Annotated in this window: 44 protein-coding genes, 1 tRNA gene and 2 pseudogenes; 34 read left to right on the top strand and 13 right to left on the bottom strand. The window is 64.3% G+C overall.

The genetic code is table 11. The features are described 5' to 3' along the window. Positions 1 to 385: 385 nt before the first annotated feature. From F2Q65_RS09280 to F2Q65_RS09255, 6 genes are all read right to left on the bottom strand, one after another. Positions 386 to 2,470 carry a DUF2726 domain-containing protein gene (locus F2Q65_RS09280; RefSeq protein ID WP_150092679.1) on the bottom strand — a complete coding sequence of 695 codons (2,085 nt, stop codon included), beginning with the start codon at positions 2,468 to 2,470 and terminating at the stop codon, positions 386 to 388. Between the two features lie 173 nt (positions 2,471 to 2,643). Further along, positions 2,644 to 3,069 (bottom strand): hypothetical protein, encoded by a 426-nt coding sequence (locus F2Q65_RS09275; protein WP_150092677.1) that lies wholly within the window; start codon positions 3,067 to 3,069, stop codon positions 2,644 to 2,646. A gap of 136 nt (positions 3,070 to 3,205) precedes the next feature. Continuing rightward, positions 3,206 to 4,210, bottom strand: coding sequence for an ArdC family protein (locus tag F2Q65_RS09270; protein ID WP_150092675.1), 1,005 nt, complete (start codon positions 4,208 to 4,210; stop codon positions 3,206 to 3,208). 71 nt (positions 4,211 to 4,281) lie between these two features. Then, the gene (hsdR, locus tag F2Q65_RS09265; RefSeq protein ID WP_150092673.1) at positions 4,282 to 6,684 is read right to left on the bottom strand and encodes an EcoAI/FtnUII family type I restriction enzme subunit R; all 2,403 of its coding nucleotides are present in this window, start codon (positions 6,682 to 6,684) and stop codon (positions 4,282 to 4,284) included. A 10-nt stretch (positions 6,685 to 6,694) separates the two neighbouring features. Then, positions 6,695 to 7,858 (bottom strand): restriction endonuclease subunit S, encoded by a 1,164-nt coding sequence (locus F2Q65_RS19435; RefSeq protein ID WP_170265622.1) that lies wholly within the window; start codon positions 7,856 to 7,858, stop codon positions 6,695 to 6,697. Next, positions 7,855 to 9,330 (bottom strand): class I SAM-dependent DNA methyltransferase, encoded by a 1,476-nt coding sequence (locus F2Q65_RS09255; protein ID WP_150092671.1) that lies wholly within the window; start codon positions 9,328 to 9,330, stop codon positions 7,855 to 7,857. Before F2Q65_RS09255 ends, F2Q65_RS19435 begins: the two co-directional genes overlap by 4 nt. Before the next feature lie 592 nt (positions 9,331 to 9,922). Here F2Q65_RS09255 and F2Q65_RS09250 point away from each other — a divergent pair. The 3 genes and pseudogenes from F2Q65_RS09250 to F2Q65_RS09245 all read left to right on the top strand — a co-directional run. Next, a pseudogene (locus tag F2Q65_RS09250) lies at positions 9,923 to 11,860 on the top strand (PAS domain S-box protein); the annotation flags it as partial. Between the two features lie 4 nt (positions 11,861 to 11,864). Further along, positions 11,865 to 12,002: pseudogene (locus F2Q65_RS20415) on the top strand (hypothetical protein); the annotation flags it as partial. A 93-nt stretch (positions 12,003 to 12,095) separates the two neighbouring features. Beyond that, on the top strand, positions 12,096 to 12,920 hold the full coding sequence (locus F2Q65_RS09245; RefSeq protein ID WP_150092667.1) for a putative bifunctional diguanylate cyclase/phosphodiesterase: 825 nt from the start codon (positions 12,096 to 12,098) through the stop codon (positions 12,918 to 12,920). A gap of 81 nt (positions 12,921 to 13,001) precedes the next feature. Here F2Q65_RS09245 and F2Q65_RS09240 read toward each other — a convergent pair whose 3' ends face one another. After that, a complete protein-coding gene (locus F2Q65_RS09240) occupies positions 13,002 to 14,033 on the bottom strand; it encodes a hypothetical protein (RefSeq protein WP_150092665.1) in 1,032 nt (343 codons plus the stop codon). 444 nt (positions 14,034 to 14,477) lie between these two features. Between F2Q65_RS09240 and F2Q65_RS09235 the strand changes: the two genes are divergently transcribed. From F2Q65_RS09235 to F2Q65_RS19935, 3 genes are all read left to right on the top strand, one after another. After that, positions 14,478 to 14,921: a hypothetical protein gene (locus F2Q65_RS09235; RefSeq protein WP_150092663.1), complete on the top strand. Its 444-nt coding sequence runs from the start codon at positions 14,478 to 14,480 to the stop codon at positions 14,919 to 14,921. Between the two features lie 94 nt (positions 14,922 to 15,015). Continuing rightward, the gene (locus tag F2Q65_RS09230; protein WP_246156110.1) at positions 15,016 to 15,849 is read left to right on the top strand and encodes an ATP-binding protein; all 834 of its coding nucleotides are present in this window, start codon (positions 15,016 to 15,018) and stop codon (positions 15,847 to 15,849) included. Between the two features lie 52 nt (positions 15,850 to 15,901). Beyond that, positions 15,902 to 16,222: a hypothetical protein gene (locus F2Q65_RS19935; RefSeq protein ID WP_246156109.1), complete on the top strand. Its 321-nt coding sequence runs from the start codon at positions 15,902 to 15,904 to the stop codon at positions 16,220 to 16,222. A 35-nt stretch (positions 16,223 to 16,257) separates the two neighbouring features. Here F2Q65_RS19935 and argH read toward each other — a convergent pair whose 3' ends face one another. Then, positions 16,258 to 17,655 (bottom strand): argininosuccinate lyase, encoded by a 1,398-nt coding sequence (gene argH / locus F2Q65_RS09225; protein ID WP_150092662.1) that lies wholly within the window; start codon positions 17,653 to 17,655, stop codon positions 16,258 to 16,260. 256 nt (positions 17,656 to 17,911) lie between these two features. Between argH and hemC the strand changes: the two genes are divergently transcribed. Together hemC and F2Q65_RS09215 are read left to right on the top strand one after the other, a co-directional pair. Next, positions 17,912 to 18,838, top strand: coding sequence for a hydroxymethylbilane synthase (hemC, locus tag F2Q65_RS09220; protein WP_150092660.1), 927 nt, complete (start codon positions 17,912 to 17,914; stop codon positions 18,836 to 18,838). Beyond that, on the top strand, positions 18,835 to 19,611 hold the full coding sequence (locus tag F2Q65_RS09215; protein WP_150092658.1) for a uroporphyrinogen-III synthase: 777 nt from the start codon (positions 18,835 to 18,837) through the stop codon (positions 19,609 to 19,611). Before hemC ends, F2Q65_RS09215 begins: the two co-directional genes overlap by 4 nt. 64 nt (positions 19,612 to 19,675) lie before the next feature. Here the strand turns inward: F2Q65_RS09215 and F2Q65_RS09210 are convergent, their stop codons facing one another. After that, the gene (locus F2Q65_RS09210; protein ID WP_150092655.1) at positions 19,676 to 20,701 is read right to left on the bottom strand and encodes a CDP-6-deoxy-delta-3,4-glucoseen reductase; all 1,026 of its coding nucleotides are present in this window, start codon (positions 20,699 to 20,701) and stop codon (positions 19,676 to 19,678) included. A 171-nt stretch (positions 20,702 to 20,872) separates the two neighbouring features. On the opposite strand from F2Q65_RS09210, the gene F2Q65_RS09205 reads away from it, so the two are divergent. From F2Q65_RS09205 to F2Q65_RS09190, 4 genes are all read left to right on the top strand, one after another. Continuing rightward, the gene (locus F2Q65_RS09205) at positions 20,873 to 21,730 is read left to right on the top strand and encodes an SDR family oxidoreductase (protein WP_150092653.1); all 858 of its coding nucleotides are present in this window, start codon (positions 20,873 to 20,875) and stop codon (positions 21,728 to 21,730) included. Between the two features lie 136 nt (positions 21,731 to 21,866). Then, entirely contained in the window at positions 21,867 to 22,295 is a 429-nt protein-coding gene (locus F2Q65_RS09200; RefSeq protein WP_150092651.1) for a Rap1a/Tai family immunity protein, read from the top strand. Between the two features lie 140 nt (positions 22,296 to 22,435). Beyond that, positions 22,436 to 22,666: a glycine zipper domain-containing protein gene (locus tag F2Q65_RS09195; protein ID WP_150092649.1), complete on the top strand. Its 231-nt coding sequence runs from the start codon at positions 22,436 to 22,438 to the stop codon at positions 22,664 to 22,666. 214 nt (positions 22,667 to 22,880) lie between these two features. Beyond that, a complete protein-coding gene (locus F2Q65_RS09190) occupies positions 22,881 to 23,141 on the top strand; it encodes an RNA recognition motif domain-containing protein (protein WP_150092647.1) in 261 nt (86 codons plus the stop codon). Positions 23,142 to 23,193: 52 nt separating this feature from the next. On the opposite strand, the gene ubiD is transcribed toward F2Q65_RS09190, so the two are convergent. Beyond that, entirely contained in the window at positions 23,194 to 24,660 is a 1,467-nt protein-coding gene (ubiD, locus tag F2Q65_RS09185) for a 4-hydroxy-3-polyprenylbenzoate decarboxylase (protein ID WP_150092645.1), read from the bottom strand. A gap of 140 nt (positions 24,661 to 24,800) precedes the next feature. Here ubiD and F2Q65_RS09180 point away from each other — a divergent pair, with 140 nt between their 5' ends. Then, a complete protein-coding gene (locus tag F2Q65_RS09180) occupies positions 24,801 to 25,346 on the top strand; it encodes a hypothetical protein (RefSeq protein ID WP_246156108.1) in 546 nt (181 codons plus the stop codon). A 41-nt stretch (positions 25,347 to 25,387) separates the two neighbouring features. On the opposite strand, the gene F2Q65_RS09175 is transcribed toward F2Q65_RS09180, so the two are convergent. Beyond that, positions 25,388 to 26,284: a TauD/TfdA family dioxygenase gene (locus F2Q65_RS09175; RefSeq protein ID WP_150092643.1), complete on the bottom strand. Its 897-nt coding sequence runs from the start codon at positions 26,282 to 26,284 to the stop codon at positions 25,388 to 25,390. Between the two features lie 118 nt (positions 26,285 to 26,402). On the opposite strand from F2Q65_RS09175, the gene F2Q65_RS09170 reads away from it, so the two are divergent. Further along, entirely contained in the window at positions 26,403 to 26,936 is a 534-nt protein-coding gene (locus F2Q65_RS09170; protein ID WP_150092641.1) for a universal stress protein, read from the top strand. Between the two features lie 68 nt (positions 26,937 to 27,004). Here the strand turns inward: F2Q65_RS09170 and F2Q65_RS09165 are convergent, their stop codons facing one another. Continuing rightward, a complete protein-coding gene (locus F2Q65_RS09165) occupies positions 27,005 to 31,702 on the bottom strand; it encodes a PAS domain-containing protein (protein WP_150092639.1) in 4,698 nt (1,565 codons plus the stop codon). 173 nt (positions 31,703 to 31,875) lie between these two features. Here F2Q65_RS09165 and F2Q65_RS09160 point away from each other — a divergent pair, with 173 nt between their 5' ends. The 3 genes from F2Q65_RS09160 to F2Q65_RS09150 are packed head-to-tail and all read left to right on the top strand — an operon-like array spanning position 31,876 to position 39,400. Then, positions 31,876 to 34,821: a 7TM diverse intracellular signaling domain-containing protein gene (locus F2Q65_RS09160; RefSeq protein WP_170265618.1), complete on the top strand. Its 2,946-nt coding sequence runs from the start codon at positions 31,876 to 31,878 to the stop codon at positions 34,819 to 34,821. Positions 34,822 to 34,841: 20 nt separating this feature from the next. Next, positions 34,842 to 38,807 carry an ATP-dependent RNA helicase HrpA gene (gene hrpA, locus F2Q65_RS09155; protein WP_150092636.1) on the top strand — a complete coding sequence of 1,322 codons (3,966 nt, stop codon included), beginning with the start codon at positions 34,842 to 34,844 and terminating at the stop codon, positions 38,805 to 38,807. Continuing rightward, entirely contained in the window at positions 38,807 to 39,400 is a 594-nt protein-coding gene (locus F2Q65_RS09150; protein WP_150092634.1) for a DUF3501 family protein, read from the top strand. The genes hrpA and F2Q65_RS09150 overlap by 1 nt, the downstream gene beginning before the upstream one ends. Before the next feature lie 335 nt (positions 39,401 to 39,735). On the opposite strand, the gene smpB is transcribed toward F2Q65_RS09150, so the two are convergent. Then, the gene (gene smpB / locus F2Q65_RS09140; RefSeq protein ID WP_150092769.1) at positions 39,736 to 40,212 is read right to left on the bottom strand and encodes an SsrA-binding protein SmpB; all 477 of its coding nucleotides are present in this window, start codon (positions 40,210 to 40,212) and stop codon (positions 39,736 to 39,738) included. A gap of 210 nt (positions 40,213 to 40,422) precedes the next feature. Between smpB and tpiA the strand changes: the two genes are divergently transcribed. The 17 genes from tpiA (at position 40,423) to nuoN (ending at position 57,368) form a co-directional block, all read left to right on the top strand. Then, complete coding sequence (tpiA, locus tag F2Q65_RS09135) at positions 40,423 to 41,184, top strand: triose-phosphate isomerase (RefSeq protein ID WP_150092632.1); 762 nt, start codon at positions 40,423 to 40,425, stop codon at positions 41,182 to 41,184. 119 nt (positions 41,185 to 41,303) lie between these two features. Next, positions 41,304 to 41,840: a preprotein translocase subunit SecG gene (secG, locus tag F2Q65_RS09130; protein ID WP_150092630.1), complete on the top strand. Its 537-nt coding sequence runs from the start codon at positions 41,304 to 41,306 to the stop codon at positions 41,838 to 41,840. A 112-nt stretch (positions 41,841 to 41,952) separates the two neighbouring features. Continuing rightward, positions 41,953 to 42,037: transfer RNA gene (locus tag F2Q65_RS09125), tRNA-Leu, on the top strand. Between the two features lie 264 nt (positions 42,038 to 42,301). Then, positions 42,302 to 42,658, top strand: a complete 357-nt coding sequence (locus tag F2Q65_RS09120; protein WP_150092628.1) for an NADH-quinone oxidoreductase subunit A — start codon at positions 42,302 to 42,304, stop codon at positions 42,656 to 42,658. A 57-nt stretch (positions 42,659 to 42,715) separates the two neighbouring features. After that, a complete protein-coding gene (locus F2Q65_RS09115) occupies positions 42,716 to 43,192 on the top strand; it encodes a NuoB/complex I 20 kDa subunit family protein (RefSeq protein WP_150092626.1) in 477 nt (158 codons plus the stop codon). Positions 43,193 to 43,287: 95 nt separating this feature from the next. Next, on the top strand, positions 43,288 to 44,019 hold the full coding sequence (locus F2Q65_RS09110; RefSeq protein ID WP_150092624.1) for an NADH-quinone oxidoreductase subunit C: 732 nt from the start codon (positions 43,288 to 43,290) through the stop codon (positions 44,017 to 44,019). Then, positions 44,012 to 45,271 (top strand): NADH-quinone oxidoreductase subunit D, encoded by a 1,260-nt coding sequence (locus F2Q65_RS09105; RefSeq protein ID WP_150092622.1) that lies wholly within the window; start codon positions 44,012 to 44,014, stop codon positions 45,269 to 45,271. The genes F2Q65_RS09110 and F2Q65_RS09105 overlap by 8 nt, the downstream gene beginning before the upstream one ends. Beyond that, a complete protein-coding gene (gene nuoE / locus F2Q65_RS09100) occupies positions 45,271 to 45,798 on the top strand; it encodes an NADH-quinone oxidoreductase subunit NuoE (protein WP_150092621.1) in 528 nt (175 codons plus the stop codon). Before F2Q65_RS09105 ends, nuoE begins: the two co-directional genes overlap by 1 nt. 16 nt (positions 45,799 to 45,814) lie before the next feature. Next, a complete protein-coding gene (gene nuoF, locus F2Q65_RS09095) occupies positions 45,815 to 47,104 on the top strand; it encodes an NADH-quinone oxidoreductase subunit NuoF (protein ID WP_150092619.1) in 1,290 nt (429 codons plus the stop codon). Between the two features lie 107 nt (positions 47,105 to 47,211). Continuing rightward, positions 47,212 to 49,620 carry an NADH-quinone oxidoreductase subunit NuoG gene (gene nuoG, locus F2Q65_RS09090; RefSeq protein WP_150092617.1) on the top strand — a complete coding sequence of 803 codons (2,409 nt, stop codon included), beginning with the start codon at positions 47,212 to 47,214 and terminating at the stop codon, positions 49,618 to 49,620. Next, a complete protein-coding gene (gene nuoH / locus F2Q65_RS09085; RefSeq protein ID WP_150092615.1) occupies positions 49,617 to 50,651 on the top strand; it encodes an NADH-quinone oxidoreductase subunit NuoH in 1,035 nt (344 codons plus the stop codon). Before nuoG ends, nuoH begins: the two co-directional genes overlap by 4 nt. 129 nt (positions 50,652 to 50,780) lie before the next feature. Then, the gene (gene nuoI / locus F2Q65_RS09080) at positions 50,781 to 51,272 is read left to right on the top strand and encodes an NADH-quinone oxidoreductase subunit NuoI (protein ID WP_150092613.1); all 492 of its coding nucleotides are present in this window, start codon (positions 50,781 to 50,783) and stop codon (positions 51,270 to 51,272) included. Between the two features lie 90 nt (positions 51,273 to 51,362). After that, positions 51,363 to 52,037, top strand: coding sequence for an NADH-quinone oxidoreductase subunit J (locus tag F2Q65_RS09075; RefSeq protein WP_150092611.1), 675 nt, complete (start codon positions 51,363 to 51,365; stop codon positions 52,035 to 52,037). Continuing rightward, on the top strand, positions 52,034 to 52,339 hold the full coding sequence (nuoK, locus tag F2Q65_RS09070) for an NADH-quinone oxidoreductase subunit NuoK (RefSeq protein ID WP_150092609.1): 306 nt from the start codon (positions 52,034 to 52,036) through the stop codon (positions 52,337 to 52,339). Before F2Q65_RS09075 ends, nuoK begins: the two co-directional genes overlap by 4 nt. Positions 52,340 to 52,343: 4 nt before the next feature. Then, positions 52,344 to 54,338, top strand: coding sequence for an NADH-quinone oxidoreductase subunit L (gene nuoL / locus F2Q65_RS09065; protein ID WP_150092607.1), 1,995 nt, complete (start codon positions 52,344 to 52,346; stop codon positions 54,336 to 54,338). 21 nt (positions 54,339 to 54,359) lie between these two features. Beyond that, entirely contained in the window at positions 54,360 to 55,910 is a 1,551-nt protein-coding gene (locus F2Q65_RS09060) for an NADH-quinone oxidoreductase subunit M (protein ID WP_150092605.1), read from the top strand. 24 nt (positions 55,911 to 55,934) lie between these two features. Further along, entirely contained in the window at positions 55,935 to 57,368 is a 1,434-nt protein-coding gene (nuoN, locus tag F2Q65_RS09055; protein WP_150092603.1) for an NADH-quinone oxidoreductase subunit NuoN, read from the top strand. Positions 57,369 to 57,671 lie beyond the last annotated feature (303 nt).

Here is a 57,671-nt window from a genome sequence, read left to right as displayed (position 1 = left end):
TCCCGTGTTCAAGATGAGGTCATCGAGCAATTGAAACGCTAACCGGGGGAGGGATAACATACGGTTTTGGTGAATCGCAAGCCGTCCAGCTGCTGACCGCGCGCCTCGCCACTGTGAGTGCGACGGTCGGGCACCGCGGCACCTGGCTTACTGCGGCGCCGACTGGGGGTTTTTGTTGATCGACCGCTTTTCCCGTGCCGCCTGCTGTCTCAGATCTCCCCGAATGACCTAGTCCGTGCGCGCGACCATCTTTACCACAGTAGAGGACTATTCGACCTTGTTCCCCAACTGTATGATCACACGCGTGAACTTTTGTCGCGATGCGAAGAACCCCATCGTATTGCATACCGTGTCGTTGCATGTTTAGTGGCTGAAGTAAAACCAATCACCGTTCGGAATTTTTTAACCATTCATAAATCTGGCTAAGTAATCGGGAAACCAAAAATTCGGAAATAAACTGGCTGCTGCTTGGAATAAACATCAACCAAGAACCACCAACCCTAGGAACAGCAACACTGGGGAACGCTTGGTCCTGAAATTCAAGTGGGGCTCCCTTTTCGTATAAAACAACCCATCCGGTACAATAGTTTGATCGTCTTTTATTATCAACCTCAAATTTCAGCTCAAAATCAAGAGACTTCGATTTTAACTGCTCCCTCAACCAAGTCGACTTTTCCCGGTTTCTTTCACCGACTTCCTCTATTATCAATTCCGGAGAGTGAACCTTGATGTTGTATTCGAAAAGAACTTCTTGGCCAGTTCTTATGAGCTCTTCGAACTCTTCCTGGCTCGAATTATCTCTCGAAAGAAAGCTATGAACTTGCTTTTGAGATGTAAGTAGCTCATGATTGTCAAGCTTGTAAAGTTTACTTTCAAACTCCCGATCCATTTTTTGCGGCTGTCTATTTCGTTCATCGAGCACCAAGCTATCCAAATTCTCGTCCACATAAAGCTTAAATGATTCAAGTTCATTTTTTCTAATCCTTGACGTTAGAAAGTAATCGAATATATAGGAAACAAACTCTTTGGTTTCTTGAATCCGTTTCCCTGACGCTCGATTTTTTTTCTTTGAACGATATAGATCTGTAGGTCGAATGGGAAAATCTGAACTAATACGAATCAAGGGGATGTCAAGTTGAAACAATGCCATTTCTTTTAACCGATCCTTGTCCTGCTGTTTCTTTTTTTGATGTAATTGACCGTCGAACTCAACCGCAACAACTGGCTCACCCTTGGGGTCAAGAATCATTAGATCGACTGGAGATTTACGGAAGTAATCGTTAAAATGTTTGCTTTTTTTTACACTGTCCTGGAAAATCCGTTCCTTCTCAATCTCGATACCTCGTTTTACGAATTCCTGGTCCTGCCCTTTGCGCCAGTTTTCGAAACCTTCTTCGTGATTTGCAGCGATCTTAGATACAGCAAGATTTCGTAATCGAAGGTGAAGATTATCAGATAAAGCATCATATTTTCCTGCGATACCCGGTGGGTCTTTAATCATCGCCGCCATTGAGAATTCATGTAGAAAATAAAAGCCGGCAAGCGGATTTCGAGACTCATTCATCAAATCAATCTGTTCACGTTTGAACTCTCCAATTCGCATCTTCGTGCGCGCATCAGTTATATCTGATAGTTCCAAATCATTTGCCAAGGAATACAGTTTACCGGCATCTGTCAGCCTCATGACGATCTCCATTCTGGACCGGGTGTTATCAAAATATGGGTTGAGCATATGCCTCTTTAGACTCTCTTCGAAATGCTGTTTTGTCCGAAATTCTGGCTCATTGATAATTGTTTTCTCCTTGCTCCTTTGGCCTGCTTTTGCGACCAATGTAAGAAGATGTTGCCATGACTGACTGTCTGTTATGTCCGACTGATAAACAACAGGTATCAAGTTCCTCAAACAAGCTAGGGCAGTCTTGTCGAAATTTGAAGGCACTACTGCGGCCTCGACAGTCGCGTCGTAGTCCTTATTTATCAATAAGAGAGTTGCTATTTGAGATTTATCAACACCTTTTCCATTTTCGGTATTGATAAACTGGGATAGAGGCGTATGCCATAAAATACGGTAATGATTTATGTTCAGCTTCTTCGAGAGAAAGGAGTGACAGGCTTGTTCCGCATCCGAAAGTAGTGCTTTTTTCCTCTCTGCCCATAAAATTGATAAATGATCGCAAATTTCTTGCTCCTTTTTGTTTTGTGATAAAATTCCCGGATTTTTGGTTAAGAAATTAATAATCCATTTCTCAGCATTTGGATCTGCCTTTCGTAGATCTTTAAGTTTTCTGCCATCTGCCAGTCTGACGCCATTCCAAGCGAGTGGAAAATGGCAACGATAGTCCAAACTCGACAATTCGATGAGAAAATTACGCCAATCGCTTTCTTGAGTTTGCGTAACGGGCTTAAAAAGAATATAGGCAGGCGTTTCCGCAACGAGAAGATATTCTCGGTTCTTGATGTAGTAGGTCATTACCTGGCATGCTCCAAGATTTTTTGCTTATGAGAGAAGACTCGAATCAACCGTTATTTAGGCGTGTTCGTATTCCATGGAAGAGTTGGTAGGACGAACTTGGAACAGGCCATTCATTTCTTTCGCATCGTATATTCAATTTTATTACTACAGACGCGCTCGGACAATAAAAGTTATTTCATCTCGAATCTCAATCGCTTGCTCTTCTCCAACACATCATTAATGTCGACCCCCTGGCCCAGCAGGTTATTTAGTACTCCAGCGATCTCGGCGGCTGCGATCGTTTCCCTAAGCCATTGTTCGTAGGTTTTATCTTTCCCCTGCCGACTCATAGTATCTATCTGAACGACCTTATAGGGTAGGTCTGGGCGACCGCGCTGTATTGCCTGTGCAGCGGATAAGACAGATGGGTAGTAAACGATGGCTTCGTCCCCACCCGTTACGAACCAGCTCTTGACTTTTCTGTCCAATAAAAAAACTGGTAAAGGTGGGATTTGGATCAAACGAATAGCCCAGGATTCCTCGTCGCCCACTATTTCTGCGCTGTCTGCGAAATTAAGGCTTCGGCGGCTAGCTTTACTCATTCGGCGCTGTAGCATGATTATGCTGCTCACTTGTGGTGTTGGGAAGAATTTTCTCGGGAGTCTTTCGGTTTATACCTTTATGCAAGGTTGTTTTGATAATTTTGTTTGAGCCGTTATTGAGGGGAGATTCTTTTAACCAATCTTCTCCGGCTCAAAATGTTATGCTGTAGTCACCCATATGCCATGTAGGTAACGGCTCTGACAGAAACTCATTCAGACCCGCGCGCCGGCACAACCAATCAGACGCAATCTGTGCCAATCCCATTGCCTTGTAAAAGTAGCTGAAATCCGAGCCCAATATCTCTAGCCAACCTTGAAGGTAGGCCGCATGATCCTGACGAGGCGCTGGTAACTTATGAAAACGGGTATTTAGGACAGCCGCACCCAGCTCTGCAACCAATTCCTCAAAGGCATAGCTTTCGGTCGGATTATCGCTAAATTCCGTGCGCCCACAACGCAGACTAGGTTTTGTCCAATGCACCAACTCATGTAGCAAGGTCGCATAAAAGTTTTCCGAAGCTGATGCGTGTCGGCTCGACTGGAATTGTTTACGCAGCGGCATATAGATACAGTCTTCACTAAAGACATAGCAAGCGTTGTCGCCGCCGTAGCGTATGTTTGCCCTGGTGGCAGCTACGATGCGTTCAGCGGCCTCATTCCGTAATGTCATAAGACGCTGTGGCGCCATGTCGCTGAACAGATCAGGATGCTCATGGTCAACACCGTTAACGTCTTGATAATTGAACACGGTGTAGTGCCTGAAGCCGTGAGGCGTGGAGCTTGGCTCACCAAGCTGATCAGACTTGGTGTGCAGTACTGGGCGATAGACCCGAACGCCCTTGGCACCTCGACGCACCCTGCCTCCGTGGCGGTTCCACTGACGCAATGTCGCCCACTCCTCAGACCAATAACCACGCTTCATACCCTCGGCCCAGAGGATGATTGCGTTCTGTCCTTGAAAGGTGGCACCGGTCACTCCGTTTTTAGCTTCCTTTAAGCCCCGGTGCCACGGCATTTCCCACCGACCTGCCCCCTCTTTGATCTGAGCGAGAATGTACTCACCAATCTGGTCTTTCTCAGGAGCCGGTTCGCTGGGCTCTGGTTCGTCCGGAAACGAGAACAGCTCCGCATCTGTGTTAGGACGTTCGTCACGCATGGGCAGCCATTACGCAGTGCATCTGCGGTAGTTGTCGATTCCTTGGAATGCGCCACTGCGGGTCTTGTGCACTACGCCGCCTCCTTCGCATACAGCCACTGCTGAAAGTCCACGAAGGTTTTGCCAATCTCCACTGGGCTTCCTAGCTCCGCGACGGCATCGGCGATGGAGCCGTGATACTTGAGCCTTAGCAGCTCCTTCAGCTTGTCCTTGTCGAGTTCCTCCACGCCGCTGCGCACGTAGTGCGAGAGCACGAAGTCGAGAAAGACCTGTTGCTTCGGCGAGAAGTGGGTGGTGATGATGACTTTGGCCCGTGCCGCCCGCTCCTCGCGTGTCAAGGGTGGGGCCGCGTAGGCCACGAACGCGAGCACGTCGAACAGATCGCTGTTCTCCGCCGAGATGATGCGCTGCATCTCCGCAAGCTGGTCCCGTCCAAATCCCTGTTCCGCCAGACCGGCCAGCAGTTGCGAGCGCGTCTCCGGTTGGCTCCAGAGGGTGCGCAGCTCATCCTCGTTGTGGAAGAAATCGGGCAACCGGCCAAACAGCGACTCCATGAACTGCTGCGCGGACATCGGCGTCCCGTCCGGGTGCCAGAAGGTCGTCGCCATCATGCTCTGAATCTGCCGTTCCTTCCCGTCGGCGAGCTTCACCCTCGCCTTGGTGCGCTTCGGACACACGCACGGGTTGCGTCCGCAGACCGGGCAGGGCTCCTTGGGGCATTCGCAGGGTGACTTTCCGCAGATCGGGCACGGTGGTGGCGGCTCCTGGATGCAGACGCAGGGATAAAACCCGCAGCGGGGGCAGACCTCCGGCTCCATCGGCTCGCCGTCCCACTCGGGATCGCTGAAGTGATGGTGCGCCTTCACGAAGTCGTAGAGCGTGAAATAGCCCTTGCCGTCGTAGAGGCGCGTGCCGCGCCCGATGATCTGCTTGAACTCGATCATCGACTTGATCGGCCGCATGAGGATGATGTTGCGGATGTTGCGGGCATCCACGCCGGTCGAGAGCTTCTGCGAGGTGGTGAGGATGGTCGGGATTGTCTTCTCGTTGTCCTGGAAGTCGCGCAGGTGTTGCTCGCCGAGGGCGCCGTCGTCGGCGGTCACGCGGTGGCAGTAGTTGGGGTCTGTGCTGGTCTTTGCCTGATTGATCAGGTCCCGCACCACGAGCGCATGGGCCTGATTGGCGCAAAACACCAGGGTCTTCTCGCGCTGGTCGATCTGCGACATGAAGATGTCAACCCGCTTCTTCTCCCGCTCTCTGATCTCAATGATCCGGTTGAAGTCGGCCTCCTCGTAGCACTTGCCGGCCTCGATCTCGCCCTCGATCAGGCTGTCGTCGCTGGTGTAGACGTACTCATCGAGCGTGGTGGAGATCTGCTTCACGCGAAACGGGGTGAGAAAGCCGTCGTTGATGCCGTCCTTCAGTGAGTAGACATAGACCGGCTCGCCGAAGTAGGCATAGGTATCCACGTTGTCCCGGCGCTTCGGGGTGGCCGTCAGTCCCAACTGCACCGCCGGTGCAAAGTAGTCGAGGATCGCCCGCCAGGTGCTCTCGTTGTTGGCGCCGCCGCGATGGCACTCGTCGATGACGACGAAGTCGAAGAAGTCCGGCGGGTAGTCGCCGAAGTAGGGTGACGGCTCCCCATGCTTGGCCGGCCCGCTCATGAAGGTCTGGAAGATGGTGAAGAAGATGCTGCCGTTCTTCGGCACCCGGCCCTTCTTGCGGATGTCCTCGGGGGCGATGCGCACCAGGGCATCCTCGGGGAAGGCGGAGAAGGCGTTGTAGCCCTGATCGGCCAGGATGTTGCGGTCGGCCAGAAACAGGATGCGCGGGCGTCGCGTCGGTGCTTCGGCGCGGTTCCAGTCGGTCAGGTTCCAGCGGCTGTGGAACAGCTTCCAGGTGATCTGAAAGGCGATGAAGGTCTTGCCCGTGCCGGTCGCCAGCGTCAGTAGGATGCGCGCCTGACCCTGACTGATGGCCGCGAGCACCCGCTCGATGGCGATGTCCTGGTAATACCGCCCCTGGAAGTAGCCGCCCCGGTCCTCGAAGGGCACCGCCGCGAAGCGATCCCGCCAGTGGTTCTGGGCTGGAAAGAGCCGATTCCACAGCGTCTCTGGTGTCGGGAAGCCGGCCACCTCGCCCTCGGCACCGGTCTCCATGTCGATCTCGTAGACGCCTTGACCGTTGCTGGCGTAGCCGAAGCGGATGGAGAGCTTGCCGGAGTAATTCTTGGCTTGGCCGACGCCTTCGGTCAGCGGCAGGTCCCAGGCCTTGGCCTCCACCACGGCGAGCTTGGTGTTGCGGTACTCCAGCACATAGTCCGCCGACAGGGCTTTGCCGCGCTTGCCTGCACCCTCCAGCCGTCCGAGCGTGATCGGATACTCCCGCCGGATGCGGCTGCCGTCGACCACACCCCAGCCCGCCGCTGCGAGTGCAGGGTCGATATGCTCGGCGCGGGTCTCGGCCTCGTTCATGCTGTGCCTGTTAGAGCTGACCGGTGAAGGCGTGGTGTAGGAGGGACTGCTTTAGGGCGTCGAGTTCGGTGAGTTTGGTTTGGTAGATCGATCCGAGGTGTTGGATTTCTTCTGTGAGTGCGTCGAGAGCTTCCACTATCGCGCTTTGCGTAGCGATAGGCGGAACAACAACCGGCAGGGCTTTCACTGATTTATTGCTAATTTTCTTCATCGTTGGGTTCGCACCATGCGCTCTGCCGGTAATTTCCTTGCGCAAAGTGGTGCCTCGCATTTGATAGTAGAGGAACCTGCTCAACATTCGGTCTTGCTGAGGATTCATCCGCATGATGAGGTCTGGGTAAATCGTCGGTGTATCAATTCCAGACGCGATCGCCACGTGTCCAACAAGCTCGGGCGTGTTGCTCCGCGTAATGAGAAAGTCACCGTTCTTCACCCAATAGTTGCGACTGGGATCAGTTGGTGCCGATGTAAACTTAAGTTTATCGAGTCTGAAACGAAACCCCGTGACTGAGGATAGTGTTAGGACGGGCGTTCCCGAATCGGAGTGATTGGCTGCTGGTGGTGACCAGCCATTCTGTGGTTGGACAGCGAGCACTTTCTCGAGCTTCGTTTCCTCCCAGCCCTCTCCTTTCTTCGTAAAGATCGCGTTCAGCTCGCTCTCGAAGATCGCGCGAGCGTTCGCGACGTTCTTCTCGGCAATCTCCTTGGCCTTGGCGATACCGTCGAAGGCTTCGTCGAGCTTGGCAACAATGCGCTTTTGTTCGGGGAGTGGAGCAGCAGGTATGGGTATCTCCCGAAGATTACCCTGATTGAGCTTTGGAACAGTAAGGCCGGAAACAAACTCTGTGAGGTCGGTGTGGTTAAGATGATAGATAAGCCACTGATCCAATATAGTGTCACGATGGGGCCGTAACACGTGGGCGTGATTGTTAACCCAACACTTACCGTCGACGTGGAACGCGGAGTTTTCTCCCGCCTCCCATTTTGCGCCGTCCTCGCCTACTAACACCAGCGGTTCGTCAAAGAGGTATCCATCGACGTAGTCAAGGATGCCTGTTGCTCCGTAATAAGGATAAGGGCCGGAAACGCGGTCGCGTTGTGTTACTGGTTTCCGCCGACTATCAAGAATGTCGCAAACCTCACCAAGCGGTTTCATCGTCCATTCTTTGCTCATAGCAGCGCCCTGATCCTACCCAACACCTCCGCACTCTCCGCATCGAGCTTTGCGATCTCATCGAGGATTGCCTGCGGACTCCGGTGCACCACATCCTCTCCGCCGTTCGGATTCTTCACCGATAGATCGTAGGTGGTCGTGTCGACCGTCTCGACATCCACCGTCCAACTCTTCGGCGAGTCGGCAAATGTCTTCTGCAACTCAACAAACTCGGCGAGGTCATCGTCATTGAGCGGTGTCGTCTTGCCGAGCTTTCGGCCTGGATCGAGCTGGTAGTACCAGATCTTGCGCGTCGGCGCGCCCTTCTCGAAGAACAGCACCACGGTCTTCACCCCGGCCCCCTGGAAGGTGCCGCTCGGGCAATCCAGCACCGTGTGCAGGTTGCAGGACTCCAGCAGCAGCTTGCGCAAGCTCACCGAGGCGTTGTCGGAGTTGGAGAGGAAGGTGTTCTTGATGACCACCGCCGCACGACCGCCGGCCTTGAGCACCTTGATGAAGTGCTGCAGGAAGAGGAACGCCGTCTCGCCGGTGCGGATCGGGAAGTTCTGCTGGACCTCCTTGCGCTCCTTGCCGCCGAAGGGCGGATTGGCCAGCACGATGTCGTAGCGGTCCTTGTCCTGAACGTCGGCCAGGTTCTCGGCCAGGGTGTTGCTGTGGATGATGTTCGGCGCCTCGATGCCATGCAGGATCAGGTTCATGATCGCGATGACGTAGGCCAGCGACTTCTTCTCCTTGCCGTAGAAGCTGCGCTCCTGCAGCGTCTTCATGTCCGCCGTGGTCAGCCCCGGCAGGGCCTTCATGTGATCAAACGCCTCGCAGAGGAAGCCCGCCGACCCACAGGCACCGTCGTAGACGCGCTCGCCCACCTTGGGTGCCGTCACCAGCACCATGGCGCGTATGAGCGGGCGCGGGGTGTAGTATTCGCCGCCGTTGCGCCCGGCGTTGCCCATGCGCTTGATCTTCTCTTCGTAGAGCGCCGATAGCTCGTGCTTCTCGGCCTGGGAGCGAAAGCGCAGGGCGTCGATGTGGTCGATGATCTCGCGGAGGTTGTAGCCGCTGCGGACCTTGTTCTTGATCTCGCCGAAAATCTCGCCGATCTTGTATTCGATGGTGTTGGGGCCGCTGGCCCTCAGCTTGAAGCCGTGCAGGTACGGAAACAGCGTGCGATCGACGAAGTCCACCAGGTCATCGCCTGTGAGCGCCTGATTGTGATCGAGCTTGCCGTCCTTGCTCTTGGGCGCCGCCCAGCGCTCCCAGCGATAGGGTTGGCCCAGGATGTAGTTGTAGGGCTTGCCTTCAAGCTCCGCCTCCATCGCCCTGTCTTGTTCAAGGTCGTTGAGGTACTTCAGGAACAACAGCCACGAGGTCTGCTCGGTGTAGTCAAGCTCGGTGGTGCAGCCCGCCTCTTTCCAGAGCACATCGTCGATGTTCTTGAACGCCTGCTGAAACTGACGCCCAACCTCACTGCTCACCGCCACATCCACACTCCTGTCTCGGGATTCATCACAACCTCACAATCTAACCTTGCTGCACGCTGCGCGCACCCTGGACCCCTTACCCCTGCTCAGTCACGGGCGGCTTGGTCAGCAGATCGGCGATGGTCGTCGCCTGCTGCAGCGTACGTGGCCAGCCTGTGGGTAAGCCCAAGCTGCTTAGTGTATCCCGGTAACAACCACCCCGGCAAACGGGCAGGGGCCGACCAGCAATTTCAAATTCAATCCGCAGAGGCTTGGAGCACGCAGCGACCCGCCAGCGTTTGTGTCGGCTTCTTTGCGTGCGTATTGCGTGCTCTTTGGCTCTGCGGTTTGGCGAAGGGTGTCAGAATCTGTCAGACAGCGAAGCATTGCTTCGGTTAGGCTGCCGGATTTGGTTGACTTGTCGGACTTTATTCATGAGGGGAATGCGGAGGCAGCGATCAAGGCCCTGGCGGCTCGGTGATCTCGATGCCGGTTGGCATCACGCCTTACAGGGTTCGTCTGGTCGACAGCGGGCTGGGCAGGCGCCTTGGGGTGGAACGCGCCTTCTGGTGGCGGATGACAGCAACATGTACCTGAACCTTGCCAAATGCCACCACCTCCGAGGGTTCTCGTTGGGCGCTGCGCCTGCCGGCAATCGGCGGTACGGAACGCACGGGTGAGCGACGCCGACGAAGACAAGGCACGACTGCCGCAGGCCGTGGCGGCCGCTCAGCCCGGGGAAGATGCCTGGCATCTGGACTCTCAGCGGGGTGAACTGACTTCGCCCGAGGGCCTGGTGCAGGGGCTCTCCCGAATGGAACTCGGCTTGCTGCAGACGCTCGCCCAGGCCCGGGGCGCGACTGTCAGCCGGCGCTCGCTCGTCGAAGCGCTGGGTCGCCGCTGGTACGACTACGAGCAGACATGGCTCGATCAGGTGGTGAGTCGGCTGCGGCGCCGTTGCAAGCATCGCCTCGGCCGTTTGCCGCCGGTAAGAACCGTGCGGGGCGAGGGCTACAGGCTGTCGGAGCCGATGCAGGTGGACGAGGGCGTTGCGCTGCAACGCGCCAGGCAGGCGTTGCGCGAGTTGGTGGTCAATTTTCAGACCTTCTTCGCCACCGTCGAAGATCTCATGTTGGTGGTCGGCCTCGATGGGCGCATCCTGTTCGCCAATCCGGCCTGCGAGCACATCCTGGGCTACGACGCCGCTGAGATGGTCGGGATGCACGTGCTTGACCTGCATCCCGCCGAGCTGCGAGCGGAGGCCGAAGCGATCTTTGCCGCCATGCTGCGTGCCGAGCGCCAGCGCTGTCCGCTGCCCCTGCAGGCTAGGGACGGTGCGCTGGTCCCGGTGGAAACACGTGTCTGGCCGGGTCGCTGGAACGGGGCTGACTGTTTCTTCGGCATCATCAAGGATCTCAGTGTCGAGCAGGAGGCAAAGCAGCGCTTCGAGCGGCTGTTTCAGCTCAATCCGGCCTTCATGGCCCTGACTCGTCTGCCCGAGCGGCGGTTCGAGGACGTCAACCAGGCGTTTCTGGACACCCTGGGCTATCAACGCCAGCAGGTCCTGGGCAAATCGGCCGCCGCGCTCAGGCTGTTCCCCGACTCCACCGGCCATCAGCGCCTGGTGCGGCGTCTGCTCGCCGGTGAGCGCATCAGTGACGAGGCGCTGCAGGTTCGGCGCCGCGATGGCGAGATCCTCGATGGCCTGTTCTACGGCGAGCAGATCAGCAGTCAGGGGCAGGCCTATCTGCTGACGGTGATGATCGACATCACCCAGCGCACGCGCGCCGAACGCGACCTGCGCGCGAGCGAGCAACGCTACCGGCGTCTCAGCGCCGATCTGGAGCGTCAGGTGCAGGCACGCACCGCCGAGATCCGCACGGCGAATGCCGCGCTCCAGGCCAGCGAGGCGCAATACCGCATGCTGTTCAATAACGCCGCGGATCCCATGTTCATCATCGATCTGCATGGCCGTTTCCTGCTGGTCAACGACCAGGCCTGCCGGCACTACGGTCGGTCACAGGATGCCTTTCTGCAGCTTCACATCACGGATGTCGACACTCCCGAAGACGGCGTCAATGCCGCGGCGCGGATCGCGCGTCTGGAGCAGGAGGGGCAGGCCGCGTTCACTGCACTGCATCGCGACGCGACCGGACGCACCTTTCCGGTCGAAGTGCGTGCAACCCGGATCCGCTATGGCGGGATACCCGCCATGCTGTCCATTTGCCGCGACATCAGCGAGCAGACCGCGGCCCGCGCGCGCATCGAGTTCCTGGCCTATCACGACAGCCTGACCGGCATGCCGAACCGGATTCTGGGGCGTGACCGGCTGGCGCAGGCCATCGCCGGTGTCGCCCCGGGTCAGAACGCCCTGGCCGTGCTGCTGCTGGATCTGGACGGGTTCAAGCATGTCAACATCTCTTGCGGTCAGGGGATCGGCGATGCCCTGCTGCAGTCCGTTGCCGAGCGGCTGAACCAGCAGCGGCCCGACGGGGCGCAGCTGGCACGCCTGACGGCCGACGAGTTCCTCATCGTGCTGCCCGACCTGCATCCGGATCACTGCGAACCGGTGGTGCTGCAAACCTGCGAAAGAACTACAGCAGGTTCTGGCGGCGCCCTTCGATATCGCCGGCCGGCAACTCAGCATCACCGCCTCGCTCGGCGTCGCCCGTTATCCGCAGGACGGTCGGGATGCAGACACCCTGCTGCAGAATGCCGGTCTTGCGCTGAGTGCGGCCAAACAAAACGAACCGCACAGCGTTTGTCTGTTCGAGCGGAACATGAAAATTGCGCTGATGCGTTTTCTTGAGACCCGCGAGGCGCTGGCCGGCGTGTTGCAACAGACGCAGCTGGAACTGTACTACCAGCCGCAGCTGGATCTGCGAACCGGGGCCGTGGTCGGCGTCGAGGCCCTGTTGCGCTGGCGGCGACCGGGCGTCGGGCTGCTGGTACCCGCGGATTTTCTCGATGTCGCCGAAGAGAGCGGACTGATACTGCCCATCGGCGCCTGGGTGCTGCAACAGGCTTGCCGTCAGGCCGCGGCCTGGCGCAGCGCAGGCTGGGCGAACCTGATCATGGCGGTGAATCTCTCGGCGGTTCAGTTCCGCCAGGGGCGGGTGAACGAGGCCGTGTCGGCCGCTCTCGCGGACAGTGGATTGCCCCCTGAAAACCTGGAACTTGAGATCACGGAATCCATCCTGCTGCAGGGTGAGGAGGCCGTGCTGGAGACGCTGGCGAACTGGAAACAACAGGGTATTCGGCTGGCCATCGACGACTTCGGTACCGGTTACTCCAGCTTCGGCTACCTGAAGCGCTTTGGCGCCGACAAGATCAAGATCGATCGCTCCTTCATCAGGGACATCCATGCCGATGTCGAGAGTCCGGCCATCGTGCAGGCCATGATCCAGTTTGCCCGCGCCCTGCGACTGCGCATCACGGCCGAGGGGGTGGAGACGCCAGCGGTCGCAGAGAGTCTGCGGCGCATGGGTTGCGGCCAGGTGCAGGGCTTCCTCTACGCAAGGCCGATGCCTGCCCCCGAGCTGGAGCGCTGGCTGCGGGCGCGTGACAACCCCGCGCAGGTGCTGCCGTCAGGCGAGGCGACATAGCGTCGAGAGCCGGTGCCGGGGCATGCGCGCGGTGGCGTTGTTCATGGATTCCGTGCCGGTGGCTCCATGGACCAGGGCGGTCTAGGGATCAGTCGGGCCATCGCCGAAGGTGACCGCCAGCAGCGCCTCGACGCCCTGGGCCTTGATGCGTCTGATGGTCTCCTTGCGGTTTCGCTGACGCCGGTTCGCGCGCAGTGCAGCCAGGGCGTGGATGGCGCCCTGCCGATACGCCCTGATGCGCTCACGGTAGCCCGCGCTGCCTGTCTCGACCTGGACGACATCCGGGTCAGCGTGAATCGGTGCGGGGTCTGACGGCATGGTGTCCGGTTCAGCGCTCGCTACCTTGTCAGCAAAGGCCGGGGTTGCAGCATGCGCCAAGGTCGGCAGCCATGTATCCGCACCACGCTTCCAGTCGCGTAGCCCCAGTCTTTTCAGCAAGCCGCCGTGCTGGAGCACGGAATACCGCAACGCCTCGCGCTGCCCGATGTACTCGACGAACACCTCCCTTTCCGAGGGGTCATCGATCCATTGCCTGGCAAACAGGTCGATCAGCATGGGGCTGAAATGTCGCCAGTCGATGCCCGAGATGGTCTCTGCGCCCTGGTCCCTCGCCGCCTTGATCACGCGCTCGATGCCGTCTTCATAGCCCGGGAGCGTCTGGGCAACGTGCATGCCCAGCCAGTAAAACTCGGTATCCGCGGCCCTGGCCAGCTGTCCGCGGAGGTTCGACGACGCCTCTTCCTGGTTGCCGCCAAGCAGACCGCTTGCGTTCCGTCTGAGGTTTCCGTGCGAGGCCAGGAATTCATCGCTCCTGGCCTGGTATTCATGCTGGAATTCCAGGATGAACTTTTTGATGTCGCGTTCCCATTGTCTGAAATCCTGTTCGGCGACCTTGATTTCCTTGTTGATCTCATCGGTCGTGCAGGGCGCGCAGTCGAGTTTTTCGAACAGTCGCTCGACGAGCGTCTCATAGCAACCCCGGCAGAACGTGGTGTCTGCCCCGTCGCAATACGGAAAGTCCGCGCTCATTGCGTCGACGATTCGACGCTTGCAGGATGTCAGCGTATCGCCCTTTGCGATCGCAGACTCGACCTTGTGGACCAGCGCGTTCATCCTGTCTTCGTAGAACTTCTGATGAACGCCCCGCTGAACCTTGTGGATAGTTGAATCGTAAGAGAGAGCCATGGATGCAGAGCCGTTGCAGAGGCGAAGTCGGTCATTGTGATGCGAGCGTCTCACCCGGACCAGGTCCCCGCCCTGATCCGAACGGCGGGGGGCGGGCCGTACAGAAAACGCCCAGTGGGCGCTGGTCAGCCAATGCCGACCAGTCGGTACCGGTCAGTCGATGCCGGTTGGTCAATGCCGGTCAGTGAACGCTGTTCTTTTCCGCACGTGAGTGTAGTCTGTGGGCAATCATGGCTGCAAATCGCCGGCAGGCTGCATCCAGGTGCAGGGCAGGAGGCGTGCCGATTGCTGGCCTGGAGCGGGTTTTACGGTCGGGGGTGACGGATGAGCAAGGGGACCGCGTGGGGTGAACACCGAGGGAGGGGCAGGGTCATGCCGGGTGCGCTGACCGGCATCCCGGCTTTCGTGTGGGTCTTGATGCTGGCGCTGCTGCTGCTGGTGGCCTGCGCCCGCAGCGATGACCCGACTCGGCCGCGGCCGGACAAGGTCTATGCCGATGGCTTCGTCACGCCCATCGAATCGGTGACCATCGAGGCCGACGGCGGCAGCATCGTCGGGTCCTACGACGCCTGGCTGCGCCTGCGGCCGACGGGCGGGCTGGAGGCCCGGCTCGAAACAGAGTACCAACCCACGGATTGCGCGCCGGCTGAGGCCTATTTCCAGCGCAAGCTGGCGCTGGTCGGGCTGTCCGTCGGTACCGGCCGATTGTCCTGCCGCAAATACACCAACACCCGGCTGCCGTTCGAGAACGGCCGCTGGCTGCTGGAAAACGAGACCGACGGGCGCGTCTACTACCGCATCTGGAAGACCCGCTGAGCACCTATCCCAAATTATGGTGACAGCATACATATTTAGGCCCCTCTGTTACAAAGGGGTTACGGGTAGCACTTCCTTCATCGAGTGAGGAGCGATGCGTTTTTTCAATACCGAAGGTCCAGTCCGGCCTGAGGATCACTACCTGTTGCCGCCGCTGCAGCGCTGGGATCTGGATGAGGTGCTGACCCTGATCGAGCAGAAGAAATATTTTCTGCTCCACGCCCCGCGGCAGACCGGTAAGACCAGTTGCCTGCTGGCGTTGAGGGATTTTCTGAACCGTCAGGGGCACTATGGGGCTGTCTACGCGAACCTCGAGACGGCACAGGCGGCGCGTGAGGATATGGCCCTGGCGATGACTGACATCGTGCAAACCATCGCTGCCGAAGCCAGACGCCAGATCGGAGCGCAGGGGATCGAGGCGCTTGCGGACGAGGTGCTGGAGCGCAGTGCGCCGACCCGTGTGCTGCGTGCCTTTCTGGCCCACTGGTGCGAGGGCACCGAGCGGCCGCTGGTGCTCCTGCTCGACGAGGTCGATGCGCTTGTGGGTGATACCCTGATCTCGTTGTTGCGCCAGTTACGAGCGGGCTATCCGCAACGGCCAGGTGGTTTTCCGAGTACTGTCATCCTCTGTGGCGTACGAGACCTGCGTGACTACCGGATTCATGCTACCTCGGAGTGCGCGCCCGTCACCGGTGGTAGTGCCTTCAATATCAAGGCCGAGTCGCTGCGGCTGGGGGACTTCTCGGTCGATGAGGTGACGGCCTTGCTCGCCGAACACACTATCGAGACCGGACAAGCCGCGTATGCTTGCCAGTGGTCCGCAGGACTCGCTGCCCCAGTTCAGTCCGAGCTGGCTCACGCCTCAGGGGGACCTGGACCCCGATGCCCTGCTTGCGGCTTTCCTGGACTTCTGGCGCCAGCATGGTGAGGCACTGCTCGGCAGTGTCCCCTACCACGAGATCGCTCCGCATTTGGTGCTCATGGCCTTTCTGCAGCGGGTGGTCAACGGCACGGGGACGTTGGAACGCGAATACGCCATTGGCCGCGGCAGGATGGATCTGTGTCTGCGTCACCGGACCCAGACGCTGGCGATCGAGATCAAGGTCTGGCGACCCGGCGCACCGGACCCACTGGTTGAAGGGCTGGCGCAACTGGACGCCTATCTGGCCGGAATGGGACTGGAGACCGGCTGGCTGATCATCTTCGACCGTCGCCCGGAAGCGCCGCCACTGGCTGAGCGGCTTGGATTGGTCCGGACCCGGAGCCCCGCCGGGTGTTGGGTCCAGGTGGTTCGGGCCTGAGCCGGATCCGGATCCGGATCCGAAACTTTCCCTGCTCAGCCGCCCTGTGCGCCACGGGCGCGGGCAATGGCGGCGCGGACCTGCGCTGGGGCGGTGCCGCCGAGGTGGTTGCGGGCGGCGACGGACCCTTCCAGCGTCAGCACGTCGAACACGTCGGGGCCGATGGCCGGCGAGAAGCGGCGCAGTTCGTCCAGGCTCAGTTCCGCCAGGTCGCGTTGCTCGCGCACACCGAAGGCCACCGCCTTGCCGACGATCTCGTGGGCGTCGCGGAACGGGATGCCCTTGCGCACCAGATAGTCCGCAAGGTCGGTGGCGGTGGAGAAGCCCTGACGGGCGGCAGCGCGCATGCGCTCGCGGTTGCAGCGGGCGTGGCGCATCATGTCGGCAAAGACCTTGAGCGCACCGCGCAGGTTGTCGGCGGTGTCGAACAGGGGTTCCTTGTCTTCCTGATTGTCCTTGTTGTAGGCCAGGGGCTGGCCCTTCATCAGGGTCAGCAGCGCCATCAGGTGGCCGAAGATGCGCCCGGTCTTGCCGCGGACCAGTTCCGGCACGTCCGGGTTCTTCTTCTGCGGCATGATCGAGGATCCGGTGCAGAAGGCGTCGGACAGGTCGATGAAGGCGAACTGGGCCGAGGACCAGAGGATGAGTTCCTCCGAGAAGCGGGACAGGTGCATCATCAGGATGGCGGCGCAGGCGGCGAACTCGATGGCGAAGTCACGATCGGAGACGGCGTCCAGGGAGTTCTCCGCCGGCCGGTCGAAGCCGAGCTGCTGCGCGGTGTAGGCGCGGTCGATGGGGTAGGTGGTGCCGGCCAGGGCGGCGGCGCCCAGGGGCATGACGTTGAGCCGCACGCGGCAGTCCCGGAAGCGGCCGGCATCGCGCAGCAGCATCTCGTGCCAGGCCAGCATGTGATGGCCAAAACTCACCGGCTGGGCCACCTGCAGATGAGTGAAGCCCGGCAGGATGCTGTCGGCCTCGCGCTCGGCCAGGTCCAGCAGGGCGTCCTGCAGGCCCTGGATGCCGGCGATGATGGCGTCGATCTCGTCGCGCAGCCACAGACGGATGTCCGTGGCCACCTGGTCGTTGCGCGAGCGGCCGGTGTGCAGTCGCTTGCCGGCGTCGCCGATGTCGGCGGTCAGCGCGGCCTCGATGTTCATGTGCACGTCTTCCAGGGCCACGGACCACTGGAAGCTGCCGTCTTCGATGCGCGTGCGGATACGCTCCAGGCCGGCGACGATGGCATCGCGCTCGGTATCGCTCAGGATGCCCTGGCGTGCCAGCATGCGGGCGTGGGCGATGGAGCCGGCGATGTCGTGCCGGTACAGGCGCCGGTCGAAGCCGACGGAGGCGGTGAAGGCCTCGACGAAGGCATCGGTGGGGGCGTCGAAGCGTCCGGACCAGGGTTTGACGGGTGCAGGAGTGGGGTCTGTCATTGCGGCGGTTGCGCTCGTGGGCTGAGACTGAGGTGACGCCCGACCGGCGCACGCGGCAGCTGCGCTGGGGGCGATGCGGCGCGGCGAGTGTACTACGGATGGCGACCGTCCGGCGCTGGTGCCGGATGTCGGCTTGGCGTCATGTTAACCTGATCCCGGCCATCGTCGGCGGGCGCCGGATGCGGTACCGTTGACATTTTTTGCCCGACGGCCCTGCTTGCCGTTGACTTCTCCACCATTCCCTGGACTGTATGCAATGACCGAGACGCTCCGAATCGCGACCCGCAAATCCCCGTTGGCCATGTGGCAGGCCGAGCATGTGGCGGCCGAGCTGCGGCGGTTGCATGCCGATCTCGCCGTCGAGATCGTCGGCATGACCACCCGCGGCGACAAGATCCTCGATGCGCCCCTGGCCAAGATCGGCGGCAAGGGCCTGTTCGTGAAGGAACTGGAGCAGGGCATGCTGGACGGTACGGCGGACATCGCCGTGCACTCCATGAAGGACGTGCCGGTGGAGTTTCCGGACGGGTTGCACCTGGCGGTGATCCTGGATCGCGAGGACCCGCTGGACGCCTTCGTCTCGAACCGCTTCGGCGCGCTGGACGAACTGCCCCAGGGCGCCTGCGTGGGCACCTCGAGCCTGCGCCGGCAGTGCCAGCTGGCGGCCCGTCGGCCGGACCTGCGCATCGAGCCCCTGCGCGGCAACGTGAACACCCGGTTGCAGAAGCTGGATGACGGGGTCTACGACGCCATCATCCTGGCCGCCGCCGGGCTCAAGCGCCTGGGCTTCGGCGAGCGCATCCGCGACCGCATCAGCGCCGAAGACAGCCTGCCGGCCATCGGCCAGGGGGCGATCGGTATCGAATGCCGCCAGGACGATGCGCGGGTGAACGACCTGATCGCGCCGCTGCACCACCGGCTGACCGCCGAGCGGGTGCGGGCGGAGCGCGCGATGAACGCCCGCCTGCAGGGCGGTTGCCAGGTGCCCATCGCCGGCCATGCCCTGCACGAGGGCGATGCCCTGTGGGTGCGCGGTCTGGTGGGCTCCACCGATGGTACGCGCCTGTTGCGGGCGGAGCGTCGCGGCCCGGCGGAGCAGGCCGAGGCCCTGGGCGAGTCCTTGGCGGATGCGCTGCTCGAGCAGGGGGCAGGCGAGATCCTGGCGGCATTGCGCGAGTCATGAGCGGCCCGTGCCGGCTGAACGGCCGTGGCGTGCTGATCACCCGGCCCGCGGCCCAGGCGGATGCCCTGAGCCGGCTGGTGGCCGAACTGGATGGTGAGCCGATCCTGTTCCCGACGGTGGAGATCCTGCCGACGCTGGAGGCCGAGGCGGCACGGGCGCAGTTGCGGCAACCCTGGGATCTGATGGTGTTCGTCAGTCGCAATGCCGTCGAGCATGCGCTGGCCCTGCTGGGCGGCGCCGAACCCCTGGCCCACACCCGTCTGGCCGCCGTGGGCAAGGCCACCGCCGCGGCCATTCGTGCGGCGGGGCTGCCGTCGCCCCTGGTGCCGGCGAGCGGTTTCGACAGCGAGGCGCTGCTGCAATTGCCCGAGCTGACGGCGGTGGCCGGTCGGCGGGTGCTGATCGTGCGCGGCGACGGCGGCCGCCCCCTGCTGCGTGACACCCTGCGCCAGCGGGGGGCCGAGGCGGCCTTTGCCGAGGTCTATCGGCGCGTGCCGCCGCAGGTGGATGTCGGTGCCCTGCTGCCGCAGTGGGAATCGGCCCTGGGCTATGTGACGGCCACCAGTGACGAGGTGCTGGCCAATCTGATGGGGCTGCTGCCGCCGGCGGCGTACCCGTGGATGTTCGGGCTGCCGCTGGCGGTACTCAGCGAGCGCAACGCGCAGACGGCCCTGGCCATGGGCTTTCGCACCGTGGCGGTGGCCAGCGAGGCCAGTGATGCGGGCCTGTGCGATGCCTTGTGCCGGCTGCATCTGGCCCGCGTGCGCCCCTGATCCCGGCTGCCAGCGTCCCCTGCTGTCAGACGGCGGCTGGCGGCTGGCGGCTGTCGGATGGCTGTCAGGGCTTCTTGCCGTAGCCGGGGCTGTCCGCGGCATACTCGAAGGCGTCGGAGAACATGTGATCCATGCCCAGGCCGCGGCCCTCGAAGGCGCTGCGGCCGGCCTCCACCATCACCGGCGGGCCGCTCAGGTAGACGTCGTAGTCGGCGATGTCCGGATGGTCTTCCAGCACGGCCTCGTGCACCAGTCCGCGCCGGCCGTCCCAGTCCGCGTCCGGTTCGGACAGCACCGGCACATAGCTGAAGTTGGCATGCTCCGCGGCCCAGCGTTGCGGCAGGTCCGGCAGGTACAGGTCGCGGCGGGCCCGGGCACCCCAGTAGAGCGTCATCGGGCGCTGGATGCCAGCGTGGAAGGCGTGCTCCAGCATACCCTTGATGGGGGCGAAGCCGGTGCCGCCGCCGATGAAGATCATCGGCCGCTCCGAGTGCTCGCGCAGCACGAAGGTGCCCAGGGGGCCCTGGATGCGCAGGATGGCCTTCTCCGGCAGTTCGTCGAACAGAAAGTCGGTGAACTCGCCCCCCGGCACGCGGCGCACATGCAGTTCCACCAGCGCATCGTCGTGGGGGGCATTGGCCATGGAGAAGGCGCGCTTGCGCCCATCGCTGAGGATGAATTCCAGGTACTGCCCCGCCAGGAACTGCAGCCGTTGGCCCTCCGGCAACTTCAGGCCCAGACGCACCACGTCATGATTCAGGCGGGTCTTCTCCGCCACGCGGCAGGGCAGGGTGCGCACCTCGATGTCGGCAGTGGTCTCCAGTTCGGCCACGCGCAGGCGCAGGTCGCTCCGGGGCACCGCCTGGCAGGTCAGGCAGGCGTTGTCGGGTTGTCCCTCCAGCGCCTGGGTCTTGCCGCTGGGGTAGCTGACCTCGCCCTCCAGCAGTTCCGCGCTGCAACTTCCGCACTTGCCGTCACGGCAGCCGTAGGGCAGGCCGATGCGTTGCTTGATCGCCGCGTCGAGGATGGTCTGGCCGGGCTCGACGCTGAAGCGATGGTGGTTGGGCTCCGTGCGGATGGTGAAACTCATGGACTGGCCTTCTTGCTGTGTCGCGGGCTTGCGGGTCGTCTCTGCGGGTCAGAACTGATCCCTGAACCTACCATGTGTTGACTCTTTTGTCGGCTGCAAGCCATGCTGCGGCCTGTCGAGGGCGGAGTGGGTCCGTCCGGGGCTTCATCGGCGATGTGCGGGGGCGCTTGTATGATCATCATCGGTTGTGGATATCTGGGCGCTCTGGTGGCTCGGCGGCTGCAGGCGCAGGGAGAGCAGGTGACCGGGGTCGTGCGCAGCGACCGGCGCGCGGCTGAACTGGCAGCAGCGGGCATCGAGCCGTTGCAGCTCGACCTGCAACAGGACGACCTGGCGCCCCTGGTCTGCGCGGATGCGCCGGTGTTCCACTTCGCGCCGCCGCCGGGACAGGGCCGCGAGGATCCGCTCACCGCGCGACTGCTGGCGTCCTTTGCCGCGAACGGGCAGCCGCGGCGCCTGGTCTATGTGAGCACCACCGGGGTCTACGGCGACTGCGGCGGCGCCTGGGTGGACGAGACCTGGCCGGTGCAGCCGACGGCTGAGCGGTCGCTGCGGCGCTGGGACGCGGAACAGCGGCTGCGACGCTGGCATGCCGAGGGCGGCGGCGAGCTGGTGATCCTGCGGGTGGCCGGCATCTATGGTTGCGACCGGCTGCCGCTGGAGCGCATCCGCAGCGGCCAGCCGGTGATCAGCCTGGAGGAGGCGCCCTGGTCCAATCGCATCCATGTGGAAGACCTGGCGAGCGTCTGCCTGGCGGCCATGGAGCGCGCCCCGGATGGCGCGTTGTACAACGTCTGCGATGGCCATCCCAGCACCATGACCGACTACTTCTGCCGCATCGCCGAAGCCGCGGGCCTGCCGCAGCCGCCGCAGATCCCGCTGGCCGAGGCACCGGGCCGGGTCTCGCCCGGCATGCTGTCCTACCTGAACGAATCCCGCCGGCTCAGCAACCGGCGCCTGCTGTCCGAATTGGCGCTGACCCTGCGCTACCCCACCCTGGCCGATGGCCTGGCGGCGTGCTTCGGCTAGTCGGCACCCTGCGCCGCGCCCGGTGTTTTGCCGCTAGGCCGATGGTCCGTGGCGCTGCTAGAATCATCGGATCGGCCTGTGCCGAAGCGGGCTGTGAGGCCCATCTCCATACTGCAAGACCAATGAGGAACGATCCATGCGATTCAGTCTCTCCCGGCCTTCGGGTCTGTCCGTGGGTGGCCCGATCACGGGTCCGGCGCTGGTGCTTGCCCTGGGCCTGTCCCTGGCCGGAAGCGCCGTCGCCGGCAATACCGACAGCTTCGACTTCGACACCACCGAGGACCTGCTGACGGTCTGCTCGGTTTCCGCCGATGATGCCGCCCACGTGCCGGCATTGCTGGCCTGCCGCGCCTTCATCGAGGCGACGGTGCAATATCACGACGCCGTCAGCGACCGCAAGCAGCTGAAGCGGCTGGTCTGCTATCCGAAGAACACCACCATTGACGATGGTCGCAAGGCATTCGTGGCCTGGGGCGGCACCAACCGCGACAACGCCGAACTCATGGGCGAGCTGCCGGTGGTCGGCCTGGTACGCGCCCTGGCGGCCAAGTATCCCTGCAAGTGATCGACGCCGCAGGCGTTTTGCCTGCGTTGCCTGCCAGCAAAGGGGCAAGCCCAAGGGGCGAGCAAAGGGAAGCAACTTGGGGTACGCTTGAGTTGTAACGATCCACGGCCCGGCCGTGGGCCTGTTTGCGGAGAAAGACGATGAAGAAGTCGGCCGTTATCCTGATCCTGTCCGTCAGTCTCGCCATGCTCGCGGGCTGTGGCACCACCACCGGCCAGCGCGCCGGCAGCGGTGCAGCCATGGGTGCCGCGGGTGGCGCGTTGGTCGGCTCCCTCAGCGCCAATGCCGGCAAGGGCGCGCTGATCGGCGCCGGCGTGGGCGCCCTGGGCGGCTACCTGTTCGATCAGCATGAGAAGGGCAATATCGACTGATGTCGGCCCGGGCGGCAACGGGTTTTCCGGGGCCGCCCGCGGCCGCAGGCGTGTGTCGCCGGATACCTGGTGCCGAATGCCGTCGCTGGTCATGATCAGTGCGCGGCGTGGTTCAGAACTTGACACCCTGTGTCATTCGCCGTTTGTCGATTTGTGCGTTGATCGACCCTCGGTGTCCTCGATCTCAATGCATACACCGTTTCGAGAGTGAGCGATGAGGATCTACGTAGGCAACCTGAAGTATTCCGTCACTGACGACGAGCTGCGGGACATGTTCAGCGACTTCGGCGACGTGGCAAGTGCCGATGTCATCAAGGACAAGTTCTCCGGTCAGTCCAAGGGATTCGGTTTCGTCGACATGCCGAACAACAGCGAGGCCGAGGATGCCATCAAGGCCCTGCACGACAGCATGAACGACGGGCGCAAGCTGACGGTAAACGAGGCACGTCCACGTACGGAGCGGCCCCCGAGATAAGACTGATGCGGCCCTGAGGAGGCGGGGCTTCCTGCCCGGCGCCTCTCGCGTTTCAATCCAGCCCCAGGGTCGGCCAGATCGCGTCTACCTGCGCCTTGATGGCGGGGTCCATGCGAATCGGCCGGCCCCACTCGCGGCTGGTCTCGCCGGGCCACTTGTTGGTGGCGTCGAAGCCGATCTTGGAGCCGATGCCGGAGACCGGTGAGGCGAAGTCCAGGTAGTCGATGGGGGTGTTCTCCACCATCACGGTGTCGCGCGCAGGGTCCATGCGCGTGGTCATGGCCCAGATGACGTCCTTCCAGTCGCGGGTATTCACGTCGTCGTCCACCACGATGACGAACTTGGTATACATGAACTGCCGCAGAAAGGACCACACGCCCATCATCACCCGCTTGGCGTGGCCGGGGTACTGTTTCTTCACGCTGACCACCGCCAGCCGGTAGGAGCAGCCCTCCGGCGGCAGGTAGAAGTCGGCGATCTCCGGGAACTGCTTCTGCAGTATCGGCACGAAGACCTCGTTGAGGGCGACGCCCAGGATGGCTGGCTCGTCCGGCGGTCGGCCGGTGTAGGTGCTGTGGTAGATCGGCTCCGCACGGCGCGTGATGCGGTCGATGGTGAACACCGGAAAGTCGTCGATCTCGTTGTAGTAGCCGGTGTGGTCTCCGAACGGGCCCTCCGGTGCCGTGTCGCCGGGATGCAGGTGGCCCTCCAGCACGATCTCGGCGCTGGCCGGCACCTGGAGCGTGTTGCCGATGCACTGCGCCAGCTCCGTGCGGCTGCCCCGCAGCAGTCCGGCGAAGGCATATTCCGACAGGGTGTCCGGCACCGGCGTGACCGCGCCCAGGATGGTGGCGGGGTCGGCGCCCAGGGCCACCGCTAGCGGAAACGGCTCGCCCGGATGCCTTTCCTGCCAGGCGCGATAGTCCAGCGCGCCGCCGCGGTGGGCCAGCCAGCGCATGATGACCCGGTTGCGCCCAAGCACCTGCATGCGGTAGATGCCCAGGTTCTGGCGCGGTTTTTCCGGGCCGCGGGTGATCACCAGCCCCCAGGTGATCAGCGGCGCGGCATCGCCGGGCCAGCAGTGCTGGATGGGCAGCTCGCCCAGGTCGACCGCGTCGCCGCTCTGCACCACCTCCTGGCAGGGGGCGCCCTTGCGGACCTTGGGCGCCATGTCCAGCACCTTCTTGAACACCGGCAGGGTCTCCCAGGCTTGGCGCATGCCCTTGGGCGGGTCCGGCTCCTTCAGAAAGGCCAGCAGCCGGCCGACCTCGCGCAGGGCCTCGACGGATTCCTCGCCCATGCCCAGGGCCACGCGTTTGGGCGTGCCGAACAGGTTGCCCAGCAGCGGGATCCGGGAGCCCTTGGGTTGCTCGAACAGCAATGCCGGGCCGCCGGCCCGCAGGGTGCGGTCGCAGATCTCGGTGACCTCCAGGTAGGGGTCCACCGGGACGCGGATGCGTTTGAGTTCGCCGCGTTTTTCCAGTTGCTGGATGAAGTCGCGCAGGTCTTTGTATTTCATGATGCGGATTTGCGGTAGTCTGCAATGGCGGAGGAGCCGCGGGCGGTCGCGGATCGATTCGTGTGCTTCAACAGCACGGTGGTCGTGGGTGGACTGAAGCTGGCGAGGGCCGAACCTTGAGTCTTGATGGACGAACCTCAGTGAATGTGAAGACGCGTTTCCCGTTTGCCATGCTGCTGTGGGGCCTGGTGGCTGTGCTGGCGCTGGCGGTCATTGGCGTTGTGCTTTACAAGACCCTGCCGCTGCTGCATCCGCCGATCGCCGAGCGGGCCCCGCTTGATGCCGGCTGCGATGTGCGCCGGTCACCCTGCGCGGTGCGTTTCGACTCCGGTGGCGGCGTGCGGCTGGATATCCGGCCCCGGGGCATTCCGGTGGTGCATCCGCTGCAGGTGGAGGTCGTGCTCGACGGCCTGTCTCCGCCCCGGCGGGTGGAACTGGACCTGGTCGGTGTCGACATGGACATGGGCTACAACCGCGTGGCCCTTGAGCTAAGCAGCGTGCCAACCGGCGAGCCAGGCGACGAACCGACGGATGCGCGGACCCTGACCTATCGCGGCGGTGCCATGTTGCCGATCTGCGTGCGGGATCGCATGACCTGGGAGGCCCGGGTGCTGCTGCACCAGCCCCGAGGCATCCTGGCGGCGCCGTTCCGCTTCGAGACCGTGCGTGTCCGCCAGGCGCCCTGAGAGACCCGGCGGCGGTCCGGCGGTGTCCGTCGGTGGTCTGATCAGGCCGAAGGGTCGATCAGATCGTAGTAGCGTGCCCGGTACAGCAGCCGCGGCCGTTCCCCATCAGTATCGCTGAAACGGCCGCGTCGATGCAGGACGTTGTTGCACAGCAGGCCCCAGCCCGGTTGCAGTGTGGCCTCGAACCGCGGCAGCGTCTCGTCCTCCAGCAACGCCCGCAGGGCGCCCACTGCCGCGGTGGTGTCGGCGTCGTCGCGCCAGCTGATGTTGCGGCGCCGATCGGTGTAGCGCATATGCAGATGCCCGCGGGGGCCGAGGCTGAACACCGGACCGGTGCTGGCGGGCCGCAGCTCCTCGCCGTCCACCACGTTGGGCGGGATGGTCATGGCCTCGGGATGCATCAGCGCCCGGATGTGTGCCGGGTCCTGGTCGCGCAGCTTCAGGTAGAGCATCTCGTGGTCGATCAGGCCGTTGCTGCCGCCTTGCGCCGCGGGCCGCACGCAATGCAGCACCATGGCGTTGATCTGGCGATCGGCGCCGTTGTAATAGCCGTCGGTATGCCAGGCGATGGGCCGGTCGGTGTAGGGGATGAAGCCGCGACGCAGGGCGTCGGACTGCACCGTGATGGACGTGATGGCGTCGTCGTCGGCGCCGGGGTTGTGATCCAGCCGGTGCAGTCCGAAGCGCGCGCCGAGCAGGCGCGGGATGTCCTTGTCCGGGTCATCGCCGGTGCGGCCGACGTAGACGACCATGTTGGCTCGCCGGATGCGCTCGGCCAGGGCGTCGAATTCGGCGTCGGTCAGTCGGCGCGGGTCGTCGACCTCGACCAGCAGGTCGTCGAGGCTGTCGGGCTGTGCGGCGAGCTTACCCGCGCGCCAGGCCTCATAGGCCGCGTGGTTGTCCAACGAGAAGGGTGACTGGCCGGCGGTTGAAGGCATGGAAGGACTCGGGCGTGTTGATCACAGCGAAACATCCGACGAGTATACTTGAGTTGTAGGCATCGGCGATCAAGGCGATAAGGCACAACGGCGCACGCTGCGCCGGGAGGAGGCGATCATGTCCGAGTCGAACCAGGACGAGGGGAACCGGGGCCAGGGGAACCGGGATCAGGGCAACGGGGATCAGGGTTACAGGCACATCCTGCTGGCGGTGGATTTCGCGCCGGAGTCCGAGGTGGTGACCCAGCGCGCGCTGACCCTGCGCGCGCGCTTCGATGCGCGCCTGACACTGGTGAACATCGTCGATTACGTGCCGCCGGGGGCCGACTATGCCGCCGGTGCCTTCGTCGCCGAGCCGGTGTTGCCGGAGGAGTTCCAACTGGAGCAGGAGCTGATCGATGTGGCCCGGCGGGAGCTGGACCGGCTGGGCGAGCGCATCGGTGTGCCGCCGGAGGGCCGCATCGTCGAGTTCGGCTCCGCCGGGCGCAGCATCGAGCATGTGGCGAAGGACCTGGGGGTGGACCTGATCGTCGTCGGCGCCCGCGATCACAACTGGCTCAGCAGCCTGTTCGGCTCCACCCCGCGCACTCTGCTGCGCCACGAGGTCTGTGACCTGCTGGCGGTGCGCATCCCCCAGCCCGCGGAGGATTGAGGTCGCGGCTGACGACTTGTGTGCGACGGAATTGGCAGGCTGAATTGGCGGACTGAATGGGCCGCCTTTCAGCCCGCGCCGGCCTGGCTCTCCACGCGGTTGCGGCCGCCGGCCTTGGCGGCGTAGAGGGCCTCGTCGGCACGCTTCACCCAGTGGTCCAGGTCATCCCCCGGGGACCATTCGGCCACGCCGAAGCTGGCGGTGACCTGGCCTACCTCGGGCAACGGCGTGTCCGCCAGCAGCGCGCGCAGCTTTTCCGCCAGTGCGACGGCCTCGGCCAGGCGGCTCTGGGGTAGCATGATGGTGAATTCCTCGCCGCCCCAGCGCGCCAGCACATCCGTCGCCCGCAGGTGAACCCGAGCGCGTTGCACGACCTCGATCAGCACCTCGTCGCCCACCAGGTGCCCGAAGCGGTCGTTGATCGACTTGAAGTGGTCGATGTCGAACAGCAGCAGCGACAGCGGCTGGCCGTAGCGTTCGCTGCGGTTGATCTCCTCCCCGGCCCGGGTCTCGAAGGACAGGCGATTGAAGATGCCGGTGAGGCGATCGGTGGTGGCCAGTCGATTGAGCTCCCGGTTGGCCGCCTGTAGGTCGCGATTGGCCTGCTCGGCCGCCTCCTTGGCCTGTTGCAGCGCCTCGCGGTCGCGTTTTTGCTGGGTGATGTCGCTGATGGCCCCGGCCATGCGCAGCGGGGTGCCGTCGGCGTCCCACTCCGCCTGGGCGCGTGAGCGAAACCAGCGGTACTCGCCGGCCCGGTTGCGCATGCGCAGCTCGATGTCGAACGGCTCGCGTTGTTGCAGATGCGCTGCATGGGCAGCCCGCACCTTGGGCAGGTCGTCGGGGTGCACCAGGGTCTCGAAGCCCTCGAGGGTGTTTTCTACCTCGTCGTCGGCGTACCCCAGCAGGGCCTTGTAGCGCGGCGACAGATAGGACTCGCCGGTCTGCACCTGCCATTCCCAGAGCCCGTCTGAGGTGCCGCGCGCTGCGCGGGCGTAGCGCGCCTCGCTCAGGCGCAGCCGGTCGCCCTGGGCCTTGAGCTGCAGATACACGCCCACCCGCGCGCGCACCACGGGCGCATGGATCGGCTTGCTGATGAAGTCCAGCGCCCCGGCCTGCAGGGCGCGCACCTCGCTGTCGATGTCATCATCGGCGGTGACGAAGATGACCGGGATGTCCGGGTAGTCGCGGTGCAGGATGCGGCAGGTGTCGAAGCCGTCCATGCCGGGCATGCGCGCGTCCAGCAGTATCAGGTCGACGGGGGTCTGTGCCGTGCGTAGCAGCGCCTCGGCACCGTTGCCCGCGCTGATTAACTCGCCCATGCCCTTCAGCGCCCGTGACAGGGTCTCCACCGCCATCGGATTGTCGTCGACGATGAGCAGGCGGGCCGGCTTGCCGACGGCCTTTTCAGCCTGTTGTCTGGCCAGATGTCCGACCGGCCGGGCAGTGGGCCGATCGGGCGGTGAAGCGGCAGCCTGGCGCCAGGGCGCACTGGCAGCCAGCAGCGCCTGCAGAATGGCGGTTAAGGCGGCGAACGGCTCGCTGATGTCACCCGCATTGGCCTCGATGGCCCGCTCCAGCGCGCCTGCGGCCTTGGCCAGATCCGCTGCGCCGAGCTGGCCGGCGATGCCGCGCAGGGTATGCAGCCGTCGGCTGGCGGTGGCGGTCTCGCCATCGGCCAGGTCGCGGGCGGTCTGCTGCGGCGCGTCGCCGAAGTCATCCGCCAGTGCCTGCAGCAGGCGTTGCAGCAGCGATGGATCGCCGTCGGTCATCCGCCAGCAGAGCGCGCGGTCGATGCCGGGGATGTGCGGAAAGTCGGCATCGGGCTCGGTCGTTCGGGCGGCTTCGGGCCGGGAATCCGCCTCCGCCCCGCCCGGTATCGCCGGCGTGTCGCCGGGCTGGAGAAAATCGGCGATCACCGCGCTGAGCTGTTTCAGGTCGATGGGTTTGCTCAGATGGGCGTTCATGCCCGCGGCCAGGGTCTTCGCCACGTCCTGGGGGAAGGCGTTGGCGGTAAGTGCGACGATGGGCACCTGCGCATCCAGGGCCCGAATCTGTCGCGTCGCCTCGTAGCCGTCCATGACCGGCATCTGCAGGTCCATCAGGATCAGCTCCGGCAGCTTTGGGCCTGCTGAGCCGCCCTCGGCGGTGGATTCCATGCTGGCGCGGTACAGCGCCACCGCCTGCCGCCCGTTTTCCGCCACCTCAATCCGCAGGCCGGTATCGGCCAACAGTCCGCAGATGATCTGCTGGTTGATGGCGTTGTCCTCCACCAGCAGGATGCATCGCCCGGCCAGCCCCGGCCCTGCTGCGGAACTGGCCGCCGGCTGGGATACCTGCCGGGGTGCCCGTTCGGCTGTCGACTCGGGCGCAGACTGGGGCGCCGGCGCGGGCACGGCCTCAGTGGCGATGTCGAAGCGGAAGCAGCTACCCTGGCCGGGCGCGCTCTGCACCTCGATCTGTCCACCCATGAGCTCCACCAGCTGCTGGCTGATGGCCAGTCCCAGGCCGCTGCCGCCGTAGCGGCGGGTGGTGCTGTCGTCGGCCTGGAAGAAGGGTTTGAACAGGGTCTGCTGTTGCTCGGCGCTGATGCCGATGCCGGTATCGCACACCTCGAAGCGCAGGCGCTCGCCATGGCTGGACGACCCGGCGCCGGAAGACACGGCAACGGACACGCGCAGCCGCACCTCGCCGGTGTCGGTGAACTTGATGGCATTGCCCAGCAGGTTGGTCAGCACCTGCCTGAGCCGGAGGGGATCGCCGAGGTAATGGCTGGTCAGCGCGGGGTCGAGTTCCACCACCAGGTCGAGCCCCTTGTCGCGGGCGTTGTGTTCGAGGAACTGGCGCACCTCGTCGATCATCTGTCGCAGGTCGAACGGGATCTGCTCCACGGCCACCCGGCCGGCCTCGATCTTGGACAGGTCGAGGATGTCGTTGAGGATCCCCAGCAGCGAACGCGCCAGGCGCTCGAGCTTGTCGAGTTCGTGACGCTGCCCCGGATTGAGTTCGCCGCGCAGCACCAGCTGGGCCAGGCCGATGATGCCGGTCATGGGGGTGCGGATCTCGTGGCTCATGTTGGCCAGGAAGGCGCTCTTGGCCTGGTTTGCGGCCTCGGCGGCGGCGCGCGCGTGGGTGAGTTCCTCCTCGAAGCGCTTGCGCTCGGTGATGTCGATCAGCACGCCTTCCCAGACGATGGAGCCGTCGGGCAGCTCGCGGGGCGTGGACTCGGCGGTGATCCAGCGCACCTCGCCATTGACGATGACGCGGCTCTCGCCGAAGAATGGTCGCCGTTTGGCGAAGGCCTCGGCGTTGAGCGCAACCCACTGGTCGTAGTCATCCGGATGGATGCAGGCGAAGGCCTGCATCGGATCGGCCGCGGCGGTCTCGCGATCGAGCCCGGTCAGTTCCAGGAAGCGATCGCTCATGAACGAGAAATGGGCCATGTCCGCACCGGCGGGCAGCACCATGGTGTAGGTGCCCACCGGGATGTTCTCGGTGACCTCGAAGGCGGTGCGTTCCAGGGCCTCGCGCGCCGAGCGCAACGCCCGCTCGGCCTGTTTCAGCGCGGTCATGTCCACCAGGGTGACCAGCAGCCGCTGGTCGAGCACGATGGCGTTGAGCAGGGCGTCAAGCACCCGCCCGTCCTTGGCCGTGACGCGTGCCTCCATGGATTCCACGCGCCCGGTATCGGTGATGGCGCGCTCCACGGCGGCATCCCAGACGGCGAAGATCTCGCGTCTGTAGGCCGCGTCCGGATAGGCCAGCCGGGCCCAGTCGCCGGCGGTGGGGATGTCGTCCAGGGTGTAGCCGACCGTCTGCGTGAAGCGGGCGTTGAGGAACTCGATGCGGGGGTTGGCGTCCAGGCTGATGATGGCCACCCCGATGGGCAGGCCATCCACCAGGCGCCGCAGTTCGGCCTCCTTGGCGGCGAGTTCGGCCGCGGCGCGCCCGCGCTCGGTGATGTCGACGAAGGCCGTCACCAGCAGGCCGTCGACGATGCTGGTGCTGATTTCCGTCTCTCGCACGCGGCCGTCCCTGCAGGTGACACGGAACGCCATCGGCGGGACATCCCCGGAAGCCTCGGCAGCCGTGGCCACCGCTGCATCCCAGCGGCCGAACACCTCGGCGCGATAGGCCGGATCGGGGTAGGCCAGTCGCGCCCAGTCGGCAACGGTGGGGATGTCCTCCGGGCCATAACCGAAGGCGCGCTCGAAGGCGGCATTGCTGAACAGCACGCGCCGATCCGCGTCCAGCGAGGCCACCGATACCGGCAGGGGCAGGTGTTCGAACAGCCGTCGCAGCCGGCCCTCGGCGGCGCGCAGCTGCGTCTCGAGCTGCTTGTAGGCGCTGATGTCGATCATTACCCCTTCCCAGCGCGTGCGGCCGTCGCCGTCGGCATGGGGGTTGGAAATGATGGCCACCCAGACCACCTTGCCATGCACCAGCAGGCGGCCTTCCCAGCGGAACGCAACGCCCTCGGCCGCGGCCCGCCGGTTGTCGTCGATCATGCGCTGGCGGTCATCGGGATGGATCACCGCAAGCGCCAACCCCTGATCGGCCATGAACTGGACGCGATCGAGCCCGCACAGCTCCAGCCAGCGGCTGCTGACATAGGTGAATTCCGGCCGCCCGTCCGGATGGATCAGGACCTCGTAGGTCCCCACCGGCAGATGCTCCAGCAGGGTCCGGGTTGCGGTGCTGAGATTGGAAACGCTTTGCGGGTCCGCCATGGCCGTCAGTCGAGGTTGCGCCTGATCAGGAGTATACATGCTAGCCTCGGGCGCCCGGGCCCATGTCCATTCGGCGAGCTGGGAACCCCTCCAGGCGGGACACCCAAGGCGCGGGCCAGGATGATCGGCCGTCGAGAACAGCGTACACTAGGACGATGTGCCGATTCACGTCTCCTTGCCGTCCGGGGCGCTGCCGCCAGTGCCTGCGCGTCTTGCTGTTGCTGGCCCTTGCCTGGCTCGCGCCCGTTGCCCTGGCGGACGATGGCGCCTCCGGTGATCCGGCGTCCGATCCGGTGTCGGGGCCGGGGTCCAGTCTGGCAGTTGACGCCCGCGACCGTTTGGCGTTGGGGCCCTGGTATCGGTATCTGGAGGATCCGGACGGGGTGCTCGATCTGTCCGCGGTGATGCGGTCCGACGCTTTCCTGCCGCAGGACCTGGGCGTGGACCCGAACCTGGGCTATACCCGTTCTGTCTGGTGGGTGCGGGTGCCGCTGTATTCGGCTCGGGGCGGACCGCGCCTGCTGGAACTGCCGTTCCCGACCCTGGACGCGGTAGGCCTGTACCTGGTAGACCCGGCCAGCGGCGAACTGTTGTACAGCGCCGTCGCCGGAGATCTGCGCCCCTTCGCCGAGCGCCCGCTGGCCCATCGCAACTTCGTCTTTCCGTTGCAGCTGCCGGCAGACAGGCCGGTGGACCTGTACCTGCGGGTGCAGAACCAGGGTAGCCTCACCTTCGGCACCCTGCTCTGGCAGCCGGAGGCCTTCCGTGCGGCGACCACCAGGGCCGACCTGCTGCTGGGGCTTTACTTCGGCATCCTGCTGGCACTGCTTGCTTACAACGCGCTGTTGTACCTGTCACTGCGCGACCGGGCCTATCTCTGGTATGTGCTGTTCGTCACCTCCATGGCACTGGGGCAGGGCGCCTGGACCGGGCTGTTCTTCGCCTACCTGTGGCCGCAGTGGCCCGCCTGGGCCGATCTGGCGACGGTGATGGGTTTCAACCTCACCGGCCTCTTCGGTGCGGTGTTCTCGCGCTGCTTCCTCGACACTCGCCGGCATGCGCCGGTGATGGATCGTGCGTTGCTGATGTGGGCGATCATTTTCGGCGCCCTGGCCATCGCCGCTCCCTGGAGCTCGCCGCAGTTCATCGCCATGGCCACGTCCGTCGCCGGGCTGCTGTTTCCACCCTTCGCCGTCGCCGCCGGCGTGCAGGGCCTGCGCAACGGCGTCACCTCAGCGCGCTTCTTCCTGCTCGCCTGGACCATCCTTCTGGTGGGCACGGCCCTGCTCGGGGCACGCAATCTGGGGCTGGTGCCCACCAGCTTCCTGACCCGCTATGCGATGCAGATGGGCAGCGCGCTGGAGATGCTGCTGCTGTCGTTCGCGCTGGCGGAGCGCATCAATGACCTGCGGCGGCAGGCGGCGCAGGCCGCCGATGCGCGCGCCGCCAGCGAGACCAAGAGCCAGTTCCTGGCCCACATGAGCCACGAGATCCGCACCCCCATGACCGGCATCCTCGGCATGTCGCAACTGGTGCTGCGCACGCCGCTGCAGGCGCAGCAGCGGGACTATGTGCAAAAGATCGAGAGCTCGGCCCGGTCGTTGCTGGGCATCCTCAACGACATCCTGGACCTGTCCAGAATCGAGGCGGGCAAGCTGCGCATCGAAAACATCCCTTTCGACCTGCGGCAACTGGTGGACAAGGTGGCCCAGCTCATGGCGGTCGCGGCACAGGAGAAATCCCTCGCGCTGGTGGTGGACTTTCCGCCCGACCTCGGCCGCTTTCATCGCGGCGACAGCCTGCGCCTGACCCAGGTGCTGACCAACCTGCTGAGCAACGCGGTGAAGTTCACCCCCGCCGGAGAGGTGCGCCTGCGCGTCCGCCAGCCTGTCCCCGGGCGCCTGCGCTTCGATGTGCAGGACACCGGCATCGGCATGACCGCGGAGCAGCGCGGGCGGTTGTTCCAGGCCTTTTCCCAGGCGGATACCAGCATCACCCGCCAGTTCGGCGGCAGCGGCCTGGGGCTGGCCATCAGCCAGCAGCTGGTGGAGCTCATGGGCGGGCACATCGAGGTGGCCAGCGAGCCGGGGCAGGGCAGTTGCTTCAGCGTCGAGATCCGGGCCGAGCCCTGCCGCGCAGAGGACATCGGCGAGGGCGAGGCCCTGACGCAGTCTCCAGTCCAGACCCAAACCCGGATACAGGCCCCGAATGCGGCCGACGCCAGAAGCAGCAACGACAGCGCGACAGCGTCGGCAATGGCCAGACTCCCCACCCCGGGCGAAAGTGCCAGCCGGCGGACGCGGTTTGCGGAGCGGCGTCTGCTGCTGGTGGAGGACAATGCCATCAATCGTGAAATCGTGCTCGGCTTCCTGAAGGAGACCGGCCTGCACATCGAGACCGCCGAAAACGGCCTGCAGGCGGTGGAAAGATGCCGGTCCAGGCCGTTCGACCTGATCCTGATGGACGTGCAGATGCCGATCATGGACGGCTATGAGGCGACGCGACAGATTCGGGCCCTGGATGCCCAGGTGCCCATCATCGCCCTGACCGCCAATGCCTTCCAGGAAGACATCGCCCGCTGCCAGGCCGTCGGCATGAATGCGCACCTCAGCAAGCCGATCAACTCCGAGGATCTTCTCTCCATGTTGCAGAAACACCTGGCGCCCGCCGCCCAAACCGGTACCGAGACCGCCCCTGAAACCGACACCGAGACCAACGCTGGGACCGGCGCCGAGACCAGCCCTGAAACTCGAGCGGAAACCCGGGCGGACATCCGATCGGAAACCGGGGCGGAAACCGGGGCCGAGGACACCGCCGGCGCGGATGAACGCCTGCCCGACCTGACCAGACTGCCGATCCTGGACACCGACGCGGCGCTGGAACTCATGGGCGGCAACGCCGCCCTGTATGCGGTGGTGCTGCGCAGCTTTCTGGCGGAATACGGCGACATCAGGCTCGAACGCCTCGACCCCGACAGCCGGCGCATGGTACACACCCTCAAGGGGCTGAGCGGAAATCTCGGGGCCCGACGCCTGCAGGCGGTGGCCAAGCTCCTGTACCAGCACCCCGATGAGCCTCTGCGCGAGGCCTTCAACCAGGAGCTGGACACCCTGCGGGACGCCGTTCGTGGCCATCTGCAGGCCAATGCCACCGACTGACCGCGGACGGATCCGAACCCATGACCGCGCCCGAGACATCCGCCGACCCCCGTGCCGTGCAGGACAGCGATCTGTCGGCCTGCCTGATCCGCGATCGCGTGGAACTGGAACGCCGTCTGCGCGGCCTGCAGCGTCGGCAGCAACAGGGGCAGCCGGTGGACCGCGGGATGGCCCGGGTGCTGCAGACCATCAGCGCCTCACAGGCGGTGGCGGCACAGCGCCGCGCGGGCGTGCCGAAGGTGCACTACCCCCCCGAACTCCCGGTGAGCGAGCGCCGCGACGAGGTGGCCGAGTTGATCCGCGCGCATCAGGTCATCGTGCTCTGCGGCGAGACCGGCTCCGGCAAGTCCACCCAGCTGCCGAAGATCTGCCTCGACCCGGCTTTCGGGCTCGGTGAAGGCGGGGGCGGGCGCGGCATCCTCGGGCGCATCGGCCATACCCAGCCGCGGCGCATCGCCGCGCGCAGCCTTGCCAGCCGCGTCTCCCAGGAGCTTGGCACCGAGCTCGGCGGCACCGTCGGCTACAAGGTGCGCTTCCACGATCGGGTGCGCCCCGAGACGGCGGTCAAGCTCATGACCGACGGCATGCTGCTGGCAGAGATCCAGCAGGACCGGCTGCTGACCGAGTACGACACCCTGATCATCGATGAGGCCCACGAGCGCAGCCTCAACATCGACTTCCTGCTGGGCTGGCTGAAGCAGCTGCTGCCCAAACGGCCCGACCTCAAGCTCATCGTCACCTCCGCCACCATCGACCCCCAGCGTTTCTCAAGGCACTTCGACGACGCGCCCATCATCGAGATCTCCGGGCGCACCTATCCCGTCGAGGTCCGCTACCGCCCGCCGGAGGAGGAGTCCGCCGGCGAGCGCGACGATGCCATGCAGCTGGCCATCTCCGGCGCCGTGGACGAGCTGGCCCGGGCCGGGCGGGGCGACGTGCTGGTGTTCCTGTCCGGCGAGCGCGAGATCCGCGAGACCGCCGAGACCCTGCGCAAGCACCATCCGCCGTCCACCGAGATCCTGCCGCTGTTCGCGCGCCAGGGGCCGGCGGAGCAGGCGCGCATCTTCAAGCCCCACGGCACGCGCCGGGTGGTGCTGGCCACCAATGTCGCCGAGACCTCGCTGACGGTGCCTGGTATCCATTATGTGATCGATCCGGGCTTTGCGCGCATCAGCCGCTACAGTCACCGCAGCAAGGTGCAGCGGCTGCCGGTGGAGCGCGTCAGCCAGGCCTCGGCCAACCAGCGCAAGGGACGCTGCGGGCGTGTCGCCTCGGGCATCTGCATCCGGCTCTATGCCGAGGACAACTTCGCCGCCCGCGCCGAGTTCACCGAGCCCGAGATCCGCCGCACCAATCTGGCGGCGGTCATCCTGCAGATGAAGCTGCTGGGTTTCGGTGCCATCGAGACCTTCCCGTTCCTCGATCCGCCGGACGCCAGGCTCATCTCCGACGGCTACCGCACGCTGGAAGAGCTGGCGGCCATCGACGCCGAGGGCCGACTGACGCCCCTGGGGCAGCAACTGGCCCGACTGCCCGTGGACCCGCGCATCGGCCGCATGCTGCTGGCCGCAGGGCAGCATCGCTGCCTGCGCGAGTTGCTGATCATCGCTGCGGCGCTCAGCGTGCAGGACCCGCGCGAGCGACCGCTGGACAAGCAGCAGTCCGCCGACGAGATCCATGCCACCTTTCGTCACCCGGAGTCGGACTTCCTGACCTTTCTGAATCTCTGGGCCTTTCTGGAAAAGGAGCGCAAGGGGCTGTCGAGGCGCAAGTTCCAGACCCTTTGCCGACAGCACTTCCTGTCCTGGAACCGGGTGCAGGAATGGCGCGACGTGCATGCCCAGCTACGCGAGCAGATGCTGGAGCTGGGCCACAAGGAGGGCGAGGCCGAGGGCACCTTCGAGGAGATCCACCGCGCCCTGCTGACGGGCCTGCTCAGCAACATCGGCCTCAAGGACGAGCAGCGGGAATATCTCGGCGCCCGCGGCGGGCGCTTCTACATCCATCCCAGTTCAGCCCTCTTTGGCGCCGGCCCCAAGTGGATCGTCTGTGCCGAGCGTGTGGAGACCACGCGCCAGTACGGGCGCATCGCCGCGAAGGTGCAGCCGGGCTGGATCGAGGCGGCCGGCGCGCACCTGATCAAGCGCAGCTATGCGGAGCCCCACTGGCAGTCCAGGAGCGGCCAGGTGGCGGCGTTCGAGACCGTTACCCTCTATGGCGTCACCCTGGCCAGCCGCCGGCGGGTCAACTACGGCCCCATCAATCCCGCCGAGGCGCGGGAGATCTTCCTGCGCTTCGGCCTGGCCGAAGGAGATTTCGACACCCGCGCGCCGTTCTGGCGCCACAATGCCGAGCTGATCGAGTACGTGCGCCACCTCGAGGCCAAGTCCCGCCGCCGCGATATCCTGGTGGACGAGGAGGCCATCTACACCTTTTACGCCGCGCGCGTGCCCACCGGCATCTACTCCAAGCCCCAGTTCGAGCGATGGCTGCGAAAGGCGACGCAACGGGAGCCCAAGCTGTTGCATATGCGCATGGCCGATGTCATGGCCCGCGACGCCGCCGAGATCACCGCCAGCAGCTTTCCAGACAGCCTGCGCGTGGGCGCAACAGACTTGCCGCTGGAGTACCACTTCGACCCGGGCCACAGCGCCGATGGCGTGACCCTGGTGGTGCCGTTGCCACTGATCAACCAGGTCTCGCCGGAGCGGCTGCAATGGCTGGTGCCGGGCCTGCTGGAGGAGCGTGTCACGGCCCTGATCCGCGGGCTGCCGAAGACCCTGCGCAAGGCCTTCGTGCCGATCCCGGATACGGCGGCAAAGGTGGTTGCCCGGCTGACGCCGTCGGACCGGCCGCTGGTCCAGGCCCTGGGTGAGACGCTGTACGCGCTGACCGGCGAGCGCGTGCCGGAAGATGCCTGGGACCCGGCATCGCTGCCAGAGCATCTGCGCATGAAGGTGCGCCTGGTGGATCAACAGGGTAGGGCGGTCGCCAGCGGCGACGACCTGATCGCCCTCAAGCGTCGGCATGGCGCGGGTTCAGCCGAGCCGTCGCCGTCGACGGCACCCCGATGGGAGCATGTGCTGGAGCGCGACGGCATCACCCGCTGGGATTTCGGTTCGCTGCCGGCGCATGTCGATAGCGAGCGGAGCGGCATCCGGTTGCGGGGGTTTCCGGCGCTGGTGGATCAGGGCGACCATGTTGCCATCCGGCTGCTCGATGCCGAGGATACGGCGCAGACCGCCATGCGCGCCGGCCTGCGCCGGCTGATCATGCTGACCCTGGCCCAGGACGTCCGCTACCTGCGGCGCAATCTCTCCGGTCTGGACCGCATGCGGCTGCAATATGCCAAGGCGCCCTGGTCGCAAGACGCGGGCGGGGAGACGGGGCGAAAACCGCCGGACCTGGCGGATGAGCTGGTGGCACTGATCCTGGATCTGACCTTCACCGAGGGGCTGCCAGCCATCCGCGATCAGGCCGCGTTCGAGCGGCGCATCACCGAGCGCAAGCCGATGCTGATGACCACCGCCGCCGAGGTCTGCGCGCTGGCGGCGGACATCCTGGAGGCCTACCAGCGGTTGCGCAAGCGGCTCGACGGCATCACCCAGATCAACTGGATGCCCTCCGTGCTTGACCTGCGTGCCCAGCTCGACGGGCTGGTGTTTCGCGGCTTCCTGCAGCAGGTGCCCCTGGCGCATCTGAAGGACTACCCGCGCTATCTGAAGGCCGCCGACCAGCGGGCCGAGAAGCTCTTCCACGCCGCCGCTCGCGATCAGGATCGACTGCGCACCCTGACCCCGCTGCTGGAGCGCTGGCGCGAGCGCAGCGCCGCCGCCCGCGCCGCCGGACGCATGGATCCGCGCCTGGACGAGATCCGCTGGCTGCTGGAGGAGCTGCGGGTGTCGCTGTTTGCCCAGCAGCTCGGCACCGCCTGTCCGGTCTCGGTCAAGCGCATCGAGGCTCGCTGGCGCGAGCTGGGGCTGTGATGGCGGGCGCATTGACCCGCGCAGATCTGCTTGGCCTGGAGCAGTACGCAGAGCAGCGTGCGCAGATCCGTGCCGAGGTCATGGCCCACAAGAAGAACCGGCGGGTACCCGTCGGACCCCATGCCACCCTCTACTTCGAGGACCGGCTGACCATGCGCTATCAGGTGCAGGAGGTGCTGCGGGCGGAGCGCATCTTCGAGGCCGCGGGCATCCAGCAGGAGCTGGACGCCTACAATCCACTGATCCCGGATGGCTGCAACTGGAAGGCTAGCTTCATGCTCGAGTTCTGCGACCCCGACCAGGGTCGCGACGCGCTGGCCCGGCTGGCGGGGATCGAGGACCGGGTCTGGGTGCAGATCAGCGGTCAGCCCCGAGTCCTGGCCATCGCCGACGAGGACATCGAGCGGACCACCGACGAGAAGACCTCGGCGGTGCATTTCCTGCGCTTCGAGCTGACCACGGACATGGCGGCCGCGGTCAAGGCCGGTACCGTGGTGCGTCTGGGTATCGACCACCCGGCATACCGTCACCAGAGCGAGCTCACAACCGCCGCGTGCCGATCGCTGGCCCGGGACCTCGACTGCGCCGGCTGATCCCGCTGGTCGTCAGTCTCCCGGGAACGCGCATGCGCTGCTTGACGGGCCTGTGGTCGACCAGTGCCCACTGGCGGCTGGCGCTTCTTTGGAGACGGGCTGGCGGGCTGGGTGCCGGCAGTCGGGGGACGCCGTGAATCCGTCCGTGGAGGCTTCACGATCGCATCCCTGCGATCGAGACCCCCGACCACCGGCACCCAGCCCACCAGCCCTGCACAACCAGCGGTTGGTGGCGTGAGATGGTCGCGGCGGCTGGAGGCTGGAGGCTGGAGGCTGGAGGCTGGAGGCTGGAGGCTGGAGGCTGGAGGCTGGAGGCTGGAGGCTGGAGGCTTTTGTCACCCTTGCTTGAACAGTCGCTCCTTGTCCCGCTTCCATTCGCGGTCCTTTTCGCTGGCGCGCTTGTCGTGCAGCTTCTTGCCTTTGGCCAGGCCGATCTCCAGCTTTGCGCGGCCCCGCTTCCAGTACATGGCCGTGGGCACCAGGGTGTAGCCGGCGCGCTCCGTCTGCCCGATCAGTCGGCTCAGTTCGGCGCGGCTGAGCAGCAGCTTGCGGGTTCGGGTGGGGTCCGGCGACACATGGGTGGATGCCGACGGCAGCGGCGAGATGTGGGCGCCGATCAGCCAGGCCTCGCCGTGCAGCAGCTTCACATAGCTTTCCTTGAGCTGGACGCGGCCGGCACGCAGGCTCTTCACCTCCCAGCCCTCAAGCACCAGACCGCATTCCAGCCGTTGCTCGATGTGGTACTCGTGACCGGCCTTCTTGTTCAGCGCGATGGTGTTCGTGCTGCTCTTGGTTTTCTTTCCTTTCGCCATCACGGCAGTGTACTGCAAGCCCTGTCACTGATGGTACCGGTAAAGTGCCCCGGCGCTGTTGCAGGGCGATTTTGGGGTTTAACTGCGGCTCTGCAGCCGATGACGCGTCGACATGGCGACGGGTGCATGGGCGCGAGCGCGATCCATCTGCCACTTGCGCCCGTTGCTGTCTGCCGATATGATGCGCGGCTTTGATTTCGGGAGAACGTCATGCGTCGACCGCTGATCGCTGGAAACTGGAAGATGAACGGAAGTAAGGCCGACAGCGTCGACCTGCTGAACGGCATCCTGGCCGGTGCCGCAGAGATCATGCGCGCCGACATCGCCGTCTGTCCGCCCTTTCCGTATCTTCAGATCGCCGAGCAGGCGCTGGGCGGAAGTGCGGTATTCTGGGGCGCGCAGGACGTTTCCAATGAGACCAGTGGTGCCTTCACCGGGCAGGTGTCGGCGCAGATGCTGGCAGACTTTGGCTGCCATTTTGTCATTGTCGGTCACTCTGAGCGTCGGTTGTTCAACGCTGAATCCGACGACCTGGTGGCCCGCAAGTACGCCCAGGCCATGGCCCATGGGCTGACGCCGATCCTGTGTGTCGGCGAGACCCTGGAGGAGCGCGAAGGTGGCCAGACCGAAGCCGTAGTCGCGCGCCAGTTGGATGCTGTGCTGCAGACCAGCGGTGTCGACGGCATCGCCAAAGGCGTCATCGCCTATGAGCCCGTGTGGGCCATCGGTACCGGCGTCACGGCCACGCCGGCGCAGGCCCAGGATGTGCATGCCTTCCTGCGCGGGCGCATCGCGGCGCAGGGCCAGGATGTCGCGACAAGGGTGCGGATCCTGTACGGCGGCAGCATGAAGCCGGACAATGCCCAGGAGTTGATCGGCCAGGCGGATATCGACGGTGGTCTGATCGGTGGTGCGGCGCTGAAGGCGGCGGACTTCCTTGCCATCTGTCGGGCCGGTGATCAGAACGGCTGATCCGCCTGAGCGCTGTCCGACATCTGCTCGATACCCAGCCGGTAACCACCGGATACATTCAACCCGGGACGCTGCGTTGTCATGCGCCCGGAACCGGACGACCGGAGAGATTCGTCTCGATGCAACTGACTCTGACCGTGTTCCATCTGCTGCTTGCCATTGGGCTGATCGGATTGATCCTGATCCAGCACGGCAAGGGCGCCGACGCCGGTGCCGCCTTTGGCAGCGGGGCATCTGCCACGGTGTTCGGGGCCCAGGGCTCCGGCTCCTTCCTGACGCGCACCACGGCGATCCTTGCGACGCTGTTCTTCATTACCAGCATCGCGCTGGCCTACTTTGCGGCGCAGGTCGGCGAGCCCGAGGGTCTGATGGACGGGGTGGAGATTCCGGCGCCGGTTCGTCTGGCTCCGCCAGAGACCGATCTGCCGACGCCGGCTGCGGTCCCGTCTGCGCAGTCCGGTGATCTGCCGGTGGCGGACCTTCCGGTGCCGCCGGCCTCGGCAGCGGCCAGCGAGGCGCAGAGCGTCATTGCGCCGGCTGTCCCGGCGGCAGAGAGTGTACCATCGGGCGCATCTGACGATGCAGCGGCTGATGTGCCTGCCGGTGACCAGGAGTCGCGGCCGAGGGTCGACACACCGTTGGTCCCGAATCAGTAGCGGGAATCGGTCGGGTAGCGTTATAGTGAACGCTCGTAACGAATCTGCGCCCAGCGCCCAGCCGGAGCTGGCCAGCAAGATACAAGGCCTGTTCGCAGCAGGTCCCACATACGCCGACGTGGTGGAATTGGTAGACACGCTGTCTTGAGGGGGCAGTGGCGCAAGCCGTGCCGGTTCGAGTCCGGCCGTCGGCACCATTTTAATCTGTAGTGGTCTGGCCACAGGCCCTGAAAACGGCGTCCGCAAAACGGGTGCCGTTTTTTTTGCCGGTCTCATCGAAATGACAATAACCGATTGAATCAAAAGCCGTGCAGGAATTGTGGTGCCTTGACACGGCGTGCCGGCCGCTCTAGACTCCTGAAGTTCAGAATAGAGACAAATACTAACCATTTGGACTCACCGGCCGGTCTGGTTAACGGCGGGACCACAAGACGGTTCGGACACACGGGGGACGCGTTGCGGTGCTTGAGGACTATCTGCACATCCTGATCTTCCTGGTCGTTGCGTTCCTGATCGGACTCGCACCGCGCGTGATGGGCTCGCTGCTTGGTCCCCGGCGCCCGGGTCTGGAAAAGGACTCGCCGTACGAATGCGGCTTCGAGGCGTTCGAGAATGCGCGCATGAAGTTCGACGTGCGCTACTACCTCGTTGCCATCCTGTTTATCATTTTCGATCTCGAAATTGCCTTCCTGTTTCCCTGGGCCGTGGTGCTCGAGGAACTCGGGCTGGGCGGACTCATCGCGATGGTCGTGTTCCTTGGCATCCTCGTGGTCGGCTTTATCTACGAGTGGCGCAAGGGCGCGCTGGAATGGGAGTGACGGAACGGCGGTGCACCGCGCCGGGTTGTTTGCCGACAGGGTTCAGGGGACAGAGCAATGGGCATTGAAGGCGTTCTCGAGGAAGGTTTCGTCACGACCTCCGCAGACAAGCTGATCAACTGGGCGCGCACCGGCTCGCTGTGGCCGATGACCTTCGGGCTCGCCTGCTGCGCGGTGGAGATGATGCATGCCGGCGCGGCCCGCTACGATCTGGACCGATTCGGCATCATCTTCCGGCCGAGTCCGCGCCAGTCCGACGTGATGATTGTCGCCGGCACGCTCGTCAACAAGATGGCGCCGGCCCTGCGCAAGGTCTATGACCAGATGGCGGAGCCGCGCTGGGTCATATCCATGGGCTCCTGCGCCAACGGTGGTGGCTACTACCATTATTCCTACTCGGTCGTGCGTGGCTGCGACCGCATCGTGCCGGTGGACGTCTATGTACCCGGCTGCCCGCCCACGGCGGAGGCGTTGCTGTACGGCATACTGCAACTGCAGAACAAGATCCGCCGTACCAATACCATCGCACGCTGAACCAGATGCACACAGGGCCCTTCGCACGCTGACGCAGCGCATGCTGAATGGCCGACGCACGCAAACTCGTATTCGGTCCGGATCACGACTTCATCATGACTGCTGATCACATCATCACCGGTGACGCGCGCCTGGATGACCTGGCCGAGGAATTGCGCCAGCGCTTTCCGGGCAACGGGTTCGCCCTCGACTTTGCCCTTGGCGAACTCACGCTGACCCTGCCCGCCGCAGAGCTGCTGCGGGTGTGCGGGGCCCTGCGGGACGATCCCGCGCTGCGGTTCGAGCAGCTGATCGATCTGTGCGGCGTTGACTATGCCGCCTACGGTCAGTCGGAGTGGGACACCAGCGAAGCGTCGAATACCGGCTTCGGCCGGGGTGTCGATCGGGACATGGCGTTCGACGTGGATGATCCGCAACGCTTTGCCGTGGTTTACCATCTACTGTCGCTGGAGCACAACCGCCGCCTGCGGCTGAAGGTGCGTGTGGGCGGCGCTCAACCCATGGTGGACTCCATCGTTGGGCTCTGGTCGGTGGCCGATTGGTTCGAGCGCGAGGCGTTCGATCTGTACGGCATCCTGTTCCGCGGTCATCCGGACCTGCGACGCATCCTCACCGACTACGGTTTCGTGGGGCATCCGTTCCGCAAGGATTTCCCGCTGAGCGGCCATGTGGCCATGCGCTACGACCCGGAACTGGGGCGTGTTGTGTACGAGCCTGTGGAGATTGAACCGCGGGTGCTGGTGCCCAAGGTGATCCGCAGCGACAGCCGTCATGTGCCGGCGCAGGGCCAGCCCGCGCCCGCCGGCGAGGGCCAAGCCAATGCCTGAGATCCGCAACTACACGCTGAATTTCGGGCCCCAGCACCCTGCCGCCCATGGCGTGCTGCGCCTGGTGCTGGAGATGAGCGGCGAGACCATCGAGCGGGCCGATCCGCACATCGGGCTGCTACACCGGGCCACCGAGAAGCTGGCGGAGTCCAAGCCGTTCAATCAGAGCATCGGCTACATGGACCGGCTGGATTATGTGTCCATGATGTGTAACGAGCACGGCTACGTGCGCGCCATCGAGAAATTGCTCGGGGTCGAGGCACCCATCCGCGCCCAGTACATCCGCACGCTGTTCGACGAGATCACGCGCATCCTCAATCACCTGATGTGGCTCGGCGCCCATGCGCTGGATGTCGGCGCCATGAGCGTGTTCCTGTACTGCTTCCGCGAGCGCGAAGACCTGATGGACTGCTACGAGGCAGTCTCGGGTGCGCGCCTGCATGCCACCTACTATCGCCCCGGTGGCGTGTACCGCGACCTGCCGGAACAGATGCCCCGTTTCCGCGAAGGCGGCACCAAGTGGCACAGCAAGCGCGAGATCAACCGGCTGAACGAGGCCCGCGAGGGCTCGATGCTGGACTTCCTGGAGGATTTCTCGACGCGCTTCCCGGCCCTGGTGGACGAGTACGAGACCTTGCTGACGGACAACCGCATCTGGAAGCAGCGCACGGTGGGCATCGGTGTGGTGGATGCGGATCGCGCCCGCAACCTGGGCTTCACCGGACCCATGCTGCGCGGGTCCGGCGTCGCCTGGGACCTGCGCAAGAAACAGCCCTATGCCGCCTATGCCGACGTGGACTTCGACATCCCGGTGGGGCAGAACGGCGACTGCTACGATCGCTACCTGGTGCGGATCGAGGAGATGCGCCAGTCCAATCGCATCATCCGCCAGTGCGTCGACTGGCTGCGTAGGAACCCGGGGCCGGTGATGCTCGACGACCACAAGGTGTCGCCGCCGGATCGTGTGCACATGAAGGATGACATGGAAGCGCTGATCCACCACTTCAAGCTGTTCACCGAGGGCTACTGTCCCCCGCCCGGGGAGGTCTATGCCGCGGTGGAGGCGCCGAAGGGCGAGTTCGGCTGTTACATCGTCTCGGACGGGGCCAACAAGCCCTACCGGCTCAAGGTCCGGGCGCCCGGCTTCGCCCATCTGGCGGCCATGGACGAGATGTCCAGGGGCCACATGCTGGCCGATGTCGTCGCCATCATCGGCACCATGGATATCGTATTCGGGGAGATCGATCGCTGATGAGCTTCCGCAACGCACCGCTGGCCGTGATCCACGATGTGGACAAGGATACCCTGTTTACCCCGGAGATCCGTGCCGAGATCGACCGGCATGTGGCCAAGTATCCACCGGAGTGGAAGCAGTCCGCCGTGATGCCGGCCCTGACCTTGGTGCAGGACCACAACGGCGGCTGGCTGTCGCGGGAACTGATGGACCAGGTCGCGGCCTATCTGGACATGCCTGAGGTCTCGGTCTACGAGGTCGCCACCTTCTACGGTATGTACGATCTGGAGCCGGTGGGCCGGCACAAGGTCTGCGTTTGCAACAGCATCTCCTGCATGCTGGGCGGCTCTGAAGAGCTGATGCAGCACATCGAGCACAAATACAACGTGGCGCCCGGGGAGACCACCGCCGACGGCAAGTTCACCTTCAAGGAATTCGAGTGTCTCGGGGCCTGCCGGCATGCGCCGGCGGTCATGGTGGACAAGACTTACCACGAATGCGTGACCCCCGAGTCCTTCGACAAGCTGATCAAGAAACTGGACTGAGTCGGGGAGGCTTGCCATGGTCAAAGATCAGAACACCGTCTGCTTCCGTACGATGCACCTGAAGGAAAAGGTGCGCCACACGCTGGACAGCTATCTCAGCGTCGGCGGCTATGGGCAATGGAAACGGGTGCTGAACGAGCGGCCCGATCCGGCCACGCTGATCGAGGAGTTGAAGCTCTCCGCGCTGCGGGGCCGCGGCGGCGCCGGCTTTCCCACGGGCCTGAAGTGGAGCTTCATGCCGCGCAGCGCGCCGGGGCAGAAATATATCGTCTGCAACTCCGACGAAGGCGAGCCGGGCACCTGCAAGGATCGTGACATCCTGCGCTGGAACCCGCACCAGCTCATCGAGGGCATGGCCATCGCCGGCTACTGCATTGGCGCCACCGTGGGCTACAACTATATCCGCGGCGAATTCTACGAGCCCATCGCCCGCTTCGACGAGGCCTTGGGTGAGGCCTATGCCGCCGGGCTGCTGGGCCGTGATCTGCTGGGATCCGGCGTCGACTTCGACCTCTACACCCACCTGGGTGCCGGCGCCTACATCTGTGGCGAGGAGACGGCGCTGCTGGAATCCATCGAGGGCAAGAAGGGCCAGCCGCGCTTCAAGCCGCCATTCCCGGCCCAGGCCGGCCTGTACGGCCAGCCCACCACGATCAATAACACCGAGTCTCTGGCGTCGGTGCCGGTGATCCTGGAGAAGGGCGGCCAGTGGTTCCTGGATCAGGGGCGGCCGAACAATGGCGGGCCAAAGCTGTTCTCGGTCACCGGCCATGTGAATGCACCGAACAATTTCGAGGTACCCCTGGGCACCCCGTTCTGGGAACTGCTGGAAATGGCCGGCGGCGTGAAGGACGGCAAGGCGCTGAAGGCGGTCATCCCCGGCGGCTCTTCCGTGCCGGTGGTGCCCGGCAACATCATGATGAACACGGACATGGACTACGACTCCATCGCCAAGGCCGGCTCCATGCTGGGCTCCGGCGCCGTGATCGTCATCGCCGAAGGCACCTGCATGGTCAGGGTGCTAGCGAACCTGGCGCACTTCTATGCCCACGAATCCTGCGGTCAGTGCACTCCCTGCCGCGAAGGCACGGGCTGGCTGTCACGGGTGCTGCATCGCATACTGCACGGCCACGGTCGGCCATCGGATCTGGATCTGCTGGACAACGTGGCCGGACGCATTGGCGGGCGCACCATCTGCGCCCTCGGTGACGCCGCCGCGATGCCGGTGCAGAGCTTCCTGCAGCATTACCGGCACGAGTTCGAACACCTGATCGAGCATGGCCGGCCGATGGAGCAGGCCGCCTAGACGAGCCAACGAAAACAGCCTTGTCACAGGCGGAGGCTGAAGGCCGAGGCAGTCAGAACACATTTGGGAAGCATGGCCCTCGCGGGCAGTGGAGCTAAGAGCAACAGATGTCGGACAAGATCACCATCGAGATCGACGGTCGGACCTGCGAGGCAGCGCCGGGCGAGATGATCATCACGGTCGCCGACCGCGAGGGCATTTCGATCCCGCGCTTCTGCTATCACGAGAAGCTGTCCATCGCGGCCAATTGCCGCATGTGCCTGGTGGAGGCGGAGCAGGGCGGTCGGCCATTCCCCAAGCCCGTGCCGGCCTGCGCGACGCCGGTGGGCGACGGCATGAAGGTGCAGACCCGCTCGCGCAAGGCGCTGGATGCCCAGCGTGGCACCATGGAGTTCCTGCTGATCAACCACCCGCTGGACTGTCCGATCTGCGATCAGGGCGGCGAGTGCGAGCTGCAGGATGTCTCCATGGGCTACGGCGAGGACGTGTCGCGCTTCACCGAGCGCAAGCGCGTGGTGAAGGACGAAGACCTCGGTCCGCTGATCGCCACCGAGATGACCCGCTGCATCCACTGCACCCGCTGCGTGCGCTTCGGCGCCGAGATCGCTGGCGTGCGGGAACTGGGCGCCACCGGCCGGGGCGAGGACATGCGCATCGGCACCTTCGTCGCCCACACCGTGGCGCACGAGCTCTCGGGCAACATCATCGATCTCTGTCCCGTCGGCGCCCTGACCTCGAAGCCCTACCGCTTCACTGCCCGTGCCTGGGAGCTGACCGCCGAGCCCAGCATTGCGCCGCATGACGCCGTGGGCTCCAACATCCAGCTGCATGTGCGCAATGGCCGGGTCATGCGGGTGCATCCGCGGGACAACGAGGCCATCAACGAGACCTGGATCTCCGATCGCGACCGCTTCAGCTACGAGGGGCTCAATGCTGCGTCGCGGCTGACCGCGCCGATGATCAAGGGCGACAGCGGCTGGGCGGAGACCGACTGGCAGAGCGTATTGCACTGGGTTGCGGACGGCCTGCAGCGCGTGGTGGCGGACTCCGGCGCGGACCAGCTGGGCTGGCTCATGGCACCGGGTTCTACGCTGGAAGAGCTGTACCTCGGGCAGAAGCTGCTGCGGGGCCTGGGCGGACGGAACATCGACTCCCGCTTGCGGCAGCAGGATTTCAGTGGCGATGCGGCGGATCCGGCGCTGCCTTGGCTGGGGCTGCCCATCGCGGATCTGGAGCAGCAGCGCGCCGTACTGCTGATCGGCAGCGACATCCGACAGGAGCAGCCGCTGCTGGCCCATCGGCTGCGCAAGGCGGCCCTGGCCGGGGCCATGGTCGGCCTGGTGAACCCCTATCGCGTGGAGCTCACCCACCCCAGCCGCCAGTTGCCGGCAGCGCCGGGGCGTTTGGCCGCCGAGTTGGCGGCCATTGCCAAGGCCGCCGGGGCCGGTGGGCGGTCGTCGCTGAAGGGCCTGATCGCGACTGCCGACAGCGGCGATGTCCACGCCGAGATTGCCGCCGCCCTGAAACAGGCCGGCGCCGACGGCAATGGTCTGGTCCTGCTGGGCGCACTGGCAGAGGCCAGTCCGGATTTCGGCCTGCTGAAGGCGCTGGCGTACCAGATCGCCGACGCCACCGGATGCCGCATCGGTTTTCTGCCGCCGGCGGCCAATTCCACCGGCGCGGCCTTCGCCGGCGCGCTGCCGCATCGCCTGCCCGGTGCCCGGGCCGTCGATGTCCCCGGTCTCGACGCCCTGGCGCAACTGACCGAGCCGCGCAAGGCCTACGTGCTCTGGGGCATCGATCCCGCCCACGACCTGATCGATCCCGCACGAGCGGTAGCGGCGCTGGCCGGCGCCGATCTGGTGGTGGCATGCACGGCGTTTCGCACGCCTTCGCTCGAGGCGGTGGCCGATGTGTTGTTGCCCATCTCGGCCTTCGCCGAGACCTCCGGCACCTTCGTCAACGCTGCCGGTGACTGGCAGCGCTTCCAGGGCGCGGTAGCGCCGCCGGGGGACGCACGCCCCGGCTGGAAGCTGCTGCGGGTGCTGGGCAACATGCTGGAACTCACCGGCTTTGAATATGCCAGCGCCCGGGATATCCACGACGCGCTGGCGGCACAGTGCGCCGATCGGGCGCCGGACAACACCCCCCGGGCTGAATACCCGGTCGGCACGACCGCCGAGGCCGCCGACGGCACGCTGATGCGCGTGGGCAACGTGCCCATCTATGCCGTGGATGCGCTGGTCCGCGCCGCGCCGGCCCTGCAACGCACGCCCCTGTCGGCGCCGCTGCACCTGCAACTGCATCCGGCGGATGCCGAGGCCCTGGGTCTGCAGGACGGCGATCAGGTGGAAGTGGCGCAAGGGCCCGCGCGGGCCTGCATGCCGGTGCATGTCAGCGATGACCTGGCGCGCGGCGGCGGCCGGATTCCGGCGGCAGTGCCCGGGAGCGGACAGCTCGGCGCGCAGATCGGCCCGATCCGGGTCGCCAAGGTTTCCGGGGAGAACGACCAATGATGGACCTCTGGACGATGCTGCCGCTGCCGCTGCAGAGCATCATCGCGATCCTCGCGATCATCCTGCCGCTGCTGGGCGTCGTGGCCTACTACACCTATGCCGAGCGCAAGGTCATCGGCTACATGCAGGTGCGTATCGGCCCCAACCGCGTCGGCTGGCGCGGTCTGCTGCAGCCGATCGCCGATGCGTTGAAGCTGATGATGAAGGAGATCGTGGTGCCGACCCGGGCCAGCAAGGGCCTGTTCCTGCTGGCGCCGCTGATCTCCATCGTGCCGGCGCTGGCGGCCTGGGCGGTGATCCCGTTCGACGCCGGTCTGGTGCTGGCCGACATCAACGCGGGCCTGCTGTACGTGCTGGCCCTGACCTCGCTGGGGGTCTACGGTGTCATCATCGCCGGCTGGGCGTCCAACTCTAAGTACGCGCTGCTGGGTGCCATGCGCGCGGCGGCGCAGATCGTCGCCTACGAAATTGCCATGGGTTTCGCGCTGGTAGGTGTGCTGGTGGCCGCCGGCAGCCTGAACCTGTCTGCCATCGTCGAGGCCCAGTCGGGCAGTATCCTGACCTGGTTCTGGCTGCCGCTGTTGCCGCTGTTTGGCGTCTACTACATCTCCGGCGTGGCAGAGACCAACCGTGCGCCGTTCGATGTGGCGGAGGGCGAGTCGGAGATCGTCGCCGGCTTCCACGTCGAGTATTCCGGCATGGCCTTTGCGATCTTCTTCCTGGCGGAATACGCCAACATGGTGCTGATCGCGATGCTCACCACGCTGCTGTTCTTTGGCGGCTGGCTGTCGCCGTTCCAGGGCATCCCGGTGCTGGGGGCCGCAACCGCTGCCGTGCCCGGCATCGTCTGGCTGTTGCTGAAGACCTTCTTCTTCATGTTCGTCTTCCTGTGGCTGCGCGCGACCTTCCCGCGCTACCGTTACGACCAGATCATGCGGCTGGGCTGGAAGGTGTTCATTCCCATCACGATCGTCTGGATCCTGGTGGTGGCCGTGGCCGTGTTGCTCGGCGTGCCGCCCTGGTGGTCCTGATGGAGGGGCGGCGGCGATGACGGAATCTGCCATGCCCCTGCGTCGGCGCCCCTGGTACGACGCCCATGATCCGGGCCTCCGATCCTTTCAGGCACCTGAACCAAGCCATTTCAAGCTCAATTGCCAACCATGCTTCAAGCTGCTCGCAACTATCTGAACAGTCTGCTGCTCACCGAGCTGCTGCGCGGAATGAGCCTGACGGGCAAATACCTGTTCAGGCGCAAGTTCACGGTGCAGTATCCGGAGGAGAAGGCCCCGTTGTCGCCGCGCTTCCGCGGGCTGCATGCGCTGCGGCGCTATCCCAACGGCGAGGAGCGGTGCATCGCCTGCAAGCTGTGCGAGGCCACCTGTCCGGCGCTGGCCATCACCATCGAGGCGGAACCCCGGGCGGACGGCTCCCGCCGCACCACGCGCTACGACATCGACCTGTTCAAGTGCATCTTCTGCGGCTTCTGCGAAGAGTCCTGCCCAGTGGATTCCATTGTCGAGACCCGGGTCTACGAGTATCACTTCGAGCAGCGCGGCGAGAACATCATGACCAAGGACAAGCTGCTGGCCATCGGTGACAAGTACGAGGCGGAGATCGCCGCGGCCCGGGCCGCGGACGCGCCCTATCGGTGAGGGCGCGCGCCGGCAGCCAGAAAAAACGACCGACCGTCACTCATTGTCCGGAAGCGCGGACCGCGCCCCGACTGACCGCTGGGTAATCTCATGGGTTTTGAAAAGTTCCTGTTCTACGTCTTCGCGGCGATCGCCGTCTTCGCGGCCGGGATGGTGGTGACGCGGCGCAACCCGGTGCATGCGGTGCTCTACCTGGTGCTGGCCTTCGTCAGCAGTGCGGCCCTTTGGCTGCTGATCGAGGCGGAGTTCCTCGGCATCGTGCTGGTGCTGGTCTATGTGGGCGCGGTGATGGTGCTCTTTCTGTTCGTCGTGATGATGCTGGACATCGAGGTCGCCGCACTGCGCGCGCAATTCATCCGGCATCTGCCGCTGGGGCTGGTGATCGCGGCGGTGATGATCATCAACATGGTGCTGGTGGTGGGGCCATGGAACTTCGGCCTCGACAGCTTCGCCAAGCCCGTGCCCCAGCCCGAGGGCTACAGCAACACCACGGTGCTGGGCCTGGATCTGTTCCGCACCTACCTGTATCAGTTCGAGATCGCCGCGGTGGTGCTACTGGTGGCCATCGTGGCGGCCATCCGCCTGACCCTGCGCCGCCGTGCCAATACAAAGCACCAGGAACCGTCCGAACAGGTTCGCGTGCGCAAGGGCCCCGAGCGTATCCGGCTGGTGGCCATGCGGGCGGAGGCCGTACCTGCGTCGGTACCCCGGATTGGTTCAGGACCCGGTGCCGACCCCAACGACGCTAAGGAGCAGGGCGAATGATCGCGTTATCCGACTATCTGATGCTTGGCGAGCTGCTGTTCGCTATCGCCCTGGCCGGGATCTTTCTCAACCGCAAGAATCTGATCCTGCTTTTGATGTGCATCGAGCTGATGCTGCTGGCGGTGAACATGAACTTCGTCGCCTTCTCGCATTTCCTCGGTGACGGGGCGGGTCAGATCTTCGTCTTCTTCATCCTGACCGTCGCCGCGGCCGAGGCCGCCATCGGGCTGGCGATCCTGGTGGTGCTGTTCCGTAATCGGGGCACCATCAATGTCGAGGACCTGGACATGCTGAAGGGCTGAACCGATGGAAAACATCTATCTCACCATCGTGCTGGCGCCGCTGGCCGGCGCCATCATTGCCGGCTTCTTCGGCGGCAAGATCGGTCGCACCGGGGCGCATTCCGCCACCATCGCCGGTGTCGGGCTGTCCGCGGCGCTGTCGCTCTGGGTGCTGTCGCGCTTCATCTGGCATGACCAGCCGAACTTCAACGGCCCCGTTTACACCTGGATGGTGTCCGACGGCATGCACTTCGAGATCGGCTTCCTGGTCGATCGCCTGACCGCGCTAATGATGGCCACGGTGACCTTCGTGTCGCTGATGGTGCATCTCTATACCATTGGCTATATGGCCGATGACGCGCACAACTGGCCCGATGGCGCGCTGACCGGCAAGAACAGCTACCAGCGCTTCTTCAGCTACATCTCGCTGTTCACCTTCTCCATGCTGATGCTGGTGATGTCGAACAACTTCATGCAGCTGTTCTTCGGCTGGGAGGCCGTCGGCCTGGTGTCCTACCTGCTGATCGGCTTCTGGTCCACGCGCGAGTCGGCGATCTTCGCCAACATGAAGGCGTTCCTGGTCAACCGCGTCGGCGATTTCGGCTTCATCCTCGGCATCGCTGCCATCGGCATGTACTTCGGCTCCATGGATTATGCCGAGGTGTTCGCCAAGGCGCCGGAGCATGCAGACACCCAGATCGCGGTCTTCGGCGGCGTGTCGCTGATGACGCTGATCTGCATCCTGCTGTTCATCGGCGCCATGGGCAAGTCGGCCCAGGTGCCGCTGCATGTCTGGCTGCCGGACTCCATGGAGGGCCCAACGCCCATCTCGGCACTGATCCATGCCGCCACCATGGTCACGGCGGGCATCTTCATGGTGGCGCGCATGTCGCCGCTGTTCGAGCTGTCCACCACGGCGCTCTCCTTCGTGCTCATCGTCGGTGCGGTGACGGCCTTCTTCATGGGGCTGATCGGACTGGTTCAGAACGACATCAAGCGCGTCGTGGCCTACTCGACGCTGTCGCAGCTGGGCTACATGACCGCGGCCCTGGGCGCCTCGGCCTATGCCGCCGGCGTGTTCCACCTGATGACCCATGCCTTCTTCAAGGCGCTGCTGTTCCTGGCCGCCGGCTCGGTGATCATCGCCATGCACCACGATCAGGACATCCGCAACATGGGCGGGCTGCGCAAGGTCATGCCCATCACCTGGATCACGGCCCTGATCGGTTCCCTGGCGTTGATCGCGTTTCCGGGTTTCTCGGGCTTCTTCTCCAAGGACGCCATCATCGAGGCGGTGCACCACTCCGATGTCTTCGGCGCCGGTTTCGGCTGGGTGCTGTTGAGCATCGGCGCCTTCGTCACCGCATTGTACAGCTTCCGCATGTACTACCTTGTGTTCCACGGCCAGCCGCGCATGGACGAGCACACCCGCTCGCACCTGCATGAGACACCCTGGGTAGTGACTGTGCCGCTGATCGCGCTGGCCATCCCGTCCATCTTCATCGGCTGGTACACGGTTGAGCCGCTACTGATCAACAACTGGCTGGGTGACGCCATCTACGTCAAGCCGGAAAACGACACCCTGCATGTGCTGGCGGACCATTGGCACGGGCAGACGGCGTTCATCCTGCATGGCATGGCCGCGCCGCCGTTCTGGCTTGCCATGGGCGGGCTCGCGCTGGCCACGGCGATCTGGCTGGTGCTGCACCGGCGCAATCCGAACATCGACGCCGAGATCCTGGCTAAGGCCGGCCCGGTGACTCAGGTGCTGGAGAACAAATACGGCTTCGACGACTTCAACCAGAAGGTCTTTGCCGGCGGTGGCCGTGGACTCGGCAACATGCTCTGGAGCACCGGCGACCGCACCCTGATCGATGGTGCCGTGGTGAACGGGTCGGCGCGGCTGGTCGGTCATCTGGCCGGCATCCTGCGCCACCTGCAGACGGGCTACCTGTATCACTATGCCATAGCGATGATCATCGGCCTGGCCGGGCTGTTGACCGTGTTCGTCGCGCTGTGACGGTAAAGGAGAGGGACGAACATGCTAGCTGAATTTCCCTGGCTGACGCTGGTCATCTGGCTGCCGATCCTCGGCGGCGTGGCGGTGATTGCCAGCGGCGACGGTCGCTCGGAACTGACCAAGCGGGTGGCGCTGATCGTTGCGGTGCTCACCTTCGTGGCCAGTCTGCCGCTGTGGCTGAACTTCGATGCCGGCTACACGGGGATGCAGTACGTCGAGCGGGCGTCGTGGATCCCGTCGCTGGGCATCGAGTACTACCTGGGGGTGGACGGTATCTCGATGCCGCTGATCCTTCTGACCACCTTCATCACCATCTTCGTGATCATCGCCGGCTGGGATGTGATCACCTACCGCCCGTCCTACTACATGGGCGCCTTCCTGATCATGGAGGGCATCATGGTGGGCGTGTTCTCGGCGCTGGATGCCATCCTGTTCTACTTCTTCTGGGAGGCAATGCTGATCCCGATGTTCATCATCATCGGGGTCTGGGGCGGGCCGAACCGGGTCTATGCCACCATCAAGTTCTTCCTCTACACCTTCTTCGGCTCGGTGTTCATGCTGATCGCGCTGATCTACATGTACTTCCAGGCCGACAGCTTCAGCATCCTCGACTTCCATACCCTGCCGCTGGGGATGACGGCCCAGGTGCTGATCTTTGTCGCCTTCCTGCTGGCCTTCGCGGTCAAGGTGCCGATGTTTCCTGTGCACACCTGGCTGCCGGACGCCCACGTGGAGGCGCCCACGGGGGGGTCGGTGATCCTGGCGGCCATCATGCTCAAGATCGGCGGCTACGGCTTCCTGCGCTTCAGCCTGCCGATCACGCCGGATGCCAGTGCCGCGCTTGACGGGCTGATCATTGCCTTGTCGCTCATCGCCGTGGTCTACATCGGCTTCGTGGCGCTGGTGCAGCAGGACATGAAGAAGCTCATCGCCTACTCGTCGATTGCCCACATGGGCTTCGTCACTCTGGGTTTCTTCATCGTTTTCAGCATCGTGCGTCAGACCGGCAGCGATGAAGGCGCGGTGATGGGCATCTCTGGTGGCATGGTGCAGATGATCTCCCATGGCTTTATCTCCGGTGCGCTCTTCCTCTGTGTCGGCGTGCTGTACGACCGCATGCATTCGCGCCAGATCGCTGACTATGGCGGTGTGATCAACACGATGCCTTGGTTCGGCGCCTTCGCCGTCTTCTTTGCCATGGCCAATGCCGGGTTGCCGGGCACCTCCGGGTTCGTCGGCGAGTTCATGGTCATCCTCGCGACCTTCCGTGCCGACTTCTGGTACGCCTTCCTGGCGGCTACCACGCTGATCCTGGCTGCGGCATTCACCCTGTGGATGGTCAAGCGCGTGGTGTTCGGTCCGGTGGGCAACGACAAGGTGGCGGCGCTGCAGGACCTGAACCGGCGCGAGGTGCTGAATCTTGGCGTGCTAGCGGCGGCCACCCTGGCCATCGGCATCTGGCCGAAACCGTTGGTGGATGTGATGGAGCCTACTATCGAGAACCTGGTGCAGCAGGTGCAGGTCAGCAAACTGCCGGGGTCGACCGACCCGGTCGCCAGTCTTCAGCCCTGACGGACCCATAGCCGGAACACGATCATGCCGTTCGAAGCCGCATACCTTTACACGATCCTGCCCGAGCTGGTGATTCTGATCACCGCCAGCGTGGTGCTGGTGGTCGACCTCTATCTGCGCGACGACCAGAAGGGCCTCAATCACAGCCTGACCCTGGTCGGTCTGGTGCTGGCCCTGGCCAGCGTCGGTCTGGTGGGGGGCGATCAGACCGCCACCGCCTTTGGCGGCGCCTTCGTGCGCGACCCCATGAGCGATCTGCTCAAGGGCGTGGTCATCGTGCTGACGCTGTTCACCTTCGTCTACTCCAGCAATTACATGCGCGACCGGGACATGTGGGTCGGCGAGTACCACGTGCTGGTGCTGTTCTCGCTGCTGGGGGTCATGATCATGATCTCGGCGAACGACTTCCTGAGCATGTATCTAGGGCTGGAGTTGCTGGCCCTGTGCCTGTACGCGCTGGTGGCATTCGACCGGGACTCCAAGGCGGGTTCCGAGGCGGCCATGAAGTACTTCGTGCTCGGCTCCATTGGCACCGGCATGCTGCTCTACGGCATCTCGATGCTGTACGGCGCCACCGGCGGTATCGGCTTCGGCGATGTGGCGGCGGCGGTGGCGGCCACGGGCACCGACGACAAGGTGCTGGTATTCGGGCTGGTGTTCGTGCTGATCGGCATTGCCTTCAAGTTCGGCGCCGTGCCGTTCCACATGTGGATGCCGGACGTCTATCAAGGCGCTCCGGCGCCGGTGGTGCTGTTTCTGTCCAGCGCGCCAAAGGTCGCCGCCTTCGCCATGGCGGCGCGCATCCTGCTGGACGCCCTGCCGGGATTGCTGGCGGACTGGGGCGATATCCTGATCATCCTGTCGGTGCTGTCCATGGCCGTGGGTAATGTGGTCGCCATCGCCCAGACCAACATCAAGCGCATGCTGGCCTATTCCACGGTGTCCCATGTCGGCTTCATCTTCTTCGGGCTGCTGGCGGGCACCGAGCAGGGCTACGCGGCCGCCATGTTCTACGCTGTGGTCTACGGCCTGATGGCGGTGGGGGCCTTCGGCGTGTTGGTGATGATCTCGCACAAGGGCTTCGAGGCCGAGAACCTCGATGACCTGAAGGGCCTAGGCGACCGCGACCCCTGGCTGGCCGCCATGATGACCCTGGTGATGTTCTCCATGGCTGGAGTGCCGCCGATGGTGGGCTTCATGGCCAAGCTGCTGGTGCTGGAGGCGGTGGTGAATGTTGGCCTGATCTGGCTTGCCATCGTCGCCGTGGTCTTCTCCATCATCGGCGCCTTTTACTACCTGCGTGTGGTGAAGATGATCTACTTTGACAAGCCCGAGGTCATGGACCCGGTCACCGCCAGCGGCTCCGCACGCATCGCCGTGTCCGTCAACGGCCTCGCCATCCTGTTTTTGGGCATGTTCCCGGCCGGCCTGCTGGCCCTCTGCGAGGCCGCGTTCTAGGCCAGCCCGGACCGTTTCGGGGCAGTCCCCAGACAGATTCAAGCCACCCCCCGACAAGGGTGGCTTGATCGATTTTCCCCTGCAAAGGTGAGATCCACAGCTCAGGCTAGTTCATCGCCTAATCAAGGGGACAGTACATAGAACTATCGCCCAGCCACTTCAACGCGCTTAACGATCCCATCACCCTTAGGAACGCGCCCAAAACAAGGTGAACACTGTAGGGCGGCAAAACCAAACCCAAAACCCCCTGTGTGCAGTGTAGGAAACCCGTCCCGAAAAACCACCACCAACCAAGAGAGAATT

The sequence above is a fragment of the Thiohalocapsa marina genome (assembly GCF_008632335.1).
Taxonomy (GTDB): domain Bacteria; phylum Pseudomonadota; class Gammaproteobacteria; order Chromatiales; family Chromatiaceae; genus Thiohalocapsa; species Thiohalocapsa marina.
Note: the sequence above shows the minus strand (reverse complement) of the source record. Positions and strands in the feature narration are given on the sequence as shown.

Coding starts and splice junctions, on each gene's coding strand:
- F2Q65_RS09280 (WP_150092679.1), bottom strand. CDS start 2,470: ATGACCTACTACATCAAGAACCGAGAATATCTTCTCGTTGCGGAAACG.
- nuoK (WP_150092609.1), top strand. CDS start 52,034: ATGATCGCGTTATCCGACTATCTGATGCTTGGCGAGCTGCTGTTCGCT.
- F2Q65_RS09245 (WP_150092667.1), top strand. CDS start 12,096: ATGAAAATTGCGCTGATGCGTTTTCTTGAGACCCGCGAGGCGCTGGCC.
- F2Q65_RS09150 (WP_150092634.1), top strand. CDS start 38,807: ATGGCGGGCGCATTGACCCGCGCAGATCTGCTTGGCCTGGAGCAGTAC.
- F2Q65_RS09110 (WP_150092624.1), top strand. CDS start 43,288: ATGACTGCTGATCACATCATCACCGGTGACGCGCGCCTGGATGACCTG.
- F2Q65_RS09190 (WP_150092647.1), top strand. CDS start 22,881: ATGAGGATCTACGTAGGCAACCTGAAGTATTCCGTCACTGACGACGAG.
- F2Q65_RS09270 (WP_150092675.1), bottom strand. CDS start 4,210: ATGCGTGACGAACGTCCTAACACAGATGCGGAGCTGTTCTCGTTTCCG.
- ubiD (WP_150092645.1), bottom strand. CDS start 24,660: ATGAAATACAAAGACCTGCGCGACTTCATCCAGCAACTGGAAAAACGC.
- secG (WP_150092630.1), top strand. CDS start 41,304: ATGCAACTGACTCTGACCGTGTTCCATCTGCTGCTTGCCATTGGGCTG.
- F2Q65_RS19435 (WP_170265622.1), bottom strand. CDS start 7,858: ATGAGCAAAGAATGGACGATGAAACCGCTTGGTGAGGTTTGCGACATT.
- F2Q65_RS09115 (WP_150092626.1), top strand. CDS start 42,716: ATGGGCATTGAAGGCGTTCTCGAGGAAGGTTTCGTCACGACCTCCGCA.
- F2Q65_RS09205 (WP_150092653.1), top strand. CDS start 20,873: ATGATCATCATCGGTTGTGGATATCTGGGCGCTCTGGTGGCTCGGCGG.
- nuoI (WP_150092613.1), top strand. CDS start 50,781: ATGCTTCAAGCTGCTCGCAACTATCTGAACAGTCTGCTGCTCACCGAG.
- nuoN (WP_150092603.1), top strand. CDS start 55,935: ATGCCGTTCGAAGCCGCATACCTTTACACGATCCTGCCCGAGCTGGTG.
- F2Q65_RS09175 (WP_150092643.1), bottom strand. CDS start 26,284: ATGCCTTCAACCGCCGGCCAGTCACCCTTCTCGTTGGACAACCACGCG.
- F2Q65_RS09215 (WP_150092658.1), top strand. CDS start 18,835: ATGAGCGGCCCGTGCCGGCTGAACGGCCGTGGCGTGCTGATCACCCGG.
- tpiA (WP_150092632.1), top strand. CDS start 40,423: ATGCGTCGACCGCTGATCGCTGGAAACTGGAAGATGAACGGAAGTAAG.
- nuoE (WP_150092621.1), top strand. CDS start 45,271: ATGAGCTTCCGCAACGCACCGCTGGCCGTGATCCACGATGTGGACAAG.
- F2Q65_RS09210 (WP_150092655.1), bottom strand. CDS start 20,701: ATGAGTTTCACCATCCGCACGGAGCCCAACCACCATCGCTTCAGCGTC.
- F2Q65_RS09105 (WP_150092622.1), top strand. CDS start 44,012: ATGCCTGAGATCCGCAACTACACGCTGAATTTCGGGCCCCAGCACCCT.
- F2Q65_RS09060 (WP_150092605.1), top strand. CDS start 54,360: ATGCTAGCTGAATTTCCCTGGCTGACGCTGGTCATCTGGCTGCCGATC.
- argH (WP_150092662.1), bottom strand. CDS start 17,655: ATGACAGACCCCACTCCTGCACCCGTCAAACCCTGGTCCGGACGCTTC.
- F2Q65_RS09235 (WP_150092663.1), top strand. CDS start 14,478: ATGCCGGGTGCGCTGACCGGCATCCCGGCTTTCGTGTGGGTCTTGATG.
- F2Q65_RS09075 (WP_150092611.1), top strand. CDS start 51,363: ATGGGTTTTGAAAAGTTCCTGTTCTACGTCTTCGCGGCGATCGCCGTC.
- F2Q65_RS09230 (WP_246156110.1), top strand. CDS start 15,016: ATGCGTTTTTTCAATACCGAAGGTCCAGTCCGGCCTGAGGATCACTAC.
- smpB (WP_150092769.1), bottom strand. CDS start 40,212: ATGGCGAAAGGAAAGAAAACCAAGAGCAGCACGAACACCATCGCGCTG.
- F2Q65_RS09200 (WP_150092651.1), top strand. CDS start 21,867: ATGCGATTCAGTCTCTCCCGGCCTTCGGGTCTGTCCGTGGGTGGCCCG.
- hemC (WP_150092660.1), top strand. CDS start 17,912: ATGACCGAGACGCTCCGAATCGCGACCCGCAAATCCCCGTTGGCCATG.
- hrpA (WP_150092636.1), top strand. CDS start 34,842: ATGACCGCGCCCGAGACATCCGCCGACCCCCGTGCCGTGCAGGACAGC.
- nuoL (WP_150092607.1), top strand. CDS start 52,344: ATGGAAAACATCTATCTCACCATCGTGCTGGCGCCGCTGGCCGGCGCC.
- F2Q65_RS09195 (WP_150092649.1), top strand. CDS start 22,436: ATGAAGAAGTCGGCCGTTATCCTGATCCTGTCCGTCAGTCTCGCCATG.
- F2Q65_RS09165 (WP_150092639.1), bottom strand. CDS start 31,702: ATGTATACTCCTGATCAGGCGCAACCTCGACTGACGGCCATGGCGGAC.
- nuoF (WP_150092619.1), top strand. CDS start 45,815: ATGGTCAAAGATCAGAACACCGTCTGCTTCCGTACGATGCACCTGAAG.
- nuoH (WP_150092615.1), top strand. CDS start 49,617: ATGATGGACCTCTGGACGATGCTGCCGCTGCCGCTGCAGAGCATCATC.
- F2Q65_RS19935 (WP_246156109.1), top strand. CDS start 15,902: ATGGCCTTTCTGCAGCGGGTGGTCAACGGCACGGGGACGTTGGAACGC.
- F2Q65_RS09275 (WP_150092677.1), bottom strand. CDS start 3,069: ATGCTACAGCGCCGAATGAGTAAAGCTAGCCGCCGAAGCCTTAATTTC.
- F2Q65_RS09170 (WP_150092641.1), top strand. CDS start 26,403: ATGTCCGAGTCGAACCAGGACGAGGGGAACCGGGGCCAGGGGAACCGG.
- hsdR (WP_150092673.1), bottom strand. CDS start 6,684: ATGAACGAGGCCGAGACCCGCGCCGAGCATATCGACCCTGCACTCGCA.
- F2Q65_RS09240 (WP_150092665.1), bottom strand. CDS start 14,033: ATGAACGCGCTGGTCCACAAGGTCGAGTCTGCGATCGCAAAGGGCGAT.
- nuoG (WP_150092617.1), top strand. CDS start 47,212: ATGTCGGACAAGATCACCATCGAGATCGACGGTCGGACCTGCGAGGCA.